50 protein-coding genes (2 of these 50 only partly in view) are annotated in these 57,671 nt (G+C 69.9%); 19 read left to right on the forward strand and 31 right to left on the reverse strand.

All coding sequences use genetic code 11. From position 1 onward, the window contains the following. The 9 genes from kdpB to G7043_RS30265 form a co-directional block, all read right to left on the reverse strand. Window positions 1-984, reverse strand: partial view of a potassium-transporting ATPase subunit KdpB gene (kdpB, locus tag G7043_RS30230; protein ID WP_166051366.1) — the start only. It extends 1,074 nt beyond the left edge of the window; only the first 984 of its 2,058 coding nucleotides appear in the window; it begins with the start codon at window positions 982-984; its stop codon lies off the left edge, out of view. Next, window positions 981-2,603 (reverse strand): potassium-transporting ATPase subunit KdpA, encoded by a 1,623-nt coding sequence (kdpA, locus tag G7043_RS30235; RefSeq protein WP_166051368.1) that lies wholly within the window; start codon window positions 2,601-2,603, stop codon window positions 981-983. Before kdpA ends, kdpB begins: the two co-directional genes overlap by 4 nt. Continuing rightward, window positions 2,603-2,704 carry a K(+)-transporting ATPase subunit F gene (kdpF, locus tag G7043_RS30240; protein ID WP_166051370.1) on the reverse strand — a complete coding sequence of 34 codons (102 nt, stop codon included), beginning with the start codon at window positions 2,702-2,704 and terminating at the stop codon, window positions 2,603-2,605. Before kdpF ends, kdpA begins: the two co-directional genes overlap by 1 nt. After that, window positions 2,701-2,835, reverse strand: a complete 135-nt coding sequence (locus G7043_RS49565; RefSeq protein WP_278185906.1) for a hypothetical protein — start codon at window positions 2,833-2,835, stop codon at window positions 2,701-2,703. Before G7043_RS49565 ends, kdpF begins: the two co-directional genes overlap by 4 nt. Before the next feature lie 117 nt (window positions 2,836-2,952). Then, window positions 2,953-3,900 (reverse strand): sensor histidine kinase, encoded by a 948-nt coding sequence (locus tag G7043_RS30245; protein WP_166051372.1) that lies wholly within the window; start codon window positions 3,898-3,900, stop codon window positions 2,953-2,955. 79 nt (window positions 3,901-3,979) lie between these two features. Continuing rightward, window positions 3,980-4,768, reverse strand: a complete 789-nt coding sequence (locus tag G7043_RS30250) for an SAM-dependent methyltransferase (protein ID WP_166051374.1) — start codon at window positions 4,766-4,768, stop codon at window positions 3,980-3,982. A gap of 357 nt (window positions 4,769-5,125) precedes the next feature. Next, complete coding sequence (locus G7043_RS30255) at window positions 5,126-6,109, reverse strand: sporulation protein (RefSeq protein WP_166051376.1); 984 nt, start codon at window positions 6,107-6,109, stop codon at window positions 5,126-5,128. Between the two features lie 28 nt (window positions 6,110-6,137). Next, a complete protein-coding gene (locus G7043_RS30260; RefSeq protein ID WP_166051378.1) occupies window positions 6,138-7,190 on the reverse strand; it encodes a hemolysin family protein in 1,053 nt (350 codons plus the stop codon). Then, window positions 7,187-8,485 (reverse strand): hemolysin family protein, encoded by a 1,299-nt coding sequence (locus G7043_RS30265; protein ID WP_166051380.1) that lies wholly within the window; start codon window positions 8,483-8,485, stop codon window positions 7,187-7,189. Before G7043_RS30265 ends, G7043_RS30260 begins: the two co-directional genes overlap by 4 nt. A gap of 144 nt (window positions 8,486-8,629) precedes the next feature. Between G7043_RS30265 and G7043_RS30270 the strand changes: the two genes are divergently transcribed. After that, window positions 8,630-9,028 (forward strand): MerR family transcriptional regulator, encoded by a 399-nt coding sequence (locus tag G7043_RS30270; protein ID WP_166051382.1) that lies wholly within the window; start codon window positions 8,630-8,632, stop codon window positions 9,026-9,028. A 74-nt stretch (window positions 9,029-9,102) separates the two neighbouring features. Further along, on the forward strand, window positions 9,103-9,945 hold the full coding sequence (locus G7043_RS30275; RefSeq protein ID WP_313888153.1) for a GAF and ANTAR domain-containing protein: 843 nt from the start codon (window positions 9,103-9,105) through the stop codon (window positions 9,943-9,945). Window positions 9,946-9,968: 23 nt separating this feature from the next. On the opposite strand, the gene G7043_RS30280 is transcribed toward G7043_RS30275, so the two are convergent. From G7043_RS30280 to G7043_RS30290, 3 genes are all read right to left on the reverse strand, one after another. After that, window positions 9,969-10,394: a pyridoxamine 5'-phosphate oxidase family protein gene (locus G7043_RS30280; RefSeq protein ID WP_166051385.1), complete on the reverse strand. Its 426-nt coding sequence runs from the start codon at window positions 10,392-10,394 to the stop codon at window positions 9,969-9,971. Between the two features lie 89 nt (window positions 10,395-10,483). Continuing rightward, the gene (locus G7043_RS30285; protein WP_166051387.1) at window positions 10,484-12,397 is read right to left on the reverse strand and encodes a nitrate- and nitrite sensing domain-containing protein; all 1,914 of its coding nucleotides are present in this window, start codon (window positions 12,395-12,397) and stop codon (window positions 10,484-10,486) included. A gap of 214 nt (window positions 12,398-12,611) precedes the next feature. After that, a complete protein-coding gene (locus G7043_RS30290; protein WP_166051389.1) occupies window positions 12,612-12,860 on the reverse strand; it encodes a hypothetical protein in 249 nt (82 codons plus the stop codon). A 181-nt stretch (window positions 12,861-13,041) separates the two neighbouring features. Between G7043_RS30290 and G7043_RS30295 the strand changes: the two genes are divergently transcribed. The 8 genes from G7043_RS30295 (at window position 13,042) to G7043_RS30330 (ending at window position 24,189) form a co-directional block, all read left to right on the forward strand. Next, on the forward strand, window positions 13,042-13,839 hold the full coding sequence (locus G7043_RS30295; protein WP_166051391.1) for an RICIN domain-containing protein: 798 nt from the start codon (window positions 13,042-13,044) through the stop codon (window positions 13,837-13,839). A gap of 43 nt (window positions 13,840-13,882) precedes the next feature. Then, window positions 13,883-14,575 carry a hypothetical protein gene (locus G7043_RS30300; protein WP_166051393.1) on the forward strand — a complete coding sequence of 231 codons (693 nt, stop codon included), beginning with the start codon at window positions 13,883-13,885 and terminating at the stop codon, window positions 14,573-14,575. Then, entirely contained in the window at window positions 14,572-15,972 is a 1,401-nt protein-coding gene (locus G7043_RS48680) for a tetratricopeptide repeat protein (protein ID WP_166051395.1), read from the forward strand. Before G7043_RS30300 ends, G7043_RS48680 begins: the two co-directional genes overlap by 4 nt. A 1,328-nt stretch (window positions 15,973-17,300) precedes the next feature. Beyond that, the gene (locus tag G7043_RS48685) at window positions 17,301-18,359 is read left to right on the forward strand and encodes a CHAT domain-containing protein (protein WP_242642871.1); all 1,059 of its coding nucleotides are present in this window, start codon (window positions 17,301-17,303) and stop codon (window positions 18,357-18,359) included. 311 nt (window positions 18,360-18,670) lie between these two features. Further along, window positions 18,671-20,596, forward strand: a complete 1,926-nt coding sequence (locus G7043_RS30315) for an FAD/NAD(P)-binding protein (protein ID WP_166051399.1) — start codon at window positions 18,671-18,673, stop codon at window positions 20,594-20,596. Window positions 20,597-20,611: 15 nt separating this feature from the next. Then, a complete protein-coding gene (locus G7043_RS30320) occupies window positions 20,612-22,327 on the forward strand; it encodes an AMP-binding protein (RefSeq protein WP_166051402.1) in 1,716 nt (571 codons plus the stop codon). A gap of 53 nt (window positions 22,328-22,380) precedes the next feature. Then, the gene (locus tag G7043_RS30325; protein ID WP_166051404.1) at window positions 22,381-22,800 is read left to right on the forward strand and encodes a cupin domain-containing protein; all 420 of its coding nucleotides are present in this window, start codon (window positions 22,381-22,383) and stop codon (window positions 22,798-22,800) included. A 96-nt stretch (window positions 22,801-22,896) separates the two neighbouring features. After that, entirely contained in the window at window positions 22,897-24,189 is a 1,293-nt protein-coding gene (locus tag G7043_RS30330; RefSeq protein ID WP_166051406.1) for an MFS transporter, read from the forward strand. Between the two features lie 130 nt (window positions 24,190-24,319). Here the strand turns inward: G7043_RS30330 and G7043_RS30335 are convergent, their stop codons facing one another. The 18 genes from G7043_RS30335 to G7043_RS30420 all read right to left on the reverse strand — a co-directional run bounded on the left by G7043_RS30335 (window position 24,320) and on the right by G7043_RS30420 (window position 44,633). Continuing rightward, entirely contained in the window at window positions 24,320-24,529 is a 210-nt protein-coding gene (locus G7043_RS30335) for a hypothetical protein (protein ID WP_166051408.1), read from the reverse strand. Window positions 24,530-24,674: 145 nt separating this feature from the next. Then, window positions 24,675-25,478, reverse strand: a complete 804-nt coding sequence (locus G7043_RS30340) for an isocitrate lyase/PEP mutase family protein (protein WP_166051410.1) — start codon at window positions 25,476-25,478, stop codon at window positions 24,675-24,677. A gap of 4 nt (window positions 25,479-25,482) precedes the next feature. Continuing rightward, on the reverse strand, window positions 25,483-26,904 hold the full coding sequence (locus G7043_RS30345) for a lyase family protein (RefSeq protein WP_166051412.1): 1,422 nt from the start codon (window positions 26,902-26,904) through the stop codon (window positions 25,483-25,485). 545 nt (window positions 26,905-27,449) lie between these two features. After that, window positions 27,450-29,426, reverse strand: coding sequence for an FAD/NAD(P)-binding protein (locus tag G7043_RS30350; protein ID WP_313888154.1), 1,977 nt, complete (start codon window positions 29,424-29,426; stop codon window positions 27,450-27,452). Between the two features lie 83 nt (window positions 29,427-29,509). Then, window positions 29,510-30,568, reverse strand: a complete 1,059-nt coding sequence (aroF, locus tag G7043_RS30355; RefSeq protein ID WP_166051414.1) for a 3-deoxy-7-phosphoheptulonate synthase — start codon at window positions 30,566-30,568, stop codon at window positions 29,510-29,512. A 130-nt stretch (window positions 30,569-30,698) separates the two neighbouring features. Further along, window positions 30,699-32,378 carry a class I adenylate-forming enzyme family protein gene (locus G7043_RS30360; protein WP_166051416.1) on the reverse strand — a complete coding sequence of 560 codons (1,680 nt, stop codon included), beginning with the start codon at window positions 32,376-32,378 and terminating at the stop codon, window positions 30,699-30,701. Next, window positions 32,375-33,277: a prephenate dehydrogenase/arogenate dehydrogenase family protein gene (locus tag G7043_RS30365; protein ID WP_166051418.1), complete on the reverse strand. Its 903-nt coding sequence runs from the start codon at window positions 33,275-33,277 to the stop codon at window positions 32,375-32,377. The genes G7043_RS30360 and G7043_RS30365 overlap by 4 nt, the downstream gene beginning before the upstream one ends. After that, entirely contained in the window at window positions 33,274-35,310 is a 2,037-nt protein-coding gene (pabB, locus tag G7043_RS30370; protein WP_166051419.1) for an aminodeoxychorismate synthase component I, read from the reverse strand. The genes G7043_RS30365 and pabB overlap by 4 nt, the downstream gene beginning before the upstream one ends. A gap of 39 nt (window positions 35,311-35,349) precedes the next feature. Further along, window positions 35,350-35,673 (reverse strand): chorismate mutase family protein, encoded by a 324-nt coding sequence (locus G7043_RS30375; RefSeq protein ID WP_166051420.1) that lies wholly within the window; start codon window positions 35,671-35,673, stop codon window positions 35,350-35,352. Between the two features lie 128 nt (window positions 35,674-35,801). Next, entirely contained in the window at window positions 35,802-36,413 is a 612-nt protein-coding gene (locus tag G7043_RS30380; RefSeq protein ID WP_166051421.1) for a DsbA family protein, read from the reverse strand. Further along, window positions 36,410-37,627 (reverse strand): aminotransferase-like domain-containing protein, encoded by a 1,218-nt coding sequence (locus G7043_RS30385; protein WP_166051422.1) that lies wholly within the window; start codon window positions 37,625-37,627, stop codon window positions 36,410-36,412. The genes G7043_RS30380 and G7043_RS30385 overlap by 4 nt, the downstream gene beginning before the upstream one ends. Before the next feature lie 96 nt (window positions 37,628-37,723). Next, a complete protein-coding gene (locus G7043_RS30390) occupies window positions 37,724-38,782 on the reverse strand; it encodes a histidinol-phosphate transaminase (RefSeq protein WP_166051423.1) in 1,059 nt (352 codons plus the stop codon). After that, window positions 38,779-40,032: an MFS transporter gene (locus tag G7043_RS30395; RefSeq protein WP_242642873.1), complete on the reverse strand. Its 1,254-nt coding sequence runs from the start codon at window positions 40,030-40,032 to the stop codon at window positions 38,779-38,781. Before G7043_RS30395 ends, G7043_RS30390 begins: the two co-directional genes overlap by 4 nt. Before the next feature lie 5 nt (window positions 40,033-40,037). Continuing rightward, a complete protein-coding gene (locus G7043_RS30400; RefSeq protein WP_166051425.1) occupies window positions 40,038-41,273 on the reverse strand; it encodes an ATP-grasp domain-containing protein in 1,236 nt (411 codons plus the stop codon). Then, a complete protein-coding gene (locus tag G7043_RS30405; protein ID WP_166051427.1) occupies window positions 41,270-42,589 on the reverse strand; it encodes an ATP-grasp domain-containing protein in 1,320 nt (439 codons plus the stop codon). The genes G7043_RS30400 and G7043_RS30405 overlap by 4 nt, the downstream gene beginning before the upstream one ends. Before the next feature lie 253 nt (window positions 42,590-42,842). Then, entirely contained in the window at window positions 42,843-43,037 is a 195-nt protein-coding gene (locus tag G7043_RS30410) for a hypothetical protein (RefSeq protein ID WP_166051429.1), read from the reverse strand. Next, window positions 43,034-43,693 (reverse strand): hypothetical protein, encoded by a 660-nt coding sequence (locus G7043_RS30415; RefSeq protein WP_166051431.1) that lies wholly within the window; start codon window positions 43,691-43,693, stop codon window positions 43,034-43,036. The genes G7043_RS30410 and G7043_RS30415 overlap by 4 nt, the downstream gene beginning before the upstream one ends. A 55-nt stretch (window positions 43,694-43,748) precedes the next feature. Then, entirely contained in the window at window positions 43,749-44,633 is an 885-nt protein-coding gene (locus G7043_RS30420) for a hypothetical protein (RefSeq protein ID WP_166051433.1), read from the reverse strand. A gap of 188 nt (window positions 44,634-44,821) precedes the next feature. Here G7043_RS30420 and G7043_RS30425 point away from each other — a divergent pair, with 188 nt between their 5' ends. Beyond that, a complete protein-coding gene (locus G7043_RS30425) occupies window positions 44,822-45,028 on the forward strand; it encodes a hypothetical protein (RefSeq protein ID WP_166051435.1) in 207 nt (68 codons plus the stop codon). Window positions 45,029-45,078: 50 nt separating this feature from the next. Here the strand turns inward: G7043_RS30425 and G7043_RS30430 are convergent, their stop codons facing one another. Further along, window positions 45,079-48,159: an AfsR/SARP family transcriptional regulator gene (locus G7043_RS30430; RefSeq protein WP_166051437.1), complete on the reverse strand. Its 3,081-nt coding sequence runs from the start codon at window positions 48,157-48,159 to the stop codon at window positions 45,079-45,081. A 167-nt stretch (window positions 48,160-48,326) separates the two neighbouring features. Between G7043_RS30430 and G7043_RS30435 the strand changes: the two genes are divergently transcribed. From G7043_RS30435 to G7043_RS30470, 8 genes are all read left to right on the forward strand, one after another. Continuing rightward, window positions 48,327-49,553, forward strand: a complete 1,227-nt coding sequence (locus G7043_RS30435; RefSeq protein WP_166051439.1) for an MFS transporter — start codon at window positions 48,327-48,329, stop codon at window positions 49,551-49,553. Between the two features lie 107 nt (window positions 49,554-49,660). Continuing rightward, on the forward strand, window positions 49,661-50,263 hold the full coding sequence (epsC, locus tag G7043_RS30440) for a serine O-acetyltransferase EpsC (RefSeq protein ID WP_242642827.1): 603 nt from the start codon (window positions 49,661-49,663) through the stop codon (window positions 50,261-50,263). Continuing rightward, window positions 50,260-51,216: a PLP-dependent cysteine synthase family protein gene (locus G7043_RS30445; RefSeq protein WP_166051441.1), complete on the forward strand. Its 957-nt coding sequence runs from the start codon at window positions 50,260-50,262 to the stop codon at window positions 51,214-51,216. Before epsC ends, G7043_RS30445 begins: the two co-directional genes overlap by 4 nt. Then, on the forward strand, window positions 51,213-52,496 hold the full coding sequence (locus G7043_RS30450) for an ATP-grasp domain-containing protein (protein WP_166051443.1): 1,284 nt from the start codon (window positions 51,213-51,215) through the stop codon (window positions 52,494-52,496). The genes G7043_RS30445 and G7043_RS30450 overlap by 4 nt, the downstream gene beginning before the upstream one ends. Then, window positions 52,493-53,737: an ATP-grasp domain-containing protein gene (locus G7043_RS30455; RefSeq protein WP_166051445.1), complete on the forward strand. Its 1,245-nt coding sequence runs from the start codon at window positions 52,493-52,495 to the stop codon at window positions 53,735-53,737. The genes G7043_RS30450 and G7043_RS30455 overlap by 4 nt, the downstream gene beginning before the upstream one ends. Beyond that, entirely contained in the window at window positions 53,734-53,871 is a 138-nt protein-coding gene (locus G7043_RS30460) for a hypothetical protein (protein ID WP_166051447.1), read from the forward strand. Before G7043_RS30455 ends, G7043_RS30460 begins: the two co-directional genes overlap by 4 nt. Beyond that, complete coding sequence (locus G7043_RS30465; RefSeq protein WP_166051449.1) at window positions 53,868-55,088, forward strand: MFS transporter; 1,221 nt, start codon at window positions 53,868-53,870, stop codon at window positions 55,086-55,088. The genes G7043_RS30460 and G7043_RS30465 overlap by 4 nt, the downstream gene beginning before the upstream one ends. Window positions 55,089-55,233: 145 nt before the next feature. Continuing rightward, window positions 55,234-57,671 carry the 5' portion of a non-ribosomal peptide synthetase family protein gene (locus G7043_RS30470; protein ID WP_166051451.1) on the forward strand. Its footprint extends 1,399 nt past the window's final position, so the window shows 2,438 of its 3,837 coding nt (coding positions 1-2,438); its start codon is at window positions 55,234-55,236; its stop codon lies beyond the right edge, outside the window.

Consider the following 57,671-nt stretch of genomic DNA (forward strand, 5'->3'; position numbering starts at 1 on the left):
GCGCCGGTTGCCCCACGTGATCGTGCCGGTCTTGTCCAGCAGCAGCGTGTCGATGTCGCCGGCGGCCTCGACGGCCTTGCCGGAGGTGGCGAGCACGTTGCGCTGCACCAGCCGATCCATGCCCGCGATGCCGATCGCGGACAGCAGCGCGCCGATCGTCGTCGGGATCAGGCACACCAGCAGCGCGGTCAGCACGATCACCGACTGCTCGCCACCGGAATAGATCGCGAACGGCTGCAACGCCACGACCGCCAGCAGGAAGATGATCGTCAAGGTCGACAACAGGATCGTCAGCGCGATCTCGTTCGGCGTCTTCTGCCGCTCCGCGCCCTCGACCAACGCGATCATCCGGTCCACAAAGGACTCACCTGGCTTCGTCGTGATCCGCACGACGATCCGGTCGGACAACACCGTCGTGCCACCGGTGACGGCACACCGGTCGCCGCCGGACTCGCGGATCACCGGCGCCGACTCGCCCGTGATGGCCGACTCGTCGACCGTGGCGATGCCTTCGACGACGTCACCGTCGCCGGGGATGATCTCGCCCGCCTCCACGACCACCAGGTCGCCGATGCGCAACTCGGTGCCGGGAACCCGTTCCTCCGAGCCGTCCTCGGTGAGCCTGCGCGCGATCGCGTCCTTCTTGGTCCTGCGCAGCGAGTCGGCCTGCGCCTTGCCGCGGCCCTCGGCCACCGCCTCGGCGAGGTTCGCGAACAGCACGGTGAACCACAACCACAGCGCGACGGCGATGGAGAACACACTGGGGTCGGTCACGGCGAACACCGTGACCAGCAGCGAACCGACCCAGACGACGAACATGACCGGGTTGCGCAGCTGGTAGCGCGGGTCGAACTTGCGCAGCGCGTCCGGGAACGACGTGAGCAACTGCCGCGGGGTGAAGATGCCCGAACCGACCTGGTGGCCCAGGTTCTCGGCGTGGCGGTCGCGGATCTCCTCGGGAGTCCGCTGAAGTGTGCTGGTCACAGCAGTGCCTCCGCGATGGGACCGAGTGCGAGAGCGGGAACGAACGTCAGAGCGGCGACCAGCACGATGCTGCCGCCGAGCAGCGTCGCGAACAGCGGCCCGGTGGTGGGCAGCGTGCCCGCCGTGACCGGCACCTTCTTCTGCGCCGCAAGGGAACCCGCCAGTGCCAGCACGGCGATGATGGGGATGAACCGGCCGAACGCCATGCAGATCCCGAGCGAGGCCTGGAACCAGTCGTTGGTCACGGTGATGCCGGCGAACGCGGAGCCGTTGTTGTTCGACGCCGACGCGTAGGCGTAGAGGATCTCCGACAGACCGTGCGAGCCAGGATTGTTCAACGCCGCCTGCGTGCTCGGCAGGATCGCCGCGATGCCCGCGCCGATCAGCAACACGGTCGGCATCGCGAGGATCGACACCGCCGCCGCCGTGACCTCCTTGCGCCCCAGCTTCTTGCCCAGGTACTCCGGCGTGCGCCCGACCATCAGTCCCGCCAGGAACATCGCGATGATCGCCATCACCAGAATGCTGTAGAGGCCGGTGCCCACCCCGCCGGGCGTCATCTCGCCGAACAGCATGTTCAGCATGGTGCCGCCGCCACCGAGTCCGGTGAAGCTGTCGTGCAGCGAGTTGATCGCGCCGGTCGACGTGCCGGTCGTCGAGTTCGCGAACAGCGCGCTGGCCGGGATGCCGAAGCGCAGTTCCTTGCCCTCCAACGGACGCAGCCCGTTCGCCTCGGCCGCCCAGATCACCGCCAGCATCGCGCCCCAGATCAGGCCCATGACGCTGAGCAGCACGTAGCCCTGCTTCCTGTTCCCGACCAGCTGACCGAACGTGCGGGTCAGCGCGACCGGAATGACCAGCAGCAGGAAGATCTCGATCAGGTTCGACCACTCGTCGGGATTCTCGAACGGGTGCGCCGAGTTCGCGTTCAGCACACCGCCACCGTTGGTGCCGAGCTCCTTGATGGCCTCCTGCGAGGCGATCGGCGCGTTCGCCACGGTCTGTCCGTCAACGTCCACACCGGACTTGAGCGACATCGTGACGCCCAACGCGATCAACGCGATCGCGAAGAGGAACGCGAGCGGCAGCAGGATCCGGATCGTGCCGCGGACCAGGTCGACCCAGAAGTTGCCGAGCCGATCGGTCTGGCTCCGCACGAACCCCCGCACCAACGCCACCGCGACGGCGAGCCCCACCGCCGCGGACACGAAGTTCTGCACGGTCAGACCGACCATCTGGACCGTGTGGCCCATGACCGTCTCGGGGACGTACGACTGCCAGTTCGTGTTCGTCACGAAGCTGACGGCCGTGTTGAACGCCATGCCCGGCGGCACGTTGCCGCGACCGAAGTCGAACGGCAGCACCGACTGGATCCGTTGCAGGACGTAGAGCAGCACCACGCTGACGAACGAGAAGCCCAGCACGCCGTAGGCGTAGGTGCTCCACTTCTGCTCGGCGTCCGGGTTCACCCGGCCCAGCCGGTAGATCGCGAGCTCCAGCTTCGAGTGCTTCTCGGACCCGAACACGCGCGCCATGTAGTCGCCGAGCGGCCGGTAGGCCGCGGCCAAGGCCACGAGAAGGATGCCGACCTGCGCCAGGCCGGCCACCAGAGGTGACATCAGAACTTCTCCGGCCTGATGAGAGCGACGAACAGGTAGACGATCAGCAGCAACGCGAGCACGCCGCCGACGGCGTTCGCGAGCAGACCGGTGCCGCTCACAGCTTCTCCAGTCCGCGCACCGTCAGCGCGAGCACGAGGAACGCTCCGATGAGCAGCGACGCGTAGGCCAGATCGGCCATGACGCGCTCCCTTCCCGACAAATGGTCTTGACGGGCGATAGCGTGCATCACGGAAAGCACCAGATCAGGCGGCCTGACGGCACCTTGACACCCTCGGTGGCCGTCTTTACGCGTTCTTGATGGCCCGAGAGATCCGGGCCTCATTCCTTCGTGGCACGGCGGTGACGCTCAGCTGGAGTGGAAGACGAACCTGATCTCGATCGTGGTTCCGTCCGGGCCGGTGTGCATCCGGACGAGGTCGGCGACGTGGTTCACCATGAGCAGCCCGCGACCGGACGTCCGATGGGGTTCTCGCGGGGTGCGTCCGACGAGCGGGTCGGTGATGTGCCCGCGGTCGCTGACCTGGCAGACGAGCTCCGGGCCGTCCGCCCAGAGGTGCATGGTGCCGGTACCGCCACCGTGCTCGATGCTGTTGCTCGCCAGCTCCGTGACGGCCATCAGGAGGTCGTCGAGCCGGTCCGGTGGGAAACCGATGCGATGACCGCACTCCGCCGTCAGCCACCGCACCGTCCGGAGGCTGCCGGGTTGCACCGTCATCTGCTGGGCCGTGAGCGGTGGCACGGCCAGTGGCAGGTTGTAGGAGTCGACGATGCGATCGGGCGCGTAGCCGTCGCTCGCCCGCTGCCCGCTGGAGTCGATCAGGATCGGGTGGGTGGCGACCGCGTCCCGCAGGGCCTGCTCGCTGAGCCCGGCCGTGTCGTAGGGGCACAGGATCGACACTTCACGGCCGGTGAACGCGTGGTTGATCAAGGCCTCGTGCTGGACGCACGCCGGATACTCCGTGTCGGTGCGAGTCGGCCAGATCGGTTCGCCGATGATGCGCACGCGGCGTCCGGGGTGCTTGTCCGCGAACGCCCGCAGCACACCTGGGATGATCCGCCCCGGGTTGCGTCCGACCTCGGTCATGTCGAAGAACTGGACGCGGTCTTGCGCATCGCCGAGCTCGGCGCGCAACAGGCGCAGCTTCGCCCCCGGCACGGACACCGCCACCGGCTCCCCCGCCTCCAGGCCCTCGGTGATGAACCCGACGGTGCCCGCCAGGTACTCGGCGTCGTCCCGGTAGAACAACGCCGGGTGGACGAACGGGTCTTCCAGCTGAGTTGCCGCGGTTCTCATCGATGCCTGCGCTCATTTCACGTGGATGTGCCTGGAAGGGTCATTGCCCACCTCCAGACTTACCCTCGTCCAGCGGGATTCACGCCTTGCGGCCGACCGCCGCGAGTCCGCTGAACCGCTCCGGGTGTTCGTCGACGTCGTCGAGCGAGACCGGCCTCCACAGCGGCAGGAACACCACACCCGGCTCGACCACGTCGAAGCCCTCGAACAGAGCGGTGACCTGAGGCTTTGTCCGCATGGTCATCGGGGTCGGGGTGCGGCGGTAGAGGTCCTGGTGCTCGCCCGCCTGCTCCGGCTGGCCGTCCTGGCTCGCGTGGGAGACGGCCAGGAAGCTGCCGGGTGCCATGACCTCGCGATATCCGGCGACGATGGCCGCCGGGTCGTCGCTGTCGGACACGAAGTGCAGCACCGCGACCATCATGACCGCGATCGGCTCGTCGAAGTTCAGCAGCGAGTGGACTTCCGGGCTGTCCAGAACCTGTTCCGGTTTGCGCAGGTCCGCCTGCACGGCGGCGGTCAGCGGGTTCTCCGCGAGGATGCTGCGGCTGTAGGCGACGGCGACGGGATCGCTGTCCACGTAGACGACCCGCGCGTCGGGCGCCGCCGCCTGGGCGACCTCGTGCACGTTGCCCGCCGTCGGAATGCCGGAGCCGAGGTCGAGGAACTGGCGGATGCCGGCGTCGACGCAGAACCGCACGGCGCGGCGCAGGAACGCCCTGTTCGCCTGCATGATCAGCGGCAGGTCCGGCCACAGCCCGATCGCCTGTTCGGCCATCTCCCGGTCCACCGCGAAGTTGTGCGCCCCGCCGAGGTAGTAGTCGTACACCCTCGCCGCGCTGGGCCGGGTCAGGTCGACTTCGTCCGCCATGCTCGTTCCATCCCCGTCGACGTCCGTTCGGCGAGACGCTACCGGTACCGGCGCGGCGGGCGAGTGGTGGTCGCCCGCCGAGCCGGAACCTGAGAACCGCGGCAAAGTCCCGTCAGGTCATCCGCCTGGCTGCAGATGGCGTCTGCAAGTACCGCCAACCCAACATCAACAAGCACTTCGCTACTACCAACTGGCCCTGCCGATCCCACCGCGCCCGGCTCAGCATGTTCGGCAACTACCGAACATGTTGGGTGCAGTCAGCGGCGATTTGATCAAGGGTTGGTAGTACTTGCAGACGCCCCACCAGCAGAAACGACTTTTGCCGGGGCCCTGAGCCGGGTGCCTGAGCGCGGTGAGTCACTCCTCGAACGCGAAGTCGCCGCCGTCGTCCTCGAAGACCTCCTCGACGACCTCGCCGAGGACCATGCCGCCGACGACACCCGCCGCGCCCGCCGCGACCACGCCACCGATGCCAGGACCGCTGCGGTGGTGGCCGTGGTGCCCGTGCTGGCCGTAACCCTGGTGCCCGTAGCCGGGCTGACCGCCGAACGCCGGGTTGTAGCCCGCGTGGCCGCGCTGGGCGACCTGCGAGAGCCAGCCGTTGATCGCGGACGCCCAGTCGGTGGCCTGCGCTTCCTGGTGCGACGCGCGGAAGTGACCGAACGCGTCACCACCGGAGGAGAACATGCCGCCGCGCTTGTCGGCTTCGAGGATCACGTACAGCTCGTGCGGGTTCGCCACGAGCGTCAGCTCGACCTGCGAGACCTGGCCCGCGAACTGGCCGGGCGGGAAGAACTCGATCTCCTGGTAGAAGCCGAGCTCCTGCGGCACGCCGTGCAGACGGCCCGCCTCGACGTCCGCGCTGCGGAACGAGAAACCGAGCTGCCCGAAGGCGTCCAGCACCGCGTCCTGCGACGGCAGCGGGTGCACCAGGACCGGGTCGAGGTCGCCCTTGTCCGGGGCGCCCGCGATCACGAGCTCGGTGCGCACGCCCACGGTCATGCCGGGCAGCTGGCCGCCGCCGACCGCGGTGATCGGCGTCTCCCACGGCATCGGCAGCTGGAACGGGATCGAGACGAGCTGACCGGCGGGAACGCGCACGCCCTGCTGCACGACCAGGCGGAAGAACTCCGACACACCACCGAACTCGTGGTCGCCGTGCTCGACCTCGACGCGGGTGACGAGCGACAGCACGACCTGGCCGATCTCGGCGTCCGCACTGCCGCCCTGGATGCGCACCTGGCCGGTGATCACCTGGCCGGGCGCGGCGTGCGGTGAGTCCAGCACGGTGTCGACGGACGGTCCGCCGACGCCGAACGCGCTGAGCATCCGCTTGAACAAGTCTCCTCCTGCGGGGACTGGGTGTGAATTAGATCTGGCGCACCGCAACGCGCGGTGCGTCGGTCTCGTCGTCGAAGTCGCCGATGAGCTCTTCGAGCAGGTCTTCCAGTGCCGCGATACCGACGACGCGCTCGCTGTCGGACACGAGCGCGAGTTGGGCGCGGTCGGCCTTCATCGCGGTGACGGCGGCGGCGACCGGCATCGAAACGGACAACGTGAGCACCGGGCCCATGAGTTCCCGCGCGGTCGGGTCGTTGCCGGCGGCGGTGGCGCGCATGGCTTCCCGGATGTGCACCAGACCGACGAACTCGCCGCGCAGGTTCGTCACCGGGAACCGCGACCGTCCACACCGGAGGCTGCGACGCTCGATCGCGCGGGCCTTCGTGTGCTCGGTGACGGTCGAGGTCTCCCCGATCGGCACCATGACCTCGCGCAGCGTCGTCTTCTGCACCTGCAGCATGCGGGTCAGCAGCCGTTGCTGGTTCTCGGGGATGAGCCCGTGCTCGGCGGACTGCCGCACCAGCAGGCGCAGGTCCTCCGGCCGGTGGGCCTGAGCCAGCTCGTCCTGCGGCTCCACCTTCATCAACCGCAGCAGGCCGTTCGTCGTCCGGTTGAGTCCACTGAGGACCCAGCGGACCGAGTGCGCGAACGCCCGGAACGGCAGTGCCAGCAGCAGGGCGGACCGCTCGGGGTGCGAGATCGCCCACGACTTCGGCGCCATCTCACCCACGACCATGTGCAGGAACACCACCAGCACCAGGCTGATCGCGAACGCGATGCCGTACGCGACACCGTCCGGCAGGCCCGCCGCCGTCAGCAGCGGGTCGAGCAGGTCGGCGACGGCGGGCTTGGCGAGCGCGCCGAGCCCGAGCGTGCACAGCGTGATGCCGAGCTGGGCACCCGCGAGCATCAGCGACAGCTCACGCACACCGGCAACAGCGGCTCGTGCGGCGCGCGACGTCTCGGCCTCCTGCTCCAGCCGGTGCCGCTTGGACGCGATCAACGCGAACTCGGCGGCGACGAAGAAGGCGTTGAGCGCCAACAGAACGAAGGAGATCGCGAGAGACGTTCCGGTGCTCATCGGGCCTCCTCCGGAACTCGTGACGTCAGGACCACGCTTTCCGGCACGTTGCGCGCCACGGCGGTGACCAGCACCGTCACGGCACCCAGCTCGATCTCGTCACCGACCTCGGCGGTGCGGCCCAGCTGGTGCAGCACCAGGCCGGAGACGGTGTCGTAGGCGTCATCCAGCGGTAGCGCGACGCCGGTCGTGTCCTCGACCTCGTCGAGCCGCATGCGTCCGGGCACCTGCCACCTGGTGTCGTCGAGACGTTCGATCGCGTCCTCGATCAGGTCGTCCTCGTCGTGGATCTCGCCGACGAGCTCCTCCGCGAGGTCTTCCAGCGAGACGATCCCGGCGAAGCCGCCGAACTCGTCCAGCACGCACGCGAGCTGGCGGCGTTCGGTGCGCAGCCGTTCCAGCACGGCCGGGAGCGGCAGCGTCGACGGCACCACGAGCGCGGGCGAGGCGATGTCGCCGATCGGCGTGACAGGCCGCTGTTCCGGGGTGAGGGTCAGGACCTCGGCCAGGCCGACCACGCCCCGGATGTCGTCCAGGTCGTTGCCCACCACGGGAAAGCGCGAGTGGCCGGTGTCCAGCAGCTCCACCACCCGTGCGGCGGGCTCGTCGAACCGCACCGAGTGCACGTTCACGCGCGGCGTCATCGCCTGCTCGGCCGCCAGCTCGCGGAAGCCGAGACCGCGGTCGAGCAGCTGGGCCAACTCCGGGTCGAGGTGACCCTGCTCCCCCGCGTCGCCGACGATCTGCTTGAGGTCCTCCGGCGTCGCGCCTTGCGGCAGCTCCTCCACCGGCTCGATCCCGATGGCGCGCAACAGCTTGTTCGCCGCCGCGTCGAACAACCGGATCACCGGTCCCGCGATCTTGAGGTAGACCAGCGTCGACGAGCTCAGCCACTTGGCGAGCGGTTCGGGCTCGGCGATCGCGAGGTTCTTCGGCAGCAGCTCGCCCAGCACCATCTGCACGACGGTCGCGAAGATCAGCGCCACGGCCATCGACAGCGGCACGCCGACGGACTCGGGCAGTCCGAGCAGGTTCACGAGGCCCGTGCCGAGCAGCGGTTCGGCCACGTAACCGACGAGCAGCGCCGTCACCGTGATGCCGAACTGGGCGCCGGACAACATGAACGAGAGCTTCTGCGTCACGCGGTAGGCACGTGCGGCGGCCTTGTCGCCGGCCTCGGCCATCTGCTGCAGCCGACCGCGGTCGACCGCCATGTACGCGAACTCCTGGGCCACGAAATAGCCGGTGGCGGCGGTGAGCGCCACGATCGCCAGCAGGCCGGAGAGGATCAACATGCCGCACCCGCGTCGAGCAGGACAGCGTTGAGAACGTTCAGCCGGGCTCGCCCCGGCGTACTACTGCAGCCGTCTACGTCGGCTTCTTCAGGCATGACCCAACACTAGCACGTGGCACTGTATGGTTATCGGGAGGAGGTGCACGTGAGCGAAGCGTTGCTCAAGATCGGCGAACTGGCCGCGCGAGCGGGCGTCAGCATCCGCACCGTCGACTACTACACGACGCTCGGCCTGATCAGCCCCGCACAGCGCACCGCCTCGAACTACCGCCTCTACTCCGCCGCCGACGTGGACCGGATCCACCTGGTTCAACGTCTGGAAGTCCACGGTGTTCCCCTGGAAGAGATTTCCACGGCGTTGAGCACCCGAGCGTCCGACGTCACAGCGATCCTGGACCGCATCGACACCGACCTGCAGACGCTGCAGACGGCCGCGGAGGGCGCCGCACCGGAGATGCAGGGGCTGCTCGCGATCATCGCGACGCGGGTGCACTCGTTGATCACCATCGCGCTGCAGATCCCGCCGGACACGATGCTGCCGTAGCGCGCCCACACCGGTTCGGTTCCCTCGCTCGAAGGGGTGCAGCCGTCGAAGGCGGCCTGGCCGTACCATTCGCGGTGAGCGCGTTGAGCCTGCAGCGCCGCGAACTCGTTCTCGGCGAAAGGCGACGCGACATGGACGACCTCAACACGGTGACCGGGCGCAGACACGCGCACTCCGCCGACGCGGACCGGCAGGACCCGGTGGAGCGCCTGGACGAGGCGACCGCCGCACTCGCGATGCTGCGCGACGGGTTCTCCGCCGAGGAACCTCTCGACGAAGTGCTGCAGCGACTGGCCGAGACCGCGACCAGAGCGATCCAGGACGCCGACGCCGTCACCATCACGGTCAGCCCCGCGCAACCGAGAACCGCCGCCGCCAGCGACAACACCCTCATCGAGGTCGACGAGAAGCAGTACGGCGCCAACCGCGGCCCCTGCCTGGAGGCCGCCCGCACCCTCCACGCCGTCCGCGCGGTCGTCGGCGAGAACAAGGACACCTGGCCGGAGTTCGAGACCGCCGCGGACCAACACGGGGTACGCGCCTACCTGTCCGTCCCCATCGTGCTCCCGGCCTCGGACCACAACGACGCCACCCACATGGGATCACTCAACATCTACAGCTACACCGCGACCGCCTTCGACCCGTTCGACGAAAGCGTCATGCGGCTGTTCACCACCGCCGCCAGCGCCGCGATCACCAACGCCCACCAGTGGCAACGCTCCCGCGAGCACATCAAGCACCTCGAAACCGCGCTGACCTCACGAGCGGTGATCGAACAAGCCAAGGGCGTTCTCATGGCCGTGCACTCCTGCACGGCCGACGAAGCCTTCACCATGCTCGTCCAGCGCTCCCAGCACGAGAACGTCAAGCTCCGCGACGTCGCGAAGACCCTGCTCGACAACGCCACCCAGCGTTGAGGCCTTGTCCTCCTCGGGCGCGATCACGACCCGCTGTGTCCTGCCCCTGGACACGCGGGCACGAACTGCTGGCCGCAGACCAAGGTCGGTTCGATCCGGAGGTAGGCCTTCGGGTCACCGTCCAGCCAACGAGACAGCGCCGGGTCGTGAGCGAAGCTTTCGTCGCACACGCTGGTCGCCTCGTGGGCCTCGCTGGTGATGGTCACGCTCCACGCCGACAGCGGATCGTCGACCTCGACGGCGGTCACCGAGCCGATCACGTGCGTGAGGTGCTCGACGGCGCCGAAGTCCAGCGCCAGCACCATCGTCCGGCCGCACAGCACGAACGGCAGCACCCGCACCGCGGGCAGCGCGGACCTGGTGTAGAGCAGCCGCGCGAGACCGCTCTGCGGCAACAGCGACCACGCGTCGTCATCCTCGATCAGGACGACGCGGCCTTCGAAAGCCACCGGACACCAGCCTCGTCGTATCGATCCGAATGGCCACCATGCTCCGAAGCCGTGCCGCGGTACAGAGCACAAGGTCCCGCAGCTCGACGTCACGGTGCGGGCTCGGCTTCGTGGTCCCGCAGCCAGGGGACACGCCAGCTCACGAGCGTCCCGCCGGCCGGATCCGCGGCTGCGGACAGCACACCGCCGAGGTTCGCGGCACGCCAGGCGAGATCCACCAGCACGCCCTGGCCCGCGACGGTGGCGGACGGGGGTCCGTCGTCGCGCACTTCGACGCTGAGCACGTCGGTCATCTCGACGGTCACCACGAGCTCGGTGGCCTGGGCGTGCCGCACCACGTTGCCGACGGTCGCGCGTATCACCGCCTCGGCCTCCGCGGTCAGTTCCGGTTGTGCCCAGGTGTCCACGCACCCGGACATGCCCACGGTCAGCGTGATGTCGGTGCCCTGCACCAGTTCGTTGGCGGCGTGCAGGAGCCGCTGCCGCAACGTGGGTTCCGAATGTGTCGGGTGGAGGTCGAACACCGCTTCTCGCAGGCGCCGCACCGTCTCGTCGAGCTGATTGATCGCCGCGTGCATCCGGGCCCGCACGTGCGCCTGGGGGGTCAACCCGATCATTCCCTGCAGGCTCATCCCCACACCGACGAGCCGGTGGACGACGTCGTGGTAGAGACGCTGCGCGATGCGGGCGCGATCGTCCACCACGTCCGACCACCGCCGGGCCTCGTGCGCCTCCGCGACGTCGATCGCGACGGCGGCGTCGTCGGCGAGCGTGATCAGGTCGGCGACCTGACGGGTGGTGAACCGGGCGGCCCCGCTGTCGCGCACGGCGAGCAGCACACCCAGAACGCGAGATCCGACTCGGACCGGCACCGCCGCCGCCGGACCGAGCGAGCAGTCCGGCACCCGCAGATGATCACAGAAGTCGTCCAGCAGCACCGGCACTCCGGTGGACAGAACGTCGGCGACGCAGGAGCTCTCGATCGCGGGCCGCAACAGCTCCAGCTCCTCCGTTCCCACTCGCGTGCAGGCCCTGAACCGTTGCGTGCTCCACGCGGTGCGCAGGATCAACACGTGCGAGGCGAACAGCTCCCCCGCCCGCCGAGCGAGCAGGTTCCACGCGTCATCGGCACATCGTGTGGTCATCAGCGTCGTGCCGAACTCCGACACGAAGGCCACACCGGCGCGGTCGAGACGGTCGCGCCGGAGGAACAACCCGACCTGGGCCGCACCTCCGAGTGCCCCGAACACCAGGCACAGCAGGAGATCACGCAGGTCGGCCGCGCGAAGTCGATGTGCCTGCCGCGTGAGGTCGTCGGCGAGCGCTTGCTGGGCCATCCGCAGTTCGTCGATCACTGTCGTCATGACCGCCCACCACCTGCTCGCGTCCACGGGACGCTGTAGTCGTGCGCCCGCGTCGGCGAGAGCGACCTGCTCGTAACCGGCGGCCTCGCGCGCGTTCGGCGAGTCCAGCGCGGCACGGAGGCGGGCCCGCTGATCCTCCGTCGCCATCCGCTCGAAATCCGCGAGCCGATCCTGCTTGATGGCCCGGACCGCGGCGAAGCGCCAGTGCTCCTGCGCCGTGAACTCGCCGGCCGCGAACACCCCGCCCAGCAATCCCCTTTCCTGGGCGGTGGATTCCTTCAGCAACGCCAGCTTCTCCAGCGCTCGCAAACCCTCGTGCAGCGCGGGATCGCCGACCCGGTCCACACCGGTGATCCGCTGACTGAGCAACGCGATCCGATCGGTGTAGTCCTCGAACTCCGCCGTCGGCGGTGCTTGTCCGGCCTCGGCAGCGTGAAGTATCGCTCTACCGCGTTCCTGTTGCAGCTCGTGGATCTGCCGCTGGACGTTCTGCACGTCGGCCACCGCGCGGATCGCCGTGTCAGCACCCTGGTAGCCCATCGCCTTCTCGGCCATCGCCACCACGACCACCGCGACCGTGGTGGCGAGCGCCACCACCAGCACAGCTCCCCGGCGCGTCCGGTTCAGGCGCGGCGGCACCCGGCTACCAGCCCCACGTCGACTCCGTTCTCCGCAGCCCGAGCCAACGGTGGCCCCACCCGCGATCAGCGACAAGGCTGCGAACGAGTGATCCGACGCCGACCGCGGTTGAGCCATCCCAGCGACTCGACCGCCGGGCTTGCCCTTCAGCCGGCTTCGGGTGACGGCACCGCGTCCCGAGGGCCCGGCGCGTGGCCGGGCCCTCGGTGTCTCGTCAGATCACGGTGTGAATGTTGGTGATTTTGTGCCGGCATTCGAACCGCTGCGTCGACGAACCGTCGATCACCCACTGCCCGCGGTGGATGTCGCGCTGATTGTCGCAATTCGCGTACACGTCCGAGAACACGTAGCGGCCGCCGGTGCTCGTGCAGGTGATGTTGCCGACGGTGTGCCACATCTTTTTGGTGCAGGTGACCGATGCGGCATTCGCGACGGCCGGGAAGGTGATCGAAGCGGCGAGCACGGCCGCTCCGAGTAGAACCGCTGCCTTCATGACGACTCCTCGGTTGGAGTGAACAGGACGGCACCGAGGATGCGCACAACCCGATCGGGCGGACCAGCCGTTTGGGGCCTTCAGGTTGTCGGGGAAATGTCCCCGACAACTCCTACACTGCGTGATCGATCGGGCACTCAGTGGAGGCGATGTGAACACCAGCGGACCCGCGTCGGTCGCGGAGTTCGGGGCGGCGCTGCGCGAGTTGCGCGGGCGCAAGACGCAACAGAACATCGCGGACCACGCCCAGCGCAACCACTTCTACCTGCACAGACCTGATCTGTCGGCGATCGAGCGCGGTCATCGGCTGCCCACCGCGAACGAGCTGCGCGCGATCTTGCAGGCGTGCGACCGGGCGGATCTGGTCGACGAGTTCATCGGCGCGCGGGAACGGCTCGCGAACCCCGTGCCGGCCAGCAGGACGATCCGGCCGTGGAGGTGGGTCGCGGTGGTGGCGGCGGTCGCTGTGGTCACCGCTGGAGTCTGGTTCGTGGCCTCGCCCGGGGAAACGACCGCTGTTCACGACCAGCCCGTCGTGATCCGGGCCGGCGATTCCGGGCTGCGACTGACCGTGGTGGAGGATCCCGGCTGGAAAGGCGCGCACACCGTGTTGAGGGAATCACCGTCACGGGAACTCGGAATGTGGCGAATCGCCGATCCGCACAAGTCCGATCCGAACTTCTTCCAGGTGCGCGCGGTGGGGCGGCCGCGGGCGTGTCTGGAAGCGTTCCAGCAAAGCATCGCCGAACAGTCGTACGTCGTCCAATGGGAATGCAACGGCGGCGAAAACCAGTTCTGGCGATTCGAACAGGATTCGGGGGCGCTGCGGATCGTCAACATGCGCAGCCGGTTGTGCGTGGGGGCGCCGGGACCGGAGCTCCACGACGGCGTGCGGATGGTCCAGCGTGACTGCGACGACGCCCCGGGGTGGCTGACCGTGCCGGAGTAGCCTGGCGTGGTTGACGAAGGCAGAGCATCGGGGGGTGTTCGTCATGGGAATCGGGCAGTTTCTGCGAGGACTGGTCAGCCGACGTCCGAGAACGCTGATGCCCGCGACTGCCGGAACGCGCAAATGCGACTGCTGCAACGTCGCTTTGCCCGCCGGGCCGGCGTATCAGCTCACCACCAGCGAGGTCGTGCGTTCCGAGGCCTACTGGGTGTCCGCGTTCACCTCGTTCAAGCGCATCAACGACGGCATTCAGCTGAGCGAACAGCAAGAACTCCAGTGGTTCTCGGACTTCGTGCATTCCATGGCCGGTCAGTCCACGGCGTGGGGAATCTGCGAGGACTGCAGCGAGCTTTTCGTCGTGGACCGTCACGAGGCACGTGCCCACGCGCGTGACGGAACCTCGCCCGACGGGTGCGGGCCTGTCGACACCCGCGGGTGCGTGCATTGGGCGGCGCAGGCCTGGGAACAGGTCTTCGGTCGCTGGCCCGCGTCGGTGACCCAATGGGCCGTCGTCGACTCCTGCGACCAGTGCCGCAAGAAGATGTACGTGAACGAGTCGTACCTCGTGGTGCCGAAGGCGAAGATGGCGCACTATCGCGAAACCGGTCTGGTGGACCACGATCCGGTGCGTCCGCTGCGCCTGCAGGACGAGCAGCCGGGCTGGCGTTTCTGCGTGTCGTGCATGGCGCGGTTGTTCGCCCGGATCGACCGGCACGAGGTGCGCGGAGGGGCATGAACGACCGGGGCCGCGCAGTGGCGGTGGATCACGCGCTGGACGTGGCCGCGGCGTTGTTCGAGCACTACCAGGCGACGGGTGACCTCGGTGCCCTGAACGCCGCGATCACCGGGTTGCGGGTGGTGGCGGAGCAGGTCCCTCCCGGTGCCGCTGAGCGGGCGGGGGTGCTCAACCACCTCCAGGTCGTCCTGGGCGCGGCGTACCAGCGGACCGGCGAGCCGCGGTTGCTGGTCGAAGCGGTGGACCTGGCACGCGAGGTGGTGGCCGTGCTCCCGGCGGGCCATCCTCGCCGGCCGGTGATCCTGTCCAACCTGGGCTCGCAGTTGATGGCGCTGTTCGACCTGGACGGGACCCCGGCCGTGCTCGACGAGGCGGTGGCGGTCAACCGGGAAGCGCTGGCCGAAACGCCGGCCGGCGACGCCGTGCGGGCCACGGTGCTCAACAACCTCGGCCTCGTGCTGCGCCGGACGGCCGTGCGGACGGCCGACGTCGCAGTCGCGGCCGAGGCGGTGCAGGTCGCGCGGCAGGCGGTCGCTTCCGTTGCCGCGGACCACCCGAAACGCGCCATGTACCTGAGCAACCTGGGAGCCGCGCTGCGGTGCGCCGGGGAGCTCGGCGGGGATCGCGCGACGCTGGCAGAGGCGGTCGCGGTGAGCCGGGACGCGGTCGCCGCCACACCGATCGGGCACCCGGCGCGGGCGGGCCGGCTGGCCACCCTCGCGATCGAGTTGCACACGGTGTTCGACCTGAACGACGACCTGGCCACGCTGGCCGAGGCGGCTCGGACAGGGCGGGAGGCCGCGGTGATCATGCCGGTCGACCACCCCGACCGGAGGCACGTGCTGGATCACCTCGCCCACGTGCTCGGACTGCTGGCTGACCGGACCGACGAGCTGACAGTGCTGGTCGAGGCGGTGGAGGTGACCCGCGAACTCCTGGCGGTCACCCCCTCCGACGCTCCCGAGCGAGTCGAGCGCCTCACCGATCTCGCGGACCGGCTGTGGACCTTGTCCGAGCGGACCGGCGACTCTCACGTGCTCCAGGAGCGGGTCGAGGTCGAGCGCGCTCTGCTGGCGGCCATCGGCGGCGACGAGTCCGGCCGGGCCCCCCGGACGTCCCGGCTCGGGTGTCCCTGGTCCAGCTGTTCGACCACACCGGCGACCTGGCCGCGATCAGCGAGGCGATCTCCTTGGGGCGCACCGCACTCGCTCACGCCGACCGGGCGCAGTACCCAGGCATCGCGCACAACCTCGTCCAGGCGCTCGTGTCCTCGGCCGTCGAGACCGCGGACGCCACGACAGCGGCCGAAGCGGTCGCACTGGCTCGTCAGCTGGCCGAGGCGGCGGAGGGCGACACGAAGCGGGCGGAGGGCCTGTACAGCCTGGCCATGGCGCTGAAGTCCTGCTCCCCTCTGCTGGGTGATCCGGCGTCGCTCAGCGAGGCGATCCGGTGCGCGCGGGAGGCCGTCGCCGCCACGCCACCGGATCATCGTCTGAGCCACGTCCGGTCCAACGGCCTCGCCAGTGCCCTGGTCCAGTTGTTCGAACACTCCGGCGAGCACGCGGTGATCCGCGAGGCGATGGAGGTCGCTCGCGACGCGGTGGCCCTGGCCCGGGCCGCGGGCCGCGCGGCCACGAACGCGGCGAGCATCACCCTGACCGGTGCCCTGATCCGGCTGTTCGAGCGCACCAACGACGTTTCGGCGCTCACCGAGGCGGTCGACATCGCGCGAGACGCTTCCGCTTCGTGCGAGGGTGTCCTGTCCCGAGCCGTCCTGCTGACCAACCTCGCCGGGGGATTGCTGCTGCTGCACCGGGCGACCGGGAACGAGGCGCTGGTCGCCGAGGCGGTGGACGTCGCACGGGAGGCCGTCGCGGTCTCCCCGCCCGGCACGGCCAGCCGGCACCGGGCCACCAACAACCTGCTGGCCGCGCTGGACCGGTCGTTCGACGAAACGGGCGAGGTCGGCACGTTGCTGGAGGTGGTCCGGCTCGGCCGGGAGGTGGCGGCCACCCCGGCCGCGGAGCAGGACCGCGTCACGGCGGCGGAGTACCTGGGCACCGCCCTGATGGCGTTGTTCCGCCATCGCGGTGACACGGCGATCCTGACCGAGGCACGGGACTGCTTCGCACGCGCCGCCGCGTCTTCGGCGGCTCCGGTCGCGATGCGGGTGCGACTGTTCCGCAGACTGGCCAACGCCGCCATGCACGCCGAGGCGGCCGGTGCCGCGCTCGACGCCGTCGAGGCGGCCGTGGAACTGGTGCCGCAGCTGACACCGCGGGCCTTGGCGCACACCGACCGCGAGCACGGCGTCGGCATCATCGCGGGGCTGGCGTCCCAGGCTGCCGCCATCGCTGTCGCGGCCGGCGAACCCGCACGAGCCGTGGAACTGCTGGAGCAGACCAGGGGGCTGCTGCTGGGTCAGGTGCTCGACGACCGCGGCGACCTCACCGAACTGCGCCGGGCCCGGCCGGATCTGGCCGACGAGTTCGAGAGCCTGCGCGACCAGATCGCGGCCGCGGACGCCGACTCGGACCCGCCGTTGGGCGCCCCGGCGCGGATGCCGCACCGGCCTCCACTGGAGCTCGGCGAGCGACGCAGGCAGCTGTCCGAACGATGGGCGGCACTCGTCACGCGCATCCGCGCCACGCCGGGGTTCGACGCCTTCCTGCGCCCACCCCCGGTCGACCGGCTGCGCGCCCAGGCCGCGGACGGTCCGATCGTGATGGTGCACGCGGACTCCTGGGGTGCCGGTGCGCTGATCCTGACCGGCGATACGGGGACCCCGGTCCGGGTGGTGCCGCTGCCCGATCTCACCCCGCGGGGCGCCGCACGCCAGGTGGAGCGGCTGCGTGCCGCCCACGCCGCGGCCTTCGGCGAGCGCGCGGGCCGGGCTCGCGGCCACCGTGCGGTCCACGACGTGCTCGCCTGGCTGTGGGACGTGGTCTGCGCGCCGGTTCTCGATTCGCTGGGCTGCACCGGTGAGCCGCGCGGACGGATCCGGTGGTGTCCGGCTGGTGTGCTGGCGGCCCTGCCCCTGCACGCGGCGGGTCACCACCTCGACCGGCCGGAGACGGGTGCGCCGCGAACCGTTCTGGACCGCGCCGTGTCCTCCTACGTCGTCACCGTCCGGGCCCTGGAACACCTGCGCGGTCAGCGCGATCCGCTCCCGTCGCCGTCGGGATCCGCCGTGGTCGTCGCCATGCCCGCCACTCCCAGGGCACCGGAGCTGCCCGGTGCGAAGGCCGAAACGGCGGTGCTCGCCAGGCTGCTCGACTCACCAACGGTTCTGGCCGGGGCACAAGCGACCCGCGAGTCCGTAGGTGCCGCACTGCCGCACTATCGCGTCGCCCACTTCGCGTGCCACGGCCTGCACGTGCCCGACGCGCCGGCGAGCAGCCGCTTGCTGTTGCACGACCACGCCGTCGCGCCGTTCACCGTCACCGCCGTCGCGCAACTGGATCTGACCGGCACCGAACTGGCCTACCTGTCCGCGTGCAGCACCACTCTGGGTGGCGACTGGCTCGCCGACGAAGCCCTGCACCTGACCGCGGCGATCCACCACGCCGGCTACCGGCACGTGATCGGAACCCTGTGGCCGATCAGCGATGCCCACGCGACCCGGATCACCGAGGAGTTCTACACGCGGCTCACCGGGAACGGCGCGCATCCGCCGCGGCCGGAGCTCGCCGCCGACGCACTCGCCGACGCGATCCGGTGCCTGCGTGACGACCACCCCGCGCTGCCCGCGGTCTGGGCAGCACACGTGCACTTCGGGCCGTGAGAGCAACCGAGCACACGTCGACCTGTTGTCGGGAAAGCGCTGTCCTGAAACAGTCCACACGGGACTGATCACAGCCTGCTGACCTGCGCTCCACGGTCCGTGAAGTAGATCCATACCTGACCGATAGCCGGTCGACAGCGGTGATCCCGATCGTTGCGGAGGTAAGCCCGCCGCGAACGAAAGAGGCCGAAATGGGACGCCCCTTCGTCTTCCCCGTCTCATCTTTTGTCGCCAGGGCCGGCCCGCGCCCAGAGCGCTGACTGCCGAGAACGAGACGTTCGGTGGAGACATCGACTCCTGAAAGGAAAGCCATGACTGACTTCGTCCCGCGAGCGGGCCTCGACGTGGTGATCGTCGGCGCGGGTCCGCGAGGACTCTCCGTCCTGGAGAGGCTGATCGCACGCCTGACCGACACGCCCAGGGAGGGCGGGGTGCAGGTGCACGTGTTCGATCCCGACGAACCGGGAGCGGGCCGGATCTGGAGGACCTCGCAGTCGACGTGTTTCCTGATGAACACCGCCGCCGGCGAGGTGAGCGTGTTCTCCGCCGAGCCGGACGACGGTCCGACGCGAGCGGGTGCCGGGCCGTCGTTCGCGGACTGGCTCTCCACTCATCCGCGCTGGTCGAGCATCGGGCCCGACGACTACGGGCCGCGGGCCGTGTACGGCGAGTACCTCCGGATGGCGTTCGAGGCGATCGTCGCGAACGCGCCGGCGGGAGTGACGATCCGGCACGTGCCGGAGAAAGCCGTGTCGCTGACCCGGCAGTTCGGTCTGACAACGGTGACAGGGTCCGGTGGCACGGCGGTGACGGCCGACAAGGTGGTGCTGACCACCGGTCATCCTCGGGTGAGACCGGACGACGGTGAGAAGGAGCTCCTCACGTTCGCCCGGCACCGGTCCGGCCTGACCTACCTGCGCGGGGACTCCGCCGCCGACATGCCGCTGGGCGTGATCGCCCCCGGTGAGCAGGTCGGGGTGATCGGGCTCGGGCTGACGTTCTTCGACGTGCTCGCGGAGCTGACGGTCGGGCGTGGCGGCAGGTTCGTCGAGCGCGACGGGCGTACCGACTACCTGCCGAGCGGCAGGGAACCGCACCTGGTGGCCGGTTCGCGCAGCGGGCTGGTGATGCTGGCGCGCGGCCGCAACCAGAAGGCGCCGACCTACCGCTACCAGCCGAAGTTCGTCACCGAGGACGCGATCGTGCGGGCCCGGCGAGGCGCCCAGCGGGTCACCGGCTCCGCGCAGCTCGACTTCGTGCGGGACGTGTTGTCGTTGCTGCGACTGGAGATCGAGCACGTCTACTACACCGCGCACGTCCGGCGGCGGCAGGGAGACGAGGCGGCGCAATGGTTCGCGGCGAGCCACCTGACGTCGGACGACCGCGAGGGACTCCTGGCGGCGTGGGACCTCGGGGACGTGCCACCGCTGGACCTGGAACGGATGGCACGCCCGTTCGGCGACCGGGTGTTCGACAGCCCGGACGCCTTCCACGGCGAGCTGTTGGAGCTGTTGCGCCGGGACATCGCCGAGGCGGTGGAAGGCAACGTTGACAACCCGCTCAAGGCGTCGCTGGACATCCTGCGCGACACCCGTGCGATGGTGCGGCAGGCCGTCGACTTCGCCGGGCTGCGGCCCGAGTCGCACCGCGAGTTCGTGACCTGGTTCAACCCGATCAACACGATGGTGTCCGCCGGTCCGCCCTACCTCCGGGTCGAGCAGGCGTCCGCCGTGATCCGCGCCGGGTTGCTGACCGTGGTGGGACCGGAGACGTCCGTCCGGGCGGATCACGTCAGCGGCGCCTTCGTCCTCGAGTCGCCTCGCGTCGCCGGATCACGGCGGCAGGTCACGACGTTGATCGACGCCCGCATCCCGCGGCCGACGCTGTCGTCCAATTCGGACGCTCTCATGGCCGGTCTGCTGGCCGACGGGCTGATCACCGAGCTGGTCAACGTCGACTCGTCCACCGGCGAGCGGTTCCCCGCCGGAAGTGTCGCGGTCACCCGTCGCCCGTTCCACGTCATCGACGTGCTGGGCAACCCCGACCCCGATCTGTACGCGTTGGGCGTGCCGACCGAGAACACGCGGTGGTTCACGCAGATCGGCAACGGCAGGCCCGGTCCGATGACCGGCTTCCACACCGACGCCGACGGCATCGCCGCGGACATCCTGCGCCACCGCGCGGTCGTCCGGGCACCCATGACGCCCGCCCTTCCGCACCCGGCCGCCGCGATCTGAGGAGAAAACCCAGTCATGTCACCGAGAACAGCCACCGAGAAGTTCCGGGCCGCCCGAGACCTGTTGCTGGAGTTGCGGCACGACCACGACCGCGCGCACGCCGAGTTCAGGTGGCCGGAGTTCGACGAGTTCAACTGGGCGCTCGACTGGTTCGACGCCGTGGCACGAGGCAACGACCGCACGGCACTGCACGTCGTGGGCGGCCAGTTCGAGGAAGCGGTTTCCTACGCGGAGCTTTCGGAACGGTCCGACCGGCTCGCCAACGGCCTGCGCGCCGCGGGTGTGCGGCGCGGCGACCGGCTGCTCATGATGCTCGACAACCAGCTCGCCGTGTGGGAGTCGCAGCTGGCGGCGATGAAGCTGGGCATTGTCGTCGTCCCGACCTTCACCACCGTGTCCGGTGCCGACCTGGTCGACCGCGTGGAACGAGCCGACGTGCGGCACGTGCTCACGACGCCGGAACTCACCGACAGCTTCGAGTGGTTGCCCGGCCACGTCACGAAGATCTGCGCGGGCCGGGTGCCCGGATGGCTCGCCCTCGACGATCTGCGGTCGGCCCCGGCAGGGTTCACGCCCGACGCGCCGACGCGTGCGGACGAGACGTTGTTCCTGTACTTCACCTCGGGCACGACCTCGCGTCCGAAGCTGGTGCGGCACACCCACGTCAGCTATCCCGTGGGGCACCTGTCCGGCATGTACTGGAACGGTGTCCGCCCCGGAGACGTGCACCTGAACGTGTCCGCACCGGGTTGGGCGAAGCACGCGTGGAGCTCGTTCTTCGTGCCGCTCAACGCCGAGGCGTCGGTGCTGAGCGTGACCACCCCCAACGGCAAGGACCTGATGGACCGCATGGTCCGGCACGGCGTGACGACGTTCTGCGCGCCGCCGACGGTGTGGCGGATGCTCATCCAGGAGGACCTGCGCCAGTGGCCGGTGTCGTTGCGCGAGGCGGGCAGCGTCGGTGAACCGCTCAACCCCGAAGTGATCGAACAGGTCCGGGCGGCGTGGGGCGTGACCGTGCGGGACGGGTACGGGCAGACCGAGACGACGGCCCAGATCGGCAACAGCCCGACGTTGCCGGTTCGGCCTGGGTCGATGGGGAAACCGTTGCCCGGCTACGACATCGTGCTCGTCGACCCCGCCACGGGCGCGGTGGGCGACGACGGCGAGGTCTGCGTCAGTCTCTCGCCGCGGCCGCTGGGCGTGATGCCCGGTTACGTCGACGACGAGGAGAAGAACGCCAAGACGTTCGCCGGCGGTTACTACCACACCGGTGACATCGCGCACCGCGACGAAGACGGCTACCTGCACTACCTCGGACGCACGGACGACATGTTCAAGTCCTACGACCACCGGATCTCGCCGTTCGAGCTGGAAAGCGTTCTCCTCGAACACGACGCCGTGGCGGAGGCCGCGGTGGTGCCCGCCCCCGACCCGGTGGGCCTGGTGGTACCGAAGGCCTACGTCGCGCTCGCGGCGGGCGAGATGCCCGACGCTGAGACCGCGCGGCGAATTCTCAGTCACATCAGCGCGAATCTGGCGCCACACCAGTGGGTTCGGCGCCTGGAGTTCGCGACGTTGCCGAAGACCACGTCCGGGAAGATCCGCCGCAACGAGCTGCGCGCCCGGGACGTCGAGCGGGCCGCGGGGGTCGAGTTCCCCGGCTCCGTCGAGTACCTGGCCGACGAACTGCTGGAGACCGCGTTGCCCGCGGCTCCCGGAATCGGCTGAGCGACAACAGTTCCACCACCATCCGCACCAACCCGATCAAGGAGACAACTGTCATGCGCGACATCAAGATCTACTCGTCCCTCTTCGCCGGCGGCCTGCACAACGGCCAGATCAAGTGGGAGGAGTACGTGCAGCCGGGGCGCAACGCGGTGGACGTCGAGTGGCTCTACACCGCGGCCGACACCGGCCCGACCGGTGCCGAGGCCTACATCGCCCACTTCAAGCCCGGTTCGCACGGTGATCTGCACGAACACCTCGGTTTCGAGCTGTTGCTGATCCTCGAAGGCGAGCTGCACAACGACAACGGCGACCGCTATCCGGCGGGGACGTTGTTCATCGAGAAACCGGAGAGCGTGCACCAGGTGTCGTCGCCGACCGGTTGCTACGCGCTCGTGGTGCGGGAGAAGGGCACCAGGCGGCTCACCGACGACGAGGTGAGCGCTGCCGCCGCCGTCGGCGCCGCGGCCGAGTAGGTCCCCTTCGCGGCGGGGCCGGCCTTCCGGCTCCGCCGCACCACGCCCGTGTCCTCTCGACCGGCGATTCCGTGCAACGACCCAGGAGAACTTCCGATGTCCCAGCAGACGCAGGACCGACCACAGACCATTCTGCCCCCGAAAACCGACGACATCGTCATCGGGCGCACCGGAAAGAAGCACTCGTCCCGTTACCGCTGGGGCATCCTCGCCATCGGGATCTTCGCCCAGGCGGCGTTCAGCGCCGCGTTCCAGGGCATCCCGACGTCGGGTTCCATCCTCGCCGCCGCCTACGGCTACTCGCTGTCCGAGCTGGGCGTCGTGCTCGCCGCCGTGACGGCGGGCATCTTCATCACCGACGTGTTCTGGGGCATCCTCTCCGACCGCATCGGTGAGCGCACGGTGCTGATCGTCGGCCTCGGTGGCACGACCGCCACCCTCGCCTACGTCACCGCGTTCCTGGTGCCCAGCACCGACACGGCTCCCGCGGCCTGGGCGCTGGCCGCCGTGCTGTTCCTGTCCGGTGCGCTCGGTGGCTGTGTCAACGGCGCGTCCGGCCGAGCCGTCATGGGCTGGTTCCCGGCCAACAAGCGGGGGTTCGCCATCAGCCTGCGGGTCGCTGCCGTGCCGCTGGGTGGCGCGCTCGGTGCCGCCATCCTGCCTTCACTCGCGCTGGGTGCCGGCTTCCGCTGGGTGTTCGCGTTCCTGACGGTGTTCATGCTCGCGGCGACCATCGCGGTCGTGCTGTGGCTGGACGAGCCGCCCATCGCCCGCACCAAGGCCTCCGCGGGTATCGCGGCGACGACGACCGTCAGCCCGTTGCGGCGCTGGGACATCTGGCGCGTCGCGATCACCGCGTTCCTGCTCGACCTGCCGCAGTTCACCGTCCTCACCTTCGGCACGGTGTTCCTCACCTCCGAGATCGGCCTGCCGATCGAGGGTGTCGTGGTGGCGCTCGTGGTGGTCCAGGTGCTCGCCGCCGCCTCACGCGTGTGGAGCGGTCGCTGGACCGACAACCGGGGCGGCCGCTACCGCAGGACTCTCGTGCGTGGCTACAGCTGGGCCATCGCGGCCGCGTTCGTCGGTGTGTCGGCCTACGCGTTCGCTCCGACGTGGCTGGTGATCACTCTCTTCGTCGCGGCCGGGTTCCTCGCCTGCGGCTGGCACGGCGTGCACTACGCCGAGATCGCCACGATGGCCGGCGCGGAGCGGTCGGGTACCGCGCTGGGGCTGGAGAACACGATGGTGTTCGGCGGTGCGTTCGTCACGCCGCTGATCATCCCGATCGTGCTGTCGATGTCGTCGTGGCCGGTGGTGATGCTGGTCGTCGGTGCGGTGCCGGCGGTCATCTCCGCGCTGATGATGCCTCGCGAGCAGCCGGTCGGCTGAGCCTTCTGAAGCTGGAAACGGCCGGGAAGCATTCGCTTCCCGGCCGTTTCGTCGTCTTCTCGGTATGAACCGCAAACACGAAAAACCCCCGTCCTGAGGGGCACAGGACGGGGGTTCGGTGGAGCAAGGTTCACCAGTGGGTGTCCTCGACGCAGATCTGGAGCTCGGCGTTCCAGTGGGTGTCGGCGGGGCAGTCGGTCGGGCCCTGGGTGGTGACGGGGACGGTGTTCCAGTGGGTGTCGTCGGCGGAGGCAGTTCCGCTCGCGATTCCGAGGATGGCGAGCGTCGCGATGATGAGCGAAACCAGCGTCGAGGCGGCGGACTTGCGGCTGGTGAACATTTCTACCTCCGGTTTTGTCGGGGGCGTTCCCCCTGGCTGACACCAGTTCAGCCACCGGCTCCTTCGGTCCTCGATTCATGCTCTGTCGGTGTGTGCAGAGCGGTTCGATAGCGATTTGAAAGAGGGAACGGACCGGCCATTCCGGTCAAAAAAGTGAGTTGAGCGTGCCGTAACCGACGCCCCCTTCCAGCTCGGTGCAGGTGCCCTTGACCAGCAGTTCCGCCGCGGCGCGCTGGGCGACGGCGTACGCGGCCTGGGCGACGAGCGGGCCGACGCTGAGCCTGCGCGCGCCCGCCGCCTCGAACTCCGCCGAGGTGGGCGAACCGGGAAAAGCCAGCACGTTGAGCGGTAGCCGGCACTCTTCGCTGATGCGGCGGATCGCGTCGAGGTCGGTGAGGCCGATGACGTACAGGCAGTCCGCGCCGGCTTCCGCGTACGCGGCGGCGCGAGCCAGCACGTCGTCGAGCCTTCCTTCCGGTGGCCCGATCTCGAGCGAGTACACGTCGGTGCGCGCGTTGATCACCAGCTCGGGCAGGCCCGCCTCGACCGCCGCCGCACGGGCCGTGCGCAGGCGGTCCGCCTGCTCGGTGATGTCGAACAGGGTGCCGTCGTCCTTCGCGTCCTCGATGTTGACGCCGACCGCACCGGCCCCGATCACCTCACCGACGGTGGCGGCGAGGTCGTCGTAGCCGCCCTCGACGTCCGCGGTGACCGGTACTTCGACCGAGGCCGCGATCCTGCCGACGGCCTGGACCACCTCGTCCCGGGAGAGTCCGTGTCCGTCGCGGCGGCCGAGCGACCAGGCCACACCGGCACTGGTGGTCGCGATCGCTTTCGCTCCTGCCCGCTCGATCAGGGCGGCGCTGGCCGCGTCCCACGCGTTCGGCAGGATCAGCAGGCCGTCTTCGTGCAGGGCGCGGAACGCCCTCGCTTTTTCGTTCACCTTCATCGCCTCATTCGGTGTCGAGCTGGGGCCAGGCAAGGGCTGCCAACGTCTCGTCGACCATGGCCTGTGCCGCACCCAGATAGCCACTGGGACGGGTGAGGTCGGCGAGTTCGGTCTCGGTCAGGTGCGCGGTCACCGCGGGGTCCGCGGCGAGGACGTCGTGCAGTGGTGTCTTCGTGTGGTGGGCGGTGAGGGACGCGGCGCGGATCGCCGTGGCCGCCTCGGTGCGGCCGAGCAGCGGCACCAGGGTGGCGGACAGGCGTTCCGAGACGATCAGCCCGTGCGTCATGCCGAGGTTGTCGCGCATCCGATCGACGTCCACGGTCAGGCCTTCGACGAGCTCGGCGGCGGTTTCGGCGGCGCCCGCGGTGAGCCGGAGCAGCTCGCGCAGCGGGTGCCACTCGGCGTGCCAGGCGCCCGCGGGACGTTCGTCCTCCGCGGGCAGGCACGACGCCAGCGTCGCGGCCAGGCCCGGTGTCTGGGTGGCCGCCGCGCGAATGAGGGTGGCCAGCGCCGGATTTCGCTTGTGCGGCATGGCGGACGACACCCCGCGGCCTTCCGCGAAGGGTTCGGCGGCTTCGCCGATCTCGGTGCGCGCCAGCACCTGGACGTCCACGGCGATCTTGCCGAGCACGCCGGTGACGAGTGCCGCGGTGAACCCGGTGTCGGCGATGGGGATCCTGTTGGTGTGCCAGGGAAGCAGCGGTGCGGACAGTCCTGTCTGCTTGGCGAACTCCTCGCCGAGCAGCCGCGCGTAGTTCTCGCCGACGTCTCCTGCCTCCACCTTCGCGCTTTCCAGGTAACCGGCGAGGGTGCCGGCCGCGCCGCCGAGCTGGATGGGGAGATCGAGTCGGCTCAACCGTTTCGCGGCGTCGTGCACGGCCGTCGCCCAGCCCGCGGCCTTGAGACCGAACGTGACGGGAACGGCGTGCGCGCCGAGAGTGCGGCCGGCCATCACCGTGTCGCGGTGTGCCGCGGCGAGGCGCAGCGCGGCGGCCTCGACCCGCCGAAGATCGGCGAGGATGACAGCGCTCGTGCGCGCGACGACGAGCATGGCGGCGGTGTCCAGGATGTCCTGGCTGGTCGAGCCGCGGTGCACGTACTGCGCGGCGGCCGAGTCGACCGCCGCCACGGCCGCGCCGAGCGCACCCACCACGGCCACCACGGGATTGGCGGCACCGCGGGCCGCGCGGGCCAGGGCGACGACGTCGAACTCCGTGGTGTCGACGACCTTCGTGATGACGTCGGCCGCTTGGTGCGGCGCCACGCCGAGCGTCGCCTGCGCCCGCACCAGGGCTGCCTCGGCGTCGAGCATCGCGCGCAACCACGCGACGTCATCGGTCAGGGACGCGGCCGCGACGCCCGCGCGCACGGGGGCGAGGAGACCGCTGTCGATGGGAGCGCTGTCACGGAGGGCGCTGTCGGGCATGACGGACTCCAGGTAGGGGTCTGTGGTCGAGTGGGGGGTCAGGGGGTGCGGCGGAGTCCGGTCAGACGACTCCGTTCTGTCGCAGGGAACGCGGGGCGCCGACGAGGGGATGACGCCCCGCGAACTGCGAACTGGGGGGATCCGGTCAGGTGACTCCGTTCTGTCGCAGGGAACGCGGGGCGCCGAGGGGGTGGGCGGCGCCCCGCGAGGTTCGAGGTGGAACTGGGCAGCCTGCCGAAAGTTGTGTCCGTTACTCGCCCGGTGGACCTGCGCCCGGCCCCGACGGCGTCTGCAAGTACCACCAACCCAACATCAACAGGCACTTTCCTACTACCAACAAGGGCCGTCCTGGACGAGGGCACGCGGGGGCGGTTCGGCGAGCGGCGAACAGGTTGGGTGTAGTTGACGGCGATTCGATCAAGGGTTGGTGGTACTTGCAGACGCCATTCGGCGACGGCAGGTGGTGGCTCCCTTCTGTGGGCAGGAAGGAACGCGGGGCGCCGAGGAGGCGGACGGCGCCCCGCGAGATCCGGGGTCGAGCCGGCTCAGAAGCCGGCGATGAGCGAGGACCGCGGCACGGCCACGGCCACCGCGAGGCTCGCCTGGGCGACCGCGTCGGCGTCGGCGAGGATCACCGAGTTCACGCCGGGACGGATGCCCGCCGCCGTCACCCAGTGCACGGTCTCGGTGGGCACACCGAAGGCGAACCGGCGCGGGTGCGGCACCCGGCCCGGGCCGAGCACGGGGTACGGACGCGGGCCGACGGCCAGGCCGCCGGTCTCGTAGTAGCCGCCGCCGGCGCTGGGGATGCGGTGCAGCACGCACTCGCCGCGCGCCAGCAGGCCGCCCAGCAGCGGGTCCGTGGTGGTGCGGATGTCCGGCTCCGGCAGTCGCGCCTCGATCAGCGTGGTGACCTGCACCGGCTCCCCCGGCACCTTGGACGAGCTCACCAGGAAGGCGGAGCCGTCCGGGGCCGGGCGGACCTCCATGCCCGGACCCATCACGCGCAGCACGCCCGCTTCGATCAGCGCGATCATCTCCTCGATCCGCCGCACGGGCGGGCCGATGGACACGAAGGCGTTGAACGGTGTGTACCACTTCTGCAGGTCGTCCCGGTAGGACTCGCCGCTGATGCCGCAGTGGTCGACGATCTGACGGATCTCGTTGCGCAGGTCGCGCATCGCGTCCAAAGCGGACTTGACGGGGCTTTGCACGTTGCCGCGCAACGCTTCCCGCACGTCGTCCCGCAGGTATGACACGAGCCACGCGCGGTAGGCGCCGGCGTCCTCGAACTCCATGTCACCGTACGGCTTGGCGATGGTGTTCCAGTCCCAGCGATCGGCCTCGGCGATGCCGAAGCGGTCGAGGAGCATGTTCTCGGCCTCGGACCTCGGCTGGTCGAACGGTTCGCCCATCGGGGTGTTCGCGAACTCCTCCTCGCACACCGCGCGGTAACGCCGGGAGAACACCTCGGCCTCGCAGGAGCACGAGCGCTGGGTGACCAGCGCCGTGTAGTACACCGAACGGACCTCGCGGTCGATCAGCGGCCACACCTCCGTGCGGAAGTCGGCGGGGCGGCCTCGCTCGGCGCGGCGGCGCAGGGTGCGGATCACCCACGGGGTCAGGAAAAGCGGTTCGTGCCGGCCGAAAGCCCCCTTCTGGTTCTCACCGCGGGCGGTGTACGGGACGCCGCGCCGGGAGCCCGCGATCAGCACCGGTTCCGTGCCGGACGGGTGGTAGGTGAGCGATCCGTCGTCGGCGCGGGCGAAGCGGCCGCCGCGTCCCGTGGTCAGCAACGCCATGTGGTCGAAGAAGTTGAGACCCATGCCGCGCAACGCGACCTCGTCGCCGGGCTTGATGAACGACAGGTCGGCGTTCGCGGGGTTGCCGGGCGCGACGTAGTTCAGCCCGTTGCGGGCGGCGTGCTCGGCGAGCTCGAGTTCCGCCTCGGACATCATGGTCGGCAGGTGGCCCTGGGTGAGGACCACCGAGTCGAGTCCGTCGAGAACGGTGCCGTCGCTGAGCTCGACGACCTGCGTGCCGTCGTCGGCGTCGGTCAGGTTGACGGCGGTGACGGTGTGCAGCGTGATCGTCAGGTTGCCGGCGGCGGTCCGCAGCAGGTGCCGCAGCACCCAGCGCAGGTAGTGGCCGTACAGCGCGCGTGTCGGGTAGGAGTCGGGACCGAGGTCGCGGCATTCGGCGCGCACCCAGTCCGGCAGCTTGTCCTCGGGGCCGAGGTGTTCGGTGAACCGCGCCCACTCGTGCAGGCTCGGTCCCGGCACGATCGGTCCCGCGCAGGTGACGGTCTCGTCGGCGAACATGGTGATCTGCGCGGCGACGGTGTTCATCAGCAGTTCGCGCGACTGGTCGACGCGCCACACCGCGCTGCCGCTGAGCAGGTTCGGGTCCACGACGTGGACGGTGATCGGCTGGGGTGGGTTCTGCGCCGCGGCCGTCGAGTGCAGGCGCTCCAGCACCGATAATCCGCGCGGGCCCGCGCCGATGATGCAGATGTGCGTCACGGTGTCCTCCAGTGGGGCACGACCACACTCGACCCCTCGCGGCGGGGGGAGTCGGTCGGAAAAGGGTTTGGGGAGTAGGAAGATCAGCGCTCGGAGTCGGCGAGAACGGGGCGCATGACGCCCGCCATCTTGCGGCCGAGACCCATCGCGAGCAGTTCGAGCTTGCCCATGAGCGAGCCGAAGTCCGTCGGCAGCAACGCCTGCTTGCCGTCGCACAGCGCCTGCTCCGGCGCGGTGTGCACGTCGATCAACAGGGCGTCCGCGCCGGCGGCGGCCGCTGCCATCGAGACGGGCTCGACGAGCGACGGGATGCCGACCGAGTGGCTCGGGTCGACCATCACCGGCAGGTGCGAACGCTGCTTCATCAGCGCCACCGCCGAGATGTCGAGCGTGAACCGGGTGGCGTGCTCGAACGTCCTGATGCCGCGCTCGCACAGGATGACCTGGTCGTTGCCCTGTGCCAGCACGTACTCCGCGGCGGCCAGCGTCTCGTCGACGGTGCAGCCGAAGCCGCGCTTGAGCACGACCGGGCGGCCGGACCTGCCGACCTCGGTCAGCAGCTCGAAGTTCTGCATGTTGCGCGCGCCGATCTGCAGACCGTCGGCGATCTCGGCGACCCGCTCGACGTGGCGGGGGTCGAGCACCTCGGTGAGGATCGGCAGGCCGGTGTGCTGGCGGGCTTCCGCGAGCAGTTCCAGACCGGCCCACTTGAGGCCCTGGAAGGAGTACGGAGACGTGCGGGGCTTGAACGCGCCGCCGCGCAGGCCGACCGACCCGTAGTTGGCCGCTATGTCGGCGCAGGCCAGCATCTGCTGCTGGTTCTCCACCGCGCACGGACCGGCGAACACGTTGAGCGAACCGTCGCCGACAGCCGCGTCGCCGATGCGCACGATCGTGCCCCCAGGGCGCAGCTCCCGGCGGCCTAGCCGGAAGTCGCCTGTGACCGCGACTTTTGCGACCGGTGCCGCCAGGGCGGCGGGTGCCTGGGTATCGACGCCCGGACCGTGGGCGATGATGACTGGCGTGTCGCCGAGGAACTGCTGGGTGGCGGTCGTGCCGTTGGTGTCGAAGAACTGCAGCCACTCGTTGAGGCGGGCGGCCGGGGTGCCGGGGGCGAACGACAGGATCGACTGGCTGGACATGGTGAGCCTCCGTGGCGAAAGAAAGTCTGAGGGCGAGGAAAGTCTGCTGGGGAAGAAAGTCTGAAGTGGACACTCGTGCCCCGCGGCAGCAGACCGCCGCGGGGCACGAGTAGGGGGTGGGACCGACCGGTCAGGCCGGCACAGCGGCGAACGACCGGGGGTCCGCGGACTTGGTGTAGGCGGGCAGATCGGCGTACTTCTCGCGGAGGTTCCGCTTGAGCACCTTGCCGGTGACGCCGACCGGGAAGTCGTCGTCGGTGCGGGCCAGTTCGAGCGCGCCGAGCGTGAGGTGTCCCGCGCGAGCGAGTTCCTCGTTGGCGAACCGCAGCATCTTGTCCGGGTCGGGATCGGTGCCCGGCTGGGGCACCACCACCGCGACCGGCACCACGACGCCGTCGGCCTTGCCCGCGACGACCGCGCAGTCCACGACGTCGGGCACGTCGGCGAGCATGATCTCCTCCATGAACACCGAGTAGCCGGTGCGCTCGGGGGTGATCAACGCGTCGACGGTCCGGTCCACCAGGAAGTGGTCGCCGTTCGAGTCGCGGTAGCCGTTGTCGCCGGTGAGCCAGTAGCCCGACAGGCGGCTGCGGTAGTTGAGCTCGTGGTTGTCCCAGTAGCCCGGTGTGATGGCCGGCCCCTTGGCCGCGAGCAGACCGACCTCGTTGTCGTCGGCGAACGTGCCGTCGGGACGCAGGATCGTCACTTCCGCGACCCCGACCGGCTTGCCCGCACACCGGTCGTTGCGTTCGGTGTCGAGCGTGCGGATCTTGAGCAGCACGCCCCAGCCGAGCTCCGTGGTGCCGAGCCGGTCGAAGAACGCCGACTGCGGCAGGTGCGGGCTGCGTCGGCCGAGGATGTCCTTGATGTGCGCCTCGTGCACCGCGTCACCGATGGACACCCACACGTTCACCGAGTCGAGTGCTCCCGGCGCCAGGTCCAGCGCGGGAATCTCGGAGTACGCGTGGGCGAACGACATGACCGTGGTCGGCTTGTACTCGGCGACCACCTCGGCCAGTTCGTCGCCGGGACGGTCGAAGCCCGCTGTCGTCTGCGAGCCCGACAGCACCGCGTACACGGTGTAGGCGATGCAGCCCAGGTGCGACTGCGGGAGGCTGGTCATGGTCATCGAGCCCGGCTGTTCCTTGAAGTCGACCAGCCGGAACTTCGGTCCCGCGACGATGGAGCCGTGGGTGTGGATGGTCGGTTTGGGCAGGCCGGTGGTGCCCGACGAGTGCAGGACCGTGACCGGGTCCTCGTCGTTGTGCCGGAACCTCATCTCCGCCGGCATTTCGGCGTGCGGCGGGAAGGGCTGCTCCTCCGCCACCTGTGTCCACTTGACGGACGGCATCGTCGCCGCGAGTTCCGCCAGGTCGTCCATTCTGGACTTTCCAGCGAAGATGCCGACCGGGTTCGTCTGACCGGTCAGCGACTCGGCGATCTCCTTGGAGGCCTTGGTGTTGATCAGCACCGCGATGGCGCCGATCTGGGCCAGGGCGTAGAAGTGCACGTGGTAGGCGAAGGTGTCCTCGATCCACACGACGACGCGGTCGCGTGGACGGACCCCCATCTGGTCGTAGTACCAGACCGACCAGCTCTGCACGAGCTCGTCCAGCTGCAGCAGGCTGAACTCGGTCTGCGGCTCGCCCTTGGTATTCAGGAGGGGCCGCAGGGTGCGCAGAAACGGCTGGTCCGGCGCCGGGCTCGCGGCGATGGCCGCGGGCAGCAGGTTGCCGCCACCGATCGTGGGGTCGGCGGCGACGGCGGCGCGCTGTTCGACGTTCAGGACGGTGGGAGCGAACTTGGTCATGTGGTGTCCCTTCTCGCGGTGCTGACAGGTACTTCGCTCTGGCCGGCTGACCGCAGCTGCTGCGCCTGGAACATCTGGGCGCAGAAGGCGCCGTACTCGGGCAGGCGATCGCCCAGCACGGCACGCAGAGCCGACAGAAGATCGGTGAACTCGGCCTCTCCCGCGCCGACCGCGGCGGCAAGGGTGGCCGTGCCCGCGCGCAGTGCGTCGCGGGCGGTCTCGGCGAACGGGTTCGCCGACTGGACGTCCCAGTAGACCTCGGGGGTTCCGCCCGCGATCCGCGCCAGCAGGGCCAGCAGGGTCGCGTGCGGGGGTGGGGCGAGCGCGGCGAGCTCGTCGACGGTGACGTCGAGCTCGGCCAGCGCCGCGCCGAAGGACAGGACCGCGGCGTGGGTGAGCGCCTGGGTCGCCGCGGCCAGCCGGTCGTGCCGGTCGGCCGTCACGCGCACGACGCGGGCACCCGCGCCGGTCAACAGGTTCAGCAGTTCCTCGGTGCGCGGACCGCCGCCGTTGAGTTCCACGGCGGCCACCGGCCGGTCGGGGAAACCCAGTGAGGGAGCGAACATCGGGTTGAGCCCGAGAAGCTCCACATCGGACCGGACAGCGTCAGCCGCTGCGGCGTAACGCGACTTGACCGACAGCGTGTCGACGAGCAGCGCGCCGGGCGACAGCGTCGCCGTGACCGGGCCGAGTGCTTGCAGCGCAACGGTTTCCGGCACGGCGAGCACCACGACGTCGGCCATGGCCAGCTCGGCTGCCAGCAGCGCGTCCGGAGCGGTGATGTCGGCTCCGGCCGAGCTGTCCGCGACGTGCACCTCGGCGCCCGCCGCGGTCAGCAACTCGACGAACAACGTGCCCACCGCGCCGGCGCCGCCGGCGACGACGCAGCGGGTGGTCATGCCACGTCCTCGAGAGCGGTCTCAAGGGCGGTGTCGACGACCGCGGTCACCATGGCGCGGGACTTCACCGCGGTCTCGGCGAACTCCTCCTCGGCGTCCGACAGCGCGATGATCGCGCCACCGACGCCGAAGCGGACGCCGGACTCGGTCGCCACGAGCGTGCGGATGACGATGTTGAGGTCCACCGCGCCGCTGAGACCGAACCAGCCGATCGCGCCGGAGTAGACACCGCGCGGGCCGTCCTCGAGCCGGTCGATGATCTCCATCGTGCGCAGCTTCGGCGCACCGGTCATCGAGCCGCCGGGGAACGCCGCGCGCACGCAGGCCACCGGCGACTGTCCTTCCCGCAGCGTGCCGCGGATCGTGGACACCAGCTGGTGGACCGGGGCGTAGGTCTCGACGTCGAACAGCTTCGGCACGTGCACCGAGCCGATCTCCGACACCACGTTGAGGTCGTTGCGGATCAGGTCGACGATCATCAGGTTCTCGGCCTGGTCCTTCTTGTTGGAGAACAGGTCGGCCTTGAGCGCCGCGTCCTCCTCCGGCGTGTTGCCGCGCGGCCGCGTGCCCTTGATCGGCTTGGCCTCGGCGACCCGGTCCACGCCGATCGACAGGAACCGCTCCGGCGAGGCGCTCATGACGGAGACACCGGGGAAGTCGAGGAACGCGCCGTACGGCACGGGGCTGATGTTGCGCAGGTACGTGTAGGTGGTGAGCGGGTCGATCCGCACGTCCATGCTCACCTCGTTGGTGAGGCAGACCTCGTACGACTCGCCGTGGTCGATCTCGTGGAAGCACTCGTTGATGCGCTTGAGGTACGCGTCGTGGTCGTGCCGCAGTGCGGCGATCTTGCGCGCGGCCGGCGAGTTCATGTCGGTCCACTGCGTCGTCCGCGCGGCCTTCTCCCCCGCCCTCGTCGTGGCGGCGACCTGGTCCCCGATGACCGAGAGCCACGCCAGTGCGTCGGCGTCGGCGCCGTCGAGGCTCAGTGCCAGCAGGTAGGTCTCGCCGGCGACGTGGTCGACCGCGACCAGCCGGTCGGCGAACACCATCGCGGCGTCCGGTTCCTCGGCCTCGTTCACCTTCTGCGCACCCGACTCGACCTTGAGCTCGTAGCCGAGATAGCCGACGTAGCCGAGGTTGAAGTCGAACGGCACGCCCTCCGGGGTCGGAATGGCGCGCTGAGCGAGCTGCTCCTCCAGGTAGGCGAAGAAGGGCGACTCGACCTTCGCGACACCGTCGGCGCGCTCGATCGTGACCGTGTTCTCGGAGATCCGGTAGCTCAGGTACTCGGCGAGCGGCCCGGACGCGTCACCCATGTAGGAGAAGCGCGACAGGCCGTCGATCACCGAGCTGCTGTCCAGCCAGAACGGGTGGCTGCCGCCGGCGAAGAGCTTGCGGAACAACGCTTCGGTGTCCGGCAGCGCCGCGACCTTGCGCACGTGCACCTGGTAACCCCGCCGGCGCGACAGCGCCAGGTCGCGGAAGTTGGCGAGGAGCTCGCGGCCGTACTCGCTGCTGATGGACTCCGGGTGGAACTGCACGCCCCAGATCGGCAGGCTGCGGTGCCGGACGCCCATGATGATGCCGTCGGTCCAGGCGATCGGCTCCAGGCAGTCGGGCAGCGTCGTCGCGGCCAGGGAGTGGTAGCGCACCACGTTGTACGGCGAGGGCAGCCCGGCGAAGACGTCCACGCCGGTGTGCTCGACCGGGAACACCCGTCCGTGCACCGGTTCCGGTGCCAGGCCGACCTTTCCGCCGAAGAGGTGGCAGATGCCCTGGTGGCCGAGGCAGACGCCGAGCACCGGCAGGCCGCTCTCCAGGATCGCCCTGGCGCTCACGCCGAAGTCGGTCTCGACGTCGGGGCTGCCCGGACCGGGTGAGATGACGACCGCGTCGAACTCGCTCACGTCGATCGACGACCAGTCGACGTCGTTGCGGACCACGGTGGGTGCCACGCCGTTGACCTCGCCGAGCAGCTGGAAGAGGTTGTAGGTGAAGGAGTCGTAGTTGTCGATCAGAAGCGTGCGCATGGTGGGGCCGCCCTTTCGCAGCTCTCTCGGTGGCTTGGCTCAGGAGCCGATGACCTCGTCCTCCACGCGGCAGGTCTCAGCGATGATCAGGTCATAGAGGTTGCGCAGGAAGTCCAGGTCGATGCCGTGCTCGAGGCCGTAGTCGGCCGCACGGCGCTGGACGATGCCTATCCGGTGCGGCTGCATCATCGGAACGCCGTGTTCGCGCTTGTGCACCGCGATGTCCACACACACCCCGATGCGCCGGCGCAGGGTGTCGAGCAGCACGACGTCGATCGCGTCGAGCTTGGCGCGCAAGGCTTCCAGGGCGTCTGGTGCCGCGGTGGCGTCCGAGGCAACGGGAACCGTGCTTGCAGCGGTCATGTCAGGACCTCCGAATGTGCGACGAGGCCCCCGGCTCGTGCGTCCGGAGGCCTCGTCGGCTGGATGTGGGGTCTGGGTACGCGACGAGGCCCCTGGTTTGTGCGTCCAGGGGCCTCGCCGGTGGGGTGTCAGCTGAAGTCGAACTCGCCCGTGCGGGTGCGCTTCAGCTCGAAGAACTTGGGATAGGAAGCCATTTCCACCGCGGCGTCGAACAGGCGGGCGGCCTGCTCGCCGCGCGGGATCGACATGAAGACGGGGCCGAAGAAGGCCACGCCGTCGATGTGGATCGTCGGCGTGCCGACCTCCTCGCCGACCGGGTCCATGCCGCGGTGGTGGCTCGCCCGCAGCTTCTCGTCGAACGCGTCCGAGGTCGCGACCTCGGCGAGAGCGGGGTCCAGGTCGAGCGCGGCCAGCGCCTCGGCGATGACGACCGCGTAGTCCTTGTTGCCACCGTTGTGGATCCGCGTGCCGAGCTCGGTGTAGAGGTCGCGCAGGACCTCGTCGCCGTACTTCTCGGCGGCCGCGATCGCGACCCGCACCGGGCCCCACGCGCGGTCGCAGAACTCGCGGTACCAGGGCTCGATCTCCTTGTGCTCGTTGAGCACCGAGAGGCTCATCACCTGGAAGGACAGGTCGATGTCGCGGTGTTGTTCGACCTCGAGGATCCAGCGGGACGTGATCCAGGCGAACGGGCAGGCCGGGTCGAAGTAGAAGTCGACGCGCGGTTTCTGGGCCGTCATGAGGGTGTTCTCCGGTTCCGTTCGGGTTCGGCGGCTTCCTTCACGACGCGGGCGAGCCTGCGCACGCCGATCGTGATGGCAGCCGGTTCTGGATATGAATACGACACCCGGAGGTGGTCGTCGCCCGAACCATCGGCGAAGAAACCCGTTCCGGGGACATATGCCACACCTTCCTGGATCGCCCGCGGCAGCATCGCCTTGGCCCCCACACCGTCCGGCAGCGCGAGCCACAGGAAGAAGCCTCCCTCCGGGACCCGCCACCGGGTACCGCGGGGCATCAGCGTGGACAGCGCGCCGAGCATGGTCTGGCGGCGTTCCCAGTAGAGCTCGCGCAGTGCCTTGACGTGGTCGATCCACGGCTCGTTGGCCAGGTATCGGGCGACGGCGATCTGGGCGAGCCCGGAGTGGCAGAGCATCGCGGCCTCCGCGGCCAGCACCAGTTTGGCGGTGACCTCCGCGGGGGCGAGTGCCCAGCCGACCCGCAGGCCCGGCGCCAGGATCTTCGAGAACGACCCGAGGTACACGACGCCGGAGTGCGCCGCGCGCAACGCGGGCAGCGGCTCGCCTTCCAGACGCAGCAACCCGTACGGGTTGTCCTCGACGATCTGCAGCCCGATCCGGTCGCAGGTCGCGAGCACCTCGGCCCGCCGCGCCGCGTCGAGCGTGACGCCGGACGGGTTCGCGAAGTTCGGCACCGTGTAGAGGAACGCCACCCGCCGGCCGTCCCGGCGCGCCCGGTCCACCGCTTCGGCGACGGCGGGACCGCTGAGGCCCGCGCCGTCGTCGGGGACGTGCCGGACGTGGACTCCGTGCGCGGAGAACGTGGCCAGCGCGCCGACGTAGGCGGGCGACTCCGCGAGCACGACGTCGCCGGGGTCGGCCAGCACCGCGGTGACCAGGTCGAGCGCCTGCTGTGCGCCGGTGGTGACGACGACGTCGTCCGCGTCCGCGGAGATGCCCTCCTCCGCCATCACCGTGCAGATCATCTCGCGCAGGCCGGGAGCGCCCTGCCCGGTGGCGTACTGCAACGCGCCGGGCTCCGCGGCGACCTCGCCGAGGATGCGCGCCAGCACCTGGCTGGGCAACGCGTCCGCGGCCGGCATGCCGCCTGCCAGCGACACCACGCCGGGGCGTGCCGCGACGGCGAACAGCGCCCGGATCTCCGAGGCGCGCAGGCCTTGGCTGCGATTGCTGAATCTGTCTGTGGGATCCATCGCGGTCTTCTCCTCTCTCCGTTGAGCGGGGAATCGTCAGGGCCGCCCGCACGTAGCCCACCTAGGTGCGGGCGGGCCCTGACGACAGCTGCGGGGTCAGTGGCAGCGGGAGTAGAGCTCCGCTGCTGCTAGGAAGGCGTCGTTGGCGTTGGGGTCCCCGATGGAGACGCGGACGCCTTCGCCGGGGAAGGCCCGCACGGCCACCCCGGCCGCCGCGCAGGTGGCGGCGAACGCGACCGACTCCGCACCGAGAGGGAGCCAGACGAAGTTGGCCTCGGACTCGGGCACGGTCCGGCCCTGGTCGAGCAACGCGGCCCGGACGCGAGACGCCTCCTTGACCGTGGCCTCGACGCGGGCGGTGAGCTCGTCGCCCGCCCGCAGGGACGCCACCGCGGCGGCCTGCGCGATCCGGTTCACCCCGAACGACAAGCTCGCCGTGCGCGCGGCAGCGGCGAGACGTTCGTCCGCGATGACGTAACCGACACGCAGGCCGGCCAGGCCGTGCGCCTTGGAGAACGTGCGCACCACGGCGAGCGACGGCCGCCCGGCCAGTAGGTCCAGGCCGTCCGGTGACTCCGGATCGCGGACGTACTCGAAGTACGCCTCGTCCAGCAGCACCAGCACGTCCGGCGGCAGCGAGTCCACAAAGGACTCCAGTTCCGCACGGCGCACGACGGTCCCGGTGGGGTTGTTGGGGTTGCACACGATCACCGCGCGGGTCCGCGGTGTCACCGCGGCCGCCATCGCGGGCAGGTCGTGCCGTTCGTCGCGCAACGGCACCGGCACCGGGTTCATGCCGGCCAGCTTGGTCATCGTCGGATAGGCCTCGAACGACCGCCACGGGAACACGACCTCGCCGCCGGGCTCCTCCACCGCGGACAACAGGTTCGCGATCACCCCGCACGATCCGCAGCCGACCGCGACCTGCCCGGCGGCGACACCGAGCGAGGAGGCGAGCTCGCCGACCAGCTCGGCCGAGGTGTAGTCCGGGTAGCGGTGCACGTCCGCGGCGGCGCGGGAGATCGCGGCCGCGACCGACGGCAGCGGGCCGTCCGGGGACTCGTTGGCCCCCAGCAGGAACGTCTCCCCCGAGGGCGAGACGACCGGCGGGCCCGGTTTGAAGGTGGGCAACGACTCGACGACGGGACGGATCATGACGGCACTCCGACCTGTTGTTCGGCGACCGGCCGGCCGGCCAGGACGAACCGGTACTGCCGCACGATCACCGCGCCGAGCACGAGGTACAGCGCGGCCATGCCCCAGGCGGGCAGAACGGCCCCGAGCGTGACGCACCCGGCGGCAAGTCCTTGTGCGACCCGGATGTTGAGGTTGTAGACGGCCATGTAGCGGGTGCGGCTGTGGTCCGGCACCAGGTTCGCGAGCAGCGCCTGCTTGACCGGCACGCTCATCAGCTCGCCGACGGTGAACACCAGGCCGGCGGCCATCAGCACCCAGCCGGACGTGCTCACCGCCATCACCGCGTACCCGCCCGCGAACAGCGCCGTGCCGAAGTACAGGCCGGTCCGGTCGGACACCCCGCGGAACAGCACCGCGGAGAACAACGCCAGCACCACGACCAGGATCGTGTTCTCCGCCCGCAGCAGGCCGATCATCCCGACCCCGTCCACCGCAGGAGCCCACGACAGCAGTTGCTGCGCCGGGAAGTCCGTGGCCAGCCGGACCGCGATGTGGTTCACCAGCTGGAACTCGATGGCGAGGGTGAGCGTCCCGGCGACCATGAGCCGCAGGAACGTCCGGTCGCGCAGCACCAGCCGGTAGCCCTCGCCGAACTCCCGCAGCACCGCGAGCACGCCCTGCGGACGGTCGCGCGGTACGTCGGTGTCCGGTTTGGTCTCCGCGATCAGGAAGTACGTCGTGGCCAGCACGGCCAGCGTCGCCCCCGCGGCCACCGCGAGCACCACGGCGAACCGCGAGTAGAGCGCCGCACCGACGAGCGCGCCGATGGCGAGCGCCAGGTTGGTCGCCCAGAAGTTGATCGTGTACACGCCCTTGCGGGTCTCCGGCGAGGTCAGGTCCACGATCATCGCGTCGTTGGCGGGCAGCGCGACGCTGGCGGCGAACTTGTTCGCCACGTACGCCAGGTACACCAGCAGCGCGCTCGCCAGCACCGGCGAGTCGGCCAGCGCCATCACGCCGAACGTCACGGCGGCGCCCGTCTCGGCGACGAGGAGGGTGCGCCGTCTGCCGTGCAGGTCGGCCACGTGCCCGCCGACGAGCATGCCGACCACGCCGAGCGCCACCACGACGATCAGCAGCACGCCGGCGGCCACCACACCCCAGGCCAGCGCCAGGTGGACGGCCATGAACGAGGTGATCATCGAGTCCACGAGCCGGTTCACGAACCCGACGCCGATGCGGACGCGCAGGCTCGGGTGCAGTCTCATGAGGTTCACGACCTCACCTCCAGGAGACTGTCCACGGACACCTGGAGCAGCGACTCCACCTCCGTCACCCGCCACGCCGCTTCTTCGTGCGAGGGCGCGGACACGACCACGTAGCCGTGGCGCGAACGCCAGTCCACCGTGACCGGGATCCGCCCACCGGGCTCGAACGGGAACGAGAACTCGTCGACGAAGGGCAGCGCCCGGATCGCGTCGAGCCCGTCGACGGACCGCAGCACGCCCGGTGGCAGCGCGAAGTAGTGGATCCACGCCACGTCCGGCCGCGAGCGCGGTGCGGGGGAACGCCCGGCGAGCGCGGCGAACACCGAGCCCTCCAGGTCGACACCGGTGGCGAGCTCGACCAGCCGCGGGATGCGGTCACCGCCCAGGCGGGCCTGCGACTCGATGATCCGCGGCCCGGCGGGGGTGACCCGCAGCTCGGTGTGCGCCGGTCCCGTGCGGTATCCGGCGGCGTCGAGCATCGCCACGACCACCGCACCGATCGCGGCCTTGTCGTACGAGTCCGGCGCGGGGTGGGCGTGCCCGGCCTCCACGAACAGCGGTGGCGGGCCGAGCCTCTTGTGCGTCACCCCGATCACGTGGTGCCGGCCGTGCACGCTGATCGTCTCCACGCTGAACTCCGGGCCGGTGAGGTACTCCTCGACCAGCACGGGTCCGGTGTAGCCGGTCTCGTCGAGCGCGGCGCCCCAGGCCTCGAACTCGGCCAGGTCCCGCACCAGCACGACCCCGCGGCTGCCGGACAGCTGGGTCGGCTTCACCACGACGGGCAGTTCGAAGCGGTCCAGCAGTGCCGCGGCCGACCGCCAGTCGGGCGCGTCCGCGTGCCGGACCGGGGAGAGCCCGTGCTCGTCGAGCAGGCGGCGCAGCGCGACCTTGTCGTTGAGGCGGTGGACCGAGTCCGCCGAGTTCGCCGCGAGACCGAGGTCCTCGGCGACCCTGGCGGCGAGGCCCATGCTCTCCTCCTGGCCGACGTGGTGGATCAGCTCCGCGCCGAACTCCCGCGCCGCCTCGCACAGCACGCGTTCGTACCCCGCGGCGTCGGCGAAGTCGGCCTCCCAGTACGCGTCGGCCTGGGCCCGCACGTCGTCGAGGTACCGGTCGGCGAGGCCGCCGAAGATCTCGGTCGCCACCTTCGGGTCCCAGACGGCGCCGACGCGGAAGCCCTCGGCCTTGGCCTTGGCCAGGTAGGCGCGGTACGGCATGACCATCAGCAGGTTGCTCATCGCGCTGCCTCCTCGGCCGATACGGGCGTCGTGCGGATGTCGATGGCGCGCCGGACGCGTTCGGTGATCTCGTCCAGCTCCGCCGGGGTCGGCGCGTCGACGAGGAACGTGACGGAACGGTCCTCGGAACAGGTGATCGGCCCCAGCACGGCGCCGCGGTCGGCGTGCACGTGCACCGCGCGCAGTGCGGCGGGGGCGTCCGCGGGCAGCGGTTCGGGCTGCTCCCACACGCCTGCCTCGCCGACCCACTCGACCTGCACCTCGGGCCAGTCCACGACAACGTCGGAAAGAACGCCCTCGGGGTGCTCCAGGTAGACCTGCCGGGTGTGCCGGCGCGGCGCCGGGTAGTCGGCGTGCTCGCCGAGCGCGATGCGCAGCACCTCGGTCTCCAGCGGCCGGCCGGTGGCCAGCTCGTAGAGCGAGCACAGGCCGTCGCCCGGCGGGCGGGCCGCGATCTCCATCATGATCGCGCGGCCGTCCGCGGTCACCCGCCACTCGGCGTGGGTGATCCCGTCGCGCACGTCCAGCCGGTCGAGCACCCGCTGGTTGGCGTCCAGCAGGAGCTCCGTGACGGCCGCGTGGTCGCTCGGCACGGTGTGCGCGAGCTCGACGAAGTGCCTGCCGTCGTGGTCGTTGGTGTCCTTGCGGGTCACCGAGGCGAAGATGGCCTTCCCGTGCTGCACCAGGCTTTCCACCGAGTACTCCGGACCGATGATCTTCTCCTCGACGAGCACCGTCTCCTGCTCGCCGTACCCGGACAGCTCGGCGTGCAGCTCCTCGGCGTTCGCCACGGTGACGACACCGGAGCTGGAGTGCCGGCCCGACGGCTTGACCACCGCGGGGAACCGCACACCGGACAGGTCGTCACCGGCGAAGGCCACCTGAGGGCTGAACTCGGGCAGGTACCAGCGCTGCAGGTACTTGCTGCGGCACACGCGACTGGCGCGCAGGCCGGCCCCCGGCAGGCCGAGGGCGTCGGCGATGAGCCCGGCCGGTTCCACCATCGTCTCGCCGACCGCGTACGCGCCGACGATGTCGTACCGCCGCCGCCACGCGAGTGCGGCGGCGACCGGTCCGGCGAGGAGCGACCCCTCGTGGCGCACGCCACCGTCCACGAACGCGATGTCCTCGACGCCCGCGAGCGGGTGGCCGGAGTCCCCGGCCACCCGCTCCGCCTCGGCACGCCAGTTCGCCGAAGTGATCAGCAGTACCCGCAGTCCGCGCTCGCGCAGTTCCGCGAGATAACGCGGCGCGCGGCAGACGGCCAGCAACGAGCCGGCCAGGATGAATGCTCTCGGTCTCGACGGTTCGGACATGGCGGCGCTCCAGATGGAATGAATTGAATGCTGTCGTCTCCGCGACGCGTCAATCGCGTGGGAGGAAGGGAATCAGGGTCACTTGCGGTGTCTGTCCGCCGTGCGGGCAAAGCGGTGCCCCGAGAACAGCGTGACATCTACGACCAGAGGGGTCAACCCTTTGTTCGAGAAAATCGCTGTGGAGTTTTTCTGCCTGTTTCCGGACACGCGAACAGGGGCCCTCCCAAAAGGGAGGACCCTGTTCGTGGCGTGTTCAGCTCGCAATCTTCGCCGCATTCGCACGCAGAATTTCACGCAACTCGTCGAGACTGTATTCAGCCTTGTTGCGACTGCCGTACCTGGTGAGCTTTCCGCGGCTGGCCCATTTGCGGATGGTGGCGGCCGGGACTCCGGCGGCGAGCGCCGCGAGCTCGGTGGGCACGGTCCGCCCGCGCGTTCGCTGTTTCATGACGCGGTCCCCTGCGCGGAGTGCTGGGCGGCCGCGCCGTCCTCGGACTCCTCGAGCAGCAGCCACTGGCTGGCCGAGAGGTGGTGGCCGGCACCGCAGGAGGCGGCGTGCGCACCGGCGTCGGCACCCGCGCCGACCGCCGCGTAGACGGTCATGCCACAACCCGCCTCGCCGCAGGGGCCGAGGTCGATGCGCTCGCTCATCGACGGGTCCAGCACCGCCCGCGCCGCGTCGGCCAGGTCGGTGATCTCCTCGGCGAAGTCCTGCGCCGCCTCGTGGTTCAGGATCCAGTCGAGGTTGCGGTACAGGAACGTCGACAGCACGTGCACGCGACGTGAGGGCGGCTTCGCAGCGCCGGTCTCCTCGATCACCATCGACGACCACGAGGCCAGCACGCCGAGGATGCTCGTGCGCACCGAGACCGCGGTCAGGTTGAGACTCAGCCCGCCCGGCACGCGGGTGTTCTTGATCTGCACGATCTCCGGCCGGCGGCCCGGTGTGAGCGACTGAGCACACTGTTCGTGCAGTCCGGGCAGCGCCCGCAACTCGTCACGCAGGGCCTGGCGGCACTGGTCGCAGCTGCGCGTGCCGGAGATCGCAGTCGCGGTGCAGGAAGGGACGATGCGCAACTCGCAGTGGGTCTGGGACACGGACATGGTCGACTCCTCGGGTATCGGCTGCTCGCCGCGAACGGACATTTCTCTGTGGGATTCAGTTGCCAACGAAGGTTCCAAGTCCGGCCGCGGCGGCGGCTTGGTGGATGCGGCCCGCAAGGACGGGGTCGAGCTCCGTCCCGCCGCCGATCAGCTCGACGAGCAGGACGTGGTCGTGGTCAGTGCGTCCGGGGTGCTCGCCCGCCAGCACCCTGCCGAGGTCGGCGACGACGGACGGGGACCTGTGTCCACGGCCGAACCGGCGCCTTCCCGGGTGGGTCCTGACGAACGTCCGGTCGCTGTCGGCGAGCCCTTCCGGGTCGTCGACGAAGACCGCGTGCACGCCGTCGAGCAGGGCGGGCGGCAGGTCGACGCCGGTGGCGTTGACGAAAACCGCGCCCTTCGCCAGCCGCGTCGTGCCGAGCCGGGTGGACCCGGCCAGAACGACGAGGGTGGCGCCGAACATCGCGTCGGCCGGGGTCTCCACGAGGGAGTACCCGATGCCGTCGCGGTCGAGCCGGTCGAGCACCGCCTGGTCGAGCGGCTCGTCCCCGATGACCGCCACGGCGACGTGGCTGACGTTGGGAACGTGTGTGCGCAGAACCGCGAGCTGCAGTTCCAGCGCGAACCCCGAGCCGATGACCGAGGCGGTCACGACTCCGGGAACCAGCAGATGGCGAGTCGCCAGCGCGGTGAGCACCGCGAGCCGGTAGTCACGCAGGCCGGCTGCGGGCATCACGCACCGCTCGCCGTCCTCCGGTGTCTCGTAGATCGCGGTCTCACCGTCGTTGCGGACGGCGGCGCCCTCGGCCGCGAGGCTGCTCAGGTCCTCGCGTCCCGCGGACCGCGTGATCAACGCTGTCGCCATCGCCTGCACCGCGTCGACGTCCTGGACCACGTGCCGAAGGTCGTCGTTGCTGAGGCGGAGCGTCAGGGCGTTCATCGCCGGTCCCTCCCGTGTTCGTTGAATTCGATGCGACGAACGTTGCCGGGAGGGGCTGTCGATCTACTTTCGAGGTTCTATCGGACCGTTTAAGGCGGCGTGATGGCGGACGGAACGAGGACCGAAGGAGCCGGTGGCTGAACTGGTGTCAGCCAGGGGGAACGCCCCCGACAAAACCGGAGGTAGAAATGTTCACCAGCCGCAAGTCCGCCGCCTCGACGCTGGTTTCGCTCATCATCGCGACGCTCGCCATCCTCGGAATCGCGAGCGGAACTGCCTCCGCTGACACCCACTGGAAGTCCGTCGACGTCACCGTTCAGGGCCCGACCGACTGCCCCGCGGACACCCACTGGAACGCCGAGCTCCAGATCTGCGTCGAAGACACCCACTGGTGATCACGCAAAAGATGAAAAGGACACGAACCCGCGTCCGTGCAGTCGTCCAGCTAAACGGTGGACGAAAGCGCGGCGCGGGTTATCTCCACTTCCGCCAGCAGCTGAGCGGATTCCTTGGACTGGATCGGCACGAGCAGGTCGGCCGCGCGTTTCACGGCCACCAGTGCGTCCTCCCCCGCCTCGTAGGCCTCGGACAGCGCGAGGAGGGCCTTCGCCTGCCACAGCGCCGACCCCAGTTCCTCGAACAGCTGCCGCGCGCGCTCGAGATGCGTGGTGCCGGCCGCGCCGCCGCCACGAGCCAGTGCGATCTGGCCCAGCGCGTACAGCGTCTTGGCCTCGATCAGCCGCTCCCCCATCTTGCGGGACAGGTCGAGCGCGTGAACCAGGGTCGTCTCCGCGTTGTCGAGACGACCTTCCTTGTGCCGCACCACGCCCAGGCTGTACAGGGCGTAGGTCTCGCCGATGCGGTCGCCGGTGTCGCGCACGATCTGCAGGACGCGGTGCAACGACTTGCGCGCCTGGTCGATCTGACCGATCGCCACGTGCAGCTCGGCCACGCGGTGCTCCACCTGGGCCTCGGCCCGCAGGCAGTTGACCTCGCGGGTGATGCGCACCGCGTCGTCGAGCAGCTCCCGCGCGGTGGCGGTGTCGCCCTCCTCCATGTGGTGCTTGGCCAGGCTGCGCAGGATGTGCGCCTCACCGATGCGGTCGCCGGCGGCGCGCATGGTCATCAGCGCCTCGGCGTACTTGGCGAGCATCGACGCGACGTCGCCGCGCAACCCGTCGACGTGGGCGTCGTTGCGCAGCACCAGCGCCTGGCCGTGTTCGTGGCCCTCCGCCCGGAAGCCCTCCAGCGCCTCGCGGAAGCACTGCGCGGCCTCGACCAGCCGGGTCTGGAACATGTGCAGCGTGCCGAGCGAGTACCTCATCGTCGCCACGCCGATGCGGTTGCCCGCACGGACGGCGACGGCCTCGGCGGTCTTCGCGCACTCCAGCCAGTCGTCGAAGTAGCCCTTGGACTCGAACAACGTCACCGACGTCAGCGCGAGGTCCCAGCACAGCTCGTCCAGGCCCGCCTGCGCCGACTGGCGGACGGCGGCGACGAGGGAGCGCCGTTCGCTGTCCAGCCAGTCGATCGGGTTCGTGGTCAGACCCATGTTCGCCCAGGTGGCGTCCGGCCAGCGAGGAGCCTCGCCGTGCATGATCGTGTAGTCGCCGCCGTACTCGCGCCGGTGCGCCTCCTCGGCCAGGGCGAGCCACGCGCCCAGCAGCCGGGCGAGGGCCTCGGTGCGTTCCTCCTGCGTGGTGGACTCGGTGAGCTTCTCCCTGGCGTAGACCTGGATCAGGTCGTGGAATCGGTACCGCGGGGCGGTCGCGTCGGCGTACTCGACGGTGTCGACGAGCTGCGCGTCCACCAGGCTTTCGAGGATGTCCTCGGCGTCGTAGATGTCGATGTCCAGCAGCGCGGCGGCCGTCCACGCGGGGAACTCCGGTGCCCGGATGAGGGAGAACAGCTGGAACAACCGCTGGGCGTCGGGGTCGAGTCCCTTGTAGGTCAGGCCGATGTTGGACCGCAGCTCCAGCCCGTGGTGCTCGAACTCGTCGAGCCGGCGGGCCTCGTCGCGCAGCCGGCGGACCAGTCCGTCGATGCGCAGGTGCGGCCGCGACGCGAGCCGGGCGCCCGCGATGCGCAACGCCAGGGGCAGGCCGCCGCAGAACGTGATCAGCTCGACCGCCGCCTCCGGCTCGGCGTTCACCCGTTCATGGCCGATGATCCGCGCGAGCAGGTCCGCGGACTGGTCCACGTCGAACACGTCCACGTCGAACCACTGGGCGCCCGGCAGCCCGGACAGCCGCACCCGGCTCGTGGTGATCACCGCGCAGGACGCGCTGCCCGGCAGCAACGGCAGCACCTGGGCCTCGCTGGTGACGTCGTCCAGCACGAGCAGCAGCCGCTTGCCGGACACCTTGCTGCGGTAGAGCTCCACCCGTTCGTCGATGTCGTCGGGCACCGCCGTGCCGGGCACGCCCAGCGACCGCAGGAACCGGGCGAGCAGTTGCCCGGTGCGGTCGTCGCCGCTGTGCACGCGCAGGTCGGCGTAGAGCTGGCCGTCGGGGAACCGGTCGGCGACCTCGTGCGCCACCCGCACCGCGATGCTGGACTTGCCGACGCCGCCCTTGCCGGAGATGGCCATGATCGGCACGGCGTAGCGGACGTCGTCGGACTCGGTCTCGAGTCCCGCGCGCAGCACCTCGATCAGGTCGTGCCGCCCGGTGAAGTCGGTGATGCTCGCGGGCAGCTGGCGCGGGATGGTCGCCGGGGGTTCCGCGACGGGAGCCGCGGGCGTCGCCTGGCCCGCCGCCGCCTTCGGGGGCGCGGGCGGGGCGTTGAGCGACGGGGCTCGGTTGAGGATGGCCTGTTCCAGGTCCTGCAGCTCCTGGCCGGGCTCGATGCCGATCTCCTCGATCAGCACGTTGCGCGCGTCGCGGCCGACCTCGAGCGCTTCCGCCTGTCTGCCCGCCCGGTACAGCGCGAGCATGAGGAACCCGTACAGCCGTTCGCGCAACGGGTTGTCCTGCACGAGGGTGCGCAGTTCCACGCAGATCTCCTCGTGCCGGCCGAGCGCGAGGTCCAGCCGGATGCGTTCCTCCACGGCCGCGAGGCGCTGGTCGTCCAGCGGCAGTGCGGCGCGCTGGACGATGTCGCTGGCAACGCCGGACAACGCCGACCCGCGCCACAACGCCAGCGCGGTGCGCAGGGTGGCGGCCGCCACCTCGACGGAGCCGGCGTCGCTCTCCTCGCGCGCGCGGGCGACGAGTGCGGAGAACTGGAGGCTGTCGAGACCGTTCTCGGCCATCTCCAGGATGTAACCGGGCGGTCTGGTGCGGATCGCGTCCGGGAGGCCCGCGTCGGTGAACACCTTGCGCAGGGCCGAGATGCAGATCTGGATCTGGCCCTTGGCGGTCGAGGGAGGGGAGCTGTTCCACACCGCGTCGATGAGCTGGTCGACCGGTACGACGCGGTTGGCGTTGAGGCCCAGCATCGTCAGCACCACTCTCTGACGGGGCCCTCCCAGGTCGAGCGAACGCTGGTCGATCACCAGCTCCACCGGTCCCAGAAGTCTCAACATGACTGGTCCGCCCCTCAACTACCCCACCCCTGGCACTGCGACTCGCCCCTTCGGTTCCGAACGAAGTGGCGCTGTGTTCACTCTGTGATCTGGTGATTACAATCCGCTCACGACGCCATCCGTTCGCCCTGAGCGATGATGTCACGTGACGAGGAAAAAGGAGCGGCATGTTAAGAAAATTGCTCCCTCCGGCTGGCCCATCCCGAAGTTTGGCCGTTGCGCAGCTGACCAATGCGATTGGCGATGGTGCCTATTATGTTTGTTCTGTCTTATATTTCACCCGAATAGTCGGCTTGACGCCCACGCAGGTGGGACTGGGTCTGACAACGGGCTGGGCGCTGGGAACGTTTGCGAGCGTGCCGCTCGGACATTTGGCAGATCGGCGTGGTCCACGTGGCGTCGCGGTGACACTCGCGGTGGCGACCGCGATTGCCGTCGCGGCATTCGCTCTGGTCCGTTCCTTCCCCGCGTTCCTGGCCGTGGCGTGCATCTATACGGTTTGCCAATGCGGCCTGGTCGCCGCGCGGCAGGCGCTCCTCGCGGGAGTGGTCGACGCGGCCGGTCGGACCAAGGCCCGTGCGTACATGCAGTCGACGGCGAACGCCGGCATCGCCATTGGCGCCGTGATCGGTGGCGTCGCGCTGCAGTTCGACACCCAAGCCGCCTACTTGACCGCTTTCGTGCTTGACGCAGCAACATTCCTGCTGGCGGCAGTTGTGCTGCGGCGCCTGCCGCATGTACCGGGTGTCGCCCGGCCCGAGAAAGGCGAGCCCGCACTCGTCGTGCTGCGTGATCGCCCGTACGCGGTGCTGACGGCGCTCAACTCCGTGCTCATGCTGTACATGCCGTTGTTGAGCGTTGTACTACCGCTGTGGGTCGTCGGACACACCGGGGCGCCACGCTGGATGGTGTCCGCGTTGATGGTCATCAACACGGTATCGGTGGTGTTGTTCCAGGTCTCGGTGGCGAACCGAGTTCACGACCTCACCAGCGCCGTCCGAATTGTCCGCCTTTCTGGGTTGGTCCTTCTTGCCGCGTGCGTGGTGTTCGCTTTCTCGTCGGGGGACAAGGCCGCCTGGATCGCGGCCGTCGTGCTCGTGGCGGGCGCCGTGCTGCAGGTCGCGGGCGAGATGATGCTGGCGTCGGGCTACTGGGAGATCAGCTTCGGTCTCGCGGTGGAGGGGAAGCAGGGCCAGTACCAGGGGTTCTTCAGCAGCGGCATCTCGGTCGCGAGGATGCTCGGCCCGCTGGCGCTGACCGCGCTGGTGATCGACGGCGGAGTCGTGGGCTGGCTGGTGCTCGGCGCGCTCTTCCTGGCCGCGGCACTCGCGACCGGCCCGGCGGTCGCCTGGGCCCAGCGCACCCGGCCCGTAGCGTCTGACCAGGTGATTTAGCGCTATCGATCCGCTATCGGCCGGAGCTTGATCGGCAAAAGCCGACCCAAAGGGCCTCCGCCCACCCTGAGGTTGCTGACAACCGACGGATGGGAGGGGGCCCTCAGATGGAGCGGGTCACCACAGCCGCGCCGGCACCGGGCACTGAGCCCGGACTGCTGCGCCTGTGCGGCGAGGACTGGGACACCGTGGTCGAGCGGGATCCATCGATCCGCGGCCACGTGGAGGGACTGCTGCATCCGGCGCTGCCGGCGATGTGGACGCATCGCATCGCGCACCGGCTGCACAACCGCGGACTGCGGTTGACCGCCCGTGCACTGATGGTGTTCGTGCGCGCGGCGACGGGGGTGGAGATCCATCCCGGCGCGCGGCTCGGCCGCCGGGTCTTCATCGACCACGGCGCGGCCGTCGTCATCGGGGAGACGGCTGTCGTCGGTGACGACGTCACGATCTACCACCAGGTGACGCTCGGCGCGGTCGGCTGGTGGCGCGACAACCTGCGCCCGTCCGGCGAACGCAGGCACCCCGAGATCGGCAGGAACGTCGTCCTCGGCACCGGTGCCACCGTGCTCGGCCCGATCAGCGTCGGCGACGACGCCGTCATCGGGGCCTGCGCTCTCGTCGTCAACGACGTGCCCGGCCGGGCCGCCGCGCTCGCGCCGACCGCGGCCGTGTCCACCAGCCACACCCTTCGGAGGAACGCATCATGACCGCAACCCTGGGCGCCCGGCGGGTGGCCGAGTCCATCGACGACCTGGTCGGCAACACGCCTCTGCTGCGGCTGCCCGCCACGAACGCGACGGTGCTCGCCAAGCTCGAGTCGGCCAACCCCGGTTCCAGCGTCAAGGACCGGGCCGCGCTGTGGATGCTGCGCGGCGCCGAGCGCGACGGCCTGCTCTCCCCCGGCTCCGGCACGGTCATCGAGGCGACCTCCGGCAACACCGGGATCGCACTGGCCGCGCTGAGCGCCGCCCGCGGCTACCGGTGCGTCATCGTGCTGCCCGACAACGCCACCCGCGAACGCATCGGACTGCTCAAAGCCCTTGGCGCACAGGTGGAACTGACTCCGGCCGAACTGCGTTACCAGGGCTGCATCGACCGGGCGAAGGAACTCCACGACGCGACGCCCGGCTCCTGGTTCCCGCAGCAGCACGCCAACCCCGACAACCCGGCCGCGCACTTCGAGTCCACCGGACCGGAGATCTGGGCCGACACGGCGGGCACCGTCGACATCCTCGTCGCCGGCATCGGCACGGGCGGCACGCTCTGCGGCACCGCCGCCTTCCTCAAGTCCCAGAACCCGTTGGTGCAGGCCGTCGGGGTGGAGCCGGAGGGTTCCCCGTTGCTGTCCAAGGGTTACCCGGGCAGCCACGCCATCCCCGGCCTCAACGGCGGGTTCGTCGCCGAGACCACCGACGTCGCGCTGATCGACGACGTGCTGGCGGTGAGCGACCGGGAGGCCGCGGACACCGCGCTGTGGCTCGCCCGTCAGGCCGGTGTGCTCGCCGGGATCTCGTCCGGTGCCGCGGCGTTCGGCGCGCTGCGCGTCGCGGAACGGCCGGAGAACGAAGGCAAGACGATCGTCACCATCCTGCCCGACACCGGTGAGCGCTACCTGAGCGTGCTGGCGACGGCCGACATCGCGAAGGGAGCGGACCGATGAGCGTTCTGCTGCTGGTCGGAGGAACCGACGACACCGTCGTCAAGGCGAAGGAGCTCGGCATCACGGTGCTGCTCCTGCAGCACCCGACCAAGATCTCGCCGATCCAGGAAGCCGCCGCCGACGAGATCCGGATCGTCGACTTCACCAGCTGGGCCGAGGTCGAACCGGTGGCCGAGGAGCTGTGGGACCTGCACCACTTCGACGTCGCGCTGTCGCTGACCGAGCCCGGACTCGACAACGCGGGCCGCATCAACGACAAGTTCGGCCTGGGCGGCACCGGTCTCGCGGTCACGCGACTGTTCCGCGACAAGCTCGCCATGCGCGCACACCTGGCGTTGCACGACCCCGCGGCGGTGCCTGCCGCGCCGTTGGCGGAGCGCGCCGACCTCGATGCCTACGCCGGGCGCCACGGTTTCCCGTTCATCGTCAAGCCCACCGACGCGACCGCGGGGATCGGGGTGCTGAAGGTCGAGGGACCGGAAGACCTCGACCGGGCGTGGGAGCACGTGGCGCGGCTGCGCGGCACCCGCACCGACCGCGTCTCGACGCTGTTCGTGCTGGACGACTTCCTGATCGAGCGGTACCTCGACGGCGCGGAGTACAGCGTCGAGACGTTCAGCTTCAACGGACGCCACGTCGTGGTCTCCGTGACGGAGAAGTGGGTCGACCCGCGGTCGTTCGCCGAAATCGGGCACGTCGTGCCGGCCAGGACGAGCAGCGCCGACGAGGAGCTGATCCGCGCGGAGGTGCCGCGGTTCCTGACCACCATGGGATTGCGCGACGGCGTCGCGCACACCGAGGTCCGGGTCGGCTCACACGGCGTGTCGGTGATCGAGAGCCACAACCGGGTCGCCGGTGACGCCATCACGGACCTGGTCGAGGGCGCCTACGGGATCGACCTGATCACGTACTCGGTCGGCTGGCCGTTCGGGCTCGTGCCCGAGCTCCCGGACCGTCCCGTGGCGCACGCGGGCGCGAGCACCCGGTTCGTCGTCGGCACGCCCGGCCGCGTCGTGTCGGTCGCGGGTGTCGAGGCCGCTGCCGCCGCGCCGGTGGCTCTGGTGGTGCGGGTGAGCGCCAAGCCCGGCGACGAGGTTCGCTCGCTGCGCGACAACTGGGACCGGCTCGGGCTGGTCGCGGTCACCGGTCTCGACGCCGACGACGCCATCGCCAACGGCGCCCGGCTGATCGAGTCGGTGATCGACATCCGGGTCGAGACCGAGGACGGCACCGTCGTGCGCGCGGGTGCCGCGGAGGTTGCGGAGGCGGTGCCGGCATGAGCGTGCTGATCATCCACCGCAACCCGTTCGAACCGTTCCCCTACCGCGACTGGCTGGCCGGGTACGACGCCGACGTCGTCGTCCTGGCCGCTCGGGACCGGATCGTCGGCGCGGGCGAAGCGGTTCCGGCCGATCATCTCGGACTCACGCACCTCGAGGTCGTGCCGGACTTCCACGACGAGGAGCTGTTGTTCGAACGGGCGCTGGCGCTGGCCGAGAAGTTCGAGGTCACCCACGTCGTCGCGCATCACGAGGCCGACCTGCTGGCGGCGGCGCGGGTGCGCGAGCACCTGGGCCTGGCGGGCGCGTGGACCGCGGACACCGTGCCGTACCGCGACAAGTCGGTGATGAAGCGCCTGCTCGTCGCCGCCGGGATCGAGGTGGCGCGGCACGCGGTGGTCTCGACCGCCGCGGAGGTGCAGGCGTTCGCCGAGAAACACGGCTTTCCGGTCGTGGTCAAGGACGTCGCCGGGTTCAACGCGATCGGCCTGCGGATCCTGCACGGCCCGGAGCCGTTGGAACTGACCGGTCCCGTGCTCGTGGAGTCGTTCGTGCCGGGCAAGATGTGCCACGTCGACGGTCTGGTCGTCGGCGGACGGGTCGTGCTGGCGTGGGCGTCGCAGTACCAGTACTCGCTCTCGTCGTTCGGCTCCGATCCCGGTGCGCGCGTCGACCTGACGCTCGACGTGTCGGATCCGTTGTCGGTGCGGTTGCTGGATCTGGCCGGGCGGGCGGTGGCCGCGCTGCGGACGTCGGACCGGCACCTCGACCACGCCTTCCACGCCGAGGTGTTCCACACGCCCGACGACCGGCTGGTGGTGTGCGAGATCGCCGCCAGGACCGGCGGGGCCAAGATTCGCGAGGTCGGCGCCGCGATCTTCGGCATCAACCACGGCGAGTACCTGACGCGTGCGCAGCTCGGGCTGTCCATGCCGAAGCTCGCCGCGACGCTGGCGGGCGGGCCACCGCCGACGCCCGCCCGGATGTCCGGGCAGGTGCTGATGATGAAACGGCCAGGGCTCGTGGAAGCACTGCCGTCGACGCTCGTCGAACCCTGGGTGGCGCGGTTCTGGCGCTACGCCACCGTCGGTGACGTCATCCCGCCGGCGGCCGGGTCGGCGGACTTCCTGCTCGCCGCCGTGGCCACCGGTGCCGACCGGGCCGAGGCGGAGTCAAGGCTGCGCAAGATCGGAGTCAGGTTCGAGTCCCAAACCCGCATATCCCAGGAGGGATCGTCATGAGGAAGCAAAACCTGCCGGAGATGGACGTTCTCAAGCCCGTCGACCTGCTGCTGGTCGCGGCCAACCCGAGCGGTGCCCGCGTGGTGCGCCCCGCCGTGCAGATTCCCGAGCAGCGGCGAAAGGACCGGCGATGAACGGCTGGCGGACCCGGTACCTGACCGGAATGGTCGTCGACGCGACCGGCGCGGGCATGTACCTGCCGTTGTCCCTGCTGTACTTCCACCACGTCACCGGGTTGCCGATCGAACGGGTCGGCGTGCTGATGACGGCGGGCGCGCTGTTCGCGTTGGCGGGCAACCCCGTTGCGGGGATGCTCGTCGACCGGTTCGGCGCCAAGGCCGTGGTCGTCGGCGGGTACCTGGTGCGGGCGTTCGGGTTCGGGCTCTACCCGTTCGTGGACTCGGCGTTGGGGATGTTCTTCGCCGTCGCACTGGTCGCGGTGGGCGACGGTTCGTTCTCGCCGTCCATCCAGTCGTTGGTGGCCGACATGGCCCGAGGTGCCGAACGCGACACTCTGCTTGCCGCGCAACGGAGTCTGCGCAACGCGGGACTCGGTGCGGGTGGCCTGATCGCGGCCGGGGCGCTGACGCTGGGCAGCGACGCGGCGTACCAGGTGATCGTGCTCGGCACGGGGGTGGCGTTCGTGCTGGCCGCGGTGATCGTCGGGTCCATCCGGTATCGGCCGGTGGCGCCGCAGGTGCGAAACCTGGCGCGCGGCGGATATCGGACGGTGCTGGCGAACCGGCCGTTCCTCACCCTGACCGCGCTGAACGTGCCGATCGCGTTCGGGTACATGGTGCTGGCGGTGGCGTTGCCGGTGTACATCACCACGCAACTCGGTGCGCCGACCGGGCTGGTGGGCACGTTGTACGCGGTGAACACCATCGGGATCGCGTTGCTGCAGATACCGGTCACCCGGTTCCTGGTGCGGTTCCCGCGCACCAGGACCACGGCCACGGGCGCGGCGGTGATCGGTGTGTCGTTCGTCGTGTTCGCGGCGCTCGGTGTGGTGTCGTCGTCGGCCGCGGTGCTGCTGGCCGGCGCGTTCGCGGCCACGGCGTTGTTCACGCTGGGCGAGCTGATGCACGGGGCGACCGCCTCGGCGCTGGTGTCCTCCGCGGCGCCCGCCGAGACGCGCGGACGGCATCTGTCGGTGTACCAGTTCTCCTGGGCGATCCCGACCGCCACGGCGCCGGCGGTGCTGACCTGGCTGATGACGTTCTCGGCGACGGGCATGTGGCTCGTGCTGGCAGCGGCGGTGACCGCGTCCGCACTGGCCCTGGTGCGCCTGGAACCCCGGCTGCCCCAGGAGGCGGTGCGCACCACCGCACCGGTGCTGCAGCCCGCCTGAAAATCCTTTGTGGACAAAAACGCCCGATGGGTTCGCCCGTCGGGCGTTTTCGTCTCTGCGCCGTCCATACCGGACCGATAGCGCTTCGACAGCGTCCTTTCTGAACCTGAGGGGGAGAAAGGCCGCTGCAACGAAGGGGGTCGACGTGAAACGCGCCTTGCTGGACGCCGATGCGCACACACGAGAGTTCAACCGGACGCGGCGGGATCTGCCCGAGCGGACGCTGGTGGACCTGCTCGACGACCAGGTGCGCCTGCGTGGTCGTGAGATCGCGGTGGCGCACGGCGACGAGCGGCTGACGTTCACGGAGCTCGCGGCGCGGGCCAGGGCGGTGGGGACCCATCTGCGGAACCTGGGCGTGCGCAAGGACGACTGCGTCGGGCTGTTCGTGTACCCGTCGTCCGATCTGATCGTGGGTGCCTGGGGGGTGCTGCACGCGGGCGGTGCCTACCTGCCATTGGCGCCGGAGTACCCGGAGGACCGGCTGCGCTACATGGTCGAGGACTTCGGCGGCGACCTGATCCTCACCCAGCGGGAGCTCGCCGGGAAGTTGCGCGGCCTGGTGCCGCCGCACACCTCGGTCGTCGTCATCGACGAGATCCCCACCGGCGCGGGCGATCCACCGCAGCCCGCGCCGGGGGACATCGCCTACGTGATCTACACGTCCGGCAGCACCGGCAAACCCAAAGGCGCGATGATCGAGCACCGGGCGATCGTGAACCAGCTGTGCTGGCTCGCGGAGACGCACGGCATCGACCACCGCCGGGTCGTGCTGCAGAAGACGCCGATGAGCTTCGACGCGGCCCAGTGGGAGATCCTGGCCAATGCCTGCGGCAGCACCGTCGTCATGGGCGCACCCGGCGTGTACCGCGACCCGGAAGCGCTCGTCGACACCATCAAGGCGTACGGCGTAACGACTTTGCAGTGCGTACCGACCCTGTTGCAGGCCATTGTGGACACCGAGCGGATCACCGAGTGCACCACGCTCGAACAGGTTTTCTGCGGCGGCGAGGCACTCTCCCGTTCGCTCGCCCAACGGTTCTTCGCCGAGCTTCCCGACCGCGAGCTGGTCAACCTCTACGGGCCCACCGAATGCACGATCAACTCGTCCTCGCACCGGGTGGATCCGGCCGTGGTCGCGGACGGTCCACCCACGGTGCCGATCGGCAAACCCGTGCACAACACGCAGTACTACATCCTGGACGGCGACCGCAGACCCGTGGCGATCGGCGAGATCGGTGAGCTGTACATCGGCGGCCTGCAGCTCGCCCGCGGCTACATCGGCAGGCCGGACCTGACCGCGGACCGGTTCGTGGACAACCCGTTCCGCGCCGACTTCGACTCGCCGAAGTTGTACCGCACCGGTGACCTCGCGTACTGGAACTCCGACGGCACAGCGGTTTTCGTCGGCCGCACGGACAACCAGGTGAAGCTGCGCGGGTTCCGGGTCGAGCTCGACGAGGTGCGGCTGGCGCTGGAAACGCACGAGTGGATCAAGCACGCGGCCGTGGTGGTGCGGGACGACCCGCGCACCGGGTTCCAGAACCTCGTGGCGTTCGTCGAGCTGAACCCCAAGGAAGCCGCGCTGATGGACCAGGGCAGCCACGGCGCGCACCACCAGTCCAAGGCGGGCCGGGTGCAGCTGCGCGCGCAGCTGTCCGACCTCGGCTGCCGGGAGTCCGACGAGCTGGACGGCAAGCCGGGACTCGACCTGCCCGGCCGCGAGCCGACGGCCTTCCAGCGCCGCACGGTGTTCGCCCGCAAGACCTACCGGTTCTACGAGGGTGGCGAGGTCACCCGCGACGACGTCCTCGCGCTCCTGCGGGCGCGGACGACCGCGACGACGTCACGTGACCCGGCTTCCCTGGGACAGGAGGAGTTCGGCCGCATCATGCGGTTCTTCGGCCAGTTCCGCAGCGTCAAGCGGCTGCTGCCCAAGTACGGGTACGCCTCGCCGGGCTCGCTCTACGCCACCCAGCTGTACCTGGAGATCGACGACCTGTTCGGCCTCGCGCCGGGGTTCTACTACTACCACCCGGTCGAACACCGGCTGTACCTCATTCAGCCGAAGGCAGCCGGTGGACCACCGCGGGCCAGGGTGCACTTCGTCGGCAAGCGGCGGGCCATCGAACCGGTGTACCGCACCAACGTCCTGGAGGTCCTGGAGATCGAGGCCGGGCACATGGTGGGCCTGTTCGAGCAGATCCTGCCGGAGCACGGGCTGACGGTGCGCGCCGCCGGCCACGCCCCCGAAGTCATGGCACACCTCGAATGCGTGGACGAGGACTACTACCTGGGGGCGTTCGACTTCGTGCCCGCGCATCCGGCGCCGGCCGAGGAACCGATGGACGTGTACGTGCAAGCCCACGGCGACCGCGTCGCCGGTCTGCCGGGCGGCCTCTACCGGTTGGTGGGCAACGACTTCGAGCCGGTCGCGGACGGCGTGATCGAACGCAGGCACGTCATCGCCATCAACCAGCAGGCCTACGAACGCGCCAGCTTCGGCGTCGCCCTGGTCAGCCGCACCGGGCAGGAGTGGCGTTCCTACCTGGAACTCGGCCGCGTCCTGCACCGGCTGCAGGC

Origin of the sequence: Lentzea alba, from assembly GCF_011067745.1 — a bacterium.
In the GTDB taxonomy this organism is placed as follows: Bacteria; Actinomycetota; Actinomycetes; order Mycobacteriales; family Pseudonocardiaceae; genus Lentzea; species Lentzea alba.

Excerpts from the sequence above, each read along its gene's own strand:
- kdpA (WP_166051368.1), bottom strand. The coding sequence starts at position 2,603 with ATGTCACCTCTGGTGGCCGGCCTGGCGCAGGTCGGCATCCTTCTCGTG.
- G7043_RS30245 (WP_166051372.1), bottom strand. The coding sequence starts at position 3,900 with ATGAGAACCGCGGCAACTCAGCTGGAAGACCCGTTCGTCCACCCGGCG.
- G7043_RS30250 (WP_166051374.1), bottom strand. The coding sequence starts at position 4,768 with ATGGCGGACGAAGTCGACCTGACCCGGCCCAGCGCGGCGAGGGTGTAC.
- G7043_RS30260 (WP_166051378.1), bottom strand. The coding sequence starts at position 7,190 with ATGAGCACCGGAACGTCTCTCGCGATCTCCTTCGTTCTGTTGGCGCTC.
- G7043_RS30265 (WP_166051380.1), bottom strand. The coding sequence starts at position 8,485 with ATGTTGATCCTCTCCGGCCTGCTGGCGATCGTGGCGCTCACCGCCGCC.
- G7043_RS30300 (WP_166051393.1), top strand. The coding sequence starts at position 13,883 with ATGGGAATCGGGCAGTTTCTGCGAGGACTGGTCAGCCGACGTCCGAGA.
- G7043_RS48680 (WP_166051395.1), top strand. The coding sequence starts at position 14,572 with ATGAACGACCGGGGCCGCGCAGTGGCGGTGGATCACGCGCTGGACGTG.
- G7043_RS48685 (WP_242642871.1), top strand. The coding sequence starts at position 17,301 with ATGGTGCACGCGGACTCCTGGGGTGCCGGTGCGCTGATCCTGACCGGC.
- G7043_RS30315 (WP_166051399.1), top strand. The coding sequence starts at position 18,671 with ATGACTGACTTCGTCCCGCGAGCGGGCCTCGACGTGGTGATCGTCGGC.
- G7043_RS30320 (WP_166051402.1), top strand. The coding sequence starts at position 20,612 with ATGTCACCGAGAACAGCCACCGAGAAGTTCCGGGCCGCCCGAGACCTG.
- G7043_RS30325 (WP_166051404.1), top strand. The coding sequence starts at position 22,381 with ATGCGCGACATCAAGATCTACTCGTCCCTCTTCGCCGGCGGCCTGCAC.
- G7043_RS30330 (WP_166051406.1), top strand. The coding sequence starts at position 22,897 with ATGTCCCAGCAGACGCAGGACCGACCACAGACCATTCTGCCCCCGAAA.
- G7043_RS30335 (WP_166051408.1), bottom strand. The coding sequence starts at position 24,529 with ATGTTCACCAGCCGCAAGTCCGCCGCCTCGACGCTGGTTTCGCTCATC.
- G7043_RS30340 (WP_166051410.1), bottom strand. The coding sequence starts at position 25,478 with ATGAAGGTGAACGAAAAAGCGAGGGCGTTCCGCGCCCTGCACGAAGAC.
- G7043_RS30345 (WP_166051412.1), bottom strand. The coding sequence starts at position 26,904 with ATGCCCGACAGCGCCCTCCGTGACAGCGCTCCCATCGACAGCGGTCTC.
- aroF (WP_166051414.1), bottom strand. The coding sequence starts at position 30,568 with ATGTCCAGCCAGTCGATCCTGTCGTTCGCCCCCGGCACCCCGGCCGCC.
- G7043_RS30360 (WP_166051416.1), bottom strand. The coding sequence starts at position 32,378 with ATGACCAAGTTCGCTCCCACCGTCCTGAACGTCGAACAGCGCGCCGCC.
- G7043_RS30365 (WP_166051418.1), bottom strand. The coding sequence starts at position 33,277 with ATGACCACCCGCTGCGTCGTCGCCGGCGGCGCCGGCGCGGTGGGCACG.
- pabB (WP_166051419.1), bottom strand. The coding sequence starts at position 35,310 with ATGCGCACGCTTCTGATCGACAACTACGACTCCTTCACCTACAACCTC.
- G7043_RS30375 (WP_166051420.1), bottom strand. The coding sequence starts at position 35,673 with ATGACCGCTGCAAGCACGGTTCCCGTTGCCTCGGACGCCACCGCGGCA.
- G7043_RS30380 (WP_166051421.1), bottom strand. The coding sequence starts at position 36,413 with ATGACGGCCCAGAAACCGCGCGTCGACTTCTACTTCGACCCGGCCTGC.
- G7043_RS30385 (WP_166051422.1), bottom strand. The coding sequence starts at position 37,627 with ATGGATCCCACAGACAGATTCAGCAATCGCAGCCAAGGCCTGCGCGCC.
- G7043_RS30390 (WP_166051423.1), bottom strand. The coding sequence starts at position 38,782 with ATGATCCGTCCCGTCGTCGAGTCGTTGCCCACCTTCAAACCGGGCCCG.
- G7043_RS30395 (WP_242642873.1), bottom strand. The coding sequence starts at position 40,032 with ATGAGACTGCACCCGAGCCTGCGCGTCCGCATCGGCGTCGGGTTCGTG.
- G7043_RS30400 (WP_166051425.1), bottom strand. The coding sequence starts at position 41,273 with ATGAGCAACCTGCTGATGGTCATGCCGTACCGCGCCTACCTGGCCAAG.
- G7043_RS30405 (WP_166051427.1), bottom strand. The coding sequence starts at position 42,589 with ATGTCCGAACCGTCGAGACCGAGAGCATTCATCCTGGCCGGCTCGTTG.
- G7043_RS30410 (WP_166051429.1), bottom strand. The coding sequence starts at position 43,037 with ATGAAACAGCGAACGCGCGGGCGGACCGTGCCCACCGAGCTCGCGGCG.
- G7043_RS30415 (WP_166051431.1), bottom strand. The coding sequence starts at position 43,693 with ATGTCCGTGTCCCAGACCCACTGCGAGTTGCGCATCGTCCCTTCCTGC.
- G7043_RS30420 (WP_166051433.1), bottom strand. The coding sequence starts at position 44,633 with ATGAACGCCCTGACGCTCCGCCTCAGCAACGACGACCTTCGGCACGTG.
- G7043_RS30425 (WP_166051435.1), top strand. The coding sequence starts at position 44,822 with ATGTTCACCAGCCGCAAGTCCGCCGCCTCGACGCTGGTTTCGCTCATC.
- G7043_RS30430 (WP_166051437.1), bottom strand. The coding sequence starts at position 48,159 with ATGTTGAGACTTCTGGGACCGGTGGAGCTGGTGATCGACCAGCGTTCG.
- G7043_RS30435 (WP_166051439.1), top strand. The coding sequence starts at position 48,327 with ATGTTAAGAAAATTGCTCCCTCCGGCTGGCCCATCCCGAAGTTTGGCC.
- epsC (WP_242642827.1), top strand. The coding sequence starts at position 49,661 with ATGGAGCGGGTCACCACAGCCGCGCCGGCACCGGGCACTGAGCCCGGA.
- G7043_RS30445 (WP_166051441.1), top strand. The coding sequence starts at position 50,260 with ATGACCGCAACCCTGGGCGCCCGGCGGGTGGCCGAGTCCATCGACGAC.
- G7043_RS30450 (WP_166051443.1), top strand. The coding sequence starts at position 51,213 with ATGAGCGTTCTGCTGCTGGTCGGAGGAACCGACGACACCGTCGTCAAG.
- G7043_RS30455 (WP_166051445.1), top strand. The coding sequence starts at position 52,493 with ATGAGCGTGCTGATCATCCACCGCAACCCGTTCGAACCGTTCCCCTAC.
- G7043_RS30460 (WP_166051447.1), top strand. The coding sequence starts at position 53,734 with ATGAGGAAGCAAAACCTGCCGGAGATGGACGTTCTCAAGCCCGTCGAC.
- G7043_RS30465 (WP_166051449.1), top strand. The coding sequence starts at position 53,868 with ATGAACGGCTGGCGGACCCGGTACCTGACCGGAATGGTCGTCGACGCG.